The following is a 57,671-nucleotide window of genomic DNA, read 5'->3' as shown; positions in this document are numbered from 1 at the left end:
GCTGCGAGAGCGTTATTTGGCAATCTTCCGCATGTGCAGTCGCCGCGAAGAAAAGTATCCCCAGCGCGGTTAATCCAACTGTTTGTTGATAATTCATCGGCATACTCCGTTTACTTCTTCATAGAAGGCATCTTCATCGCGTTTCTCTGGAAGAGCGAAATCGAGTTTGCACAGACGATTGTTGTTGGCATCCATGGCGTAGAGCGCCGATAGCTGATCCGCATCGTTGATAAAGACATGACCATCATCAACGACCGTAACAATGTAGTTGCCCTTCTCATCCACGACCGTCAGCCCCTTTTTCAGCGGCTGACCATCGGCTTGCTTCATACGCAGCATCACACGACGGCTGTTTAGCACCCTGAAGTCAAGCTCGCTGACTGAAGCGTGACCTGCGGCAATATATCGGGTACCGTTTGCCAGCGTCATATTCTGCGGCAGCTTGTTGGCATCCACTTCAATACGCGAATTGCGCCACTCGTTTAGCGAAGGTACGACCGCCTGCCCCCAGGCATCGGTCCAGACCGTACCCTGTGGCGTGGCGATTTCTACCCCGCTTTTCTTCTCGCTCAGTCTGGCAATGGCAAAGGTATCGCGAATCGCATACGGCGAGAACGTCACGCCATTTTTGTGCATAGCGATGCCGCCCGCCAGGGTGGCGTTATAGTTACGCTGATTATCACCGCTGGTGCCGCCACCCACGCTCAGCTGGGTATAGTGCAGGTTGGTGTTAATGTTACCGTTGAAGCTATTATCACTGGAGGACTGGTCACGATCCGCGGCGATATAGTAGTGCGTGTTGTCGCCCAGCGAGCCGCTGTTGGCGACACCGTAAGTGGTATTGTCGCCCTGCTTGCGCATGTAGGTGCTCACAGATTGCCCTGGACTCAACGGAATGCTGACGTTGATGTACAGCATTTCATCGTCCTGATCGTCATCGACGTTGCCCACAGCGCTTTGCCAGTTGGCAGTCACGCTGGCATATTTGAACGTCTTACCCCACGACAGCAGCAGATAGCGGGAATCCTCATAGTCCCCGCTGCTCTGGTTGTAGTTGAAGCCTGCTGAGAAAACGCCGGCCAGATCGGATGAAAAATGTACGCTGCCGGAATAGGCGTTATCGTATCCCTGGTAATCGTCGTCCATTGCTTCTGCCATCTCACGATAGCCGCCGCTGTAGTGCGTCGCGCTGGTGGAAAGCGAGACATGGGAGGAAAGCGTAAGGTCGCTTCCCAGCTCGGTTTTAAGGCCACTGTTGCTGTCACCAAACGATTCCTGGCTTGCCGCAACCGTCGTGGAAACGGACCAGAGGTCGTTGATCAGAAAATCGGTGCGACCGCCAGCCGCCTGATAATCCTGAGCGGCAGTACCGGAGGCCAGAAGGTTCATCCACGGGAAAATGCGCCAGCCGTCGGACACGTTCATCACCAGCGGATCGCTGTAGTCGCTGTCGATGCTGCGCACCTGACCCGCTGACACGGTAAGCCCCTGCGGGCGTGAAAGGTTGCGCTGCTTCACGGCGGCTGCAGGAACAATAAAGTGATTCGTTGAGCCGTCAGACTCCACGACGGAAACGTCCAAATCGACGTTGTTACGCGCAATCGGGACGTCATCCAGCGTAAATGGCCCCGCGGGCACGAGCGTACTGAAAATCAGCTGATTATTCTGGCGAATCTCCACGCGAGCCTGGGAAGAACGGGCAATGCCGGACACGCTGACGCCGCTACCGTCTCTTGTCAGCCCGTTGGTCGGCATAAGCTGGATGCCGGTAATGGGTATGCCGCTCAGCACATTAGACATGGCGTTAATTTCACCGACCTGCATGGTTAACTTCTGCGGGACAAAAACATGCTCCGCATAGGTGTAAATGCTGTCGGCATTTTTCTTGCCATTGTCATCCGTCAGGATGTAATTACTGCGAAGCGACCAGTCAAAAGCGTTGAAACCCGCTTCCAGATTAGCCTGCGAGTAGCGGGAATTGTCGCTACCGCCATATTCGTTACGAGTGCTGAACAGCGAATAGTTGAGCATCCCGGCGGCACCGCCGTGCTGGAAGTTTCGGATATCCGACGACAGGCTGTTTACCGCTTCAGGCGGCAGGTATAACTCAACGGCTTCCTGGTTTGGCAACGCGTTGATTAGCGCTTTCGGGTAATCGTCACGGATGTCATGGCACGCCTCTCCTGCCTTCAGCGGAACCGGCATAAGACCGGCGAAATCAAGCAGATCGTTATCAAAACACAGCACGCCGTCCTTATCGAAACGGACGGCGGCCATGCCGCGATCTTCACCATTCACTTTGACGTTCACGGAATGGGTTCCGGGCAGAAAACGCGGTGCTTCAGCGAAGTAATGGTTCAAATCGCTCGTTAACCCCAGCGTTTTCATGACTCCCGTATCAAACGTCACTTCCCTTGCGAGTACGGAAGCGGAGTCAAACATCATCAGAGGCAAAGTGCCGCAGAGAACTGCGCGGACACAAAGTGCAATACGGCTTTTTTTATTCACCGTTTTATCCCTATTTTATTTATTTAATTCAGAGGTAAAACTCGGCACTTCAACGCCATAGCGGCTGGCCGGGAAAAATTTAACGTGGCTGTCACCACTGGTTGTTTTATTCAACGCAGCCGTCATCGTCTCACCTGGCAGAAGGTAAGTTTTGGAAAGCGTGGCGTTTGCGCCTGAAGGCTGTAATACGACTTTTTGTGCCAGACGGACAACGTACTTACTTGGGTTGGTGACTTTTACAGACGACCCGACGGTTGACCATTTGAGGTATTTCCATGCGTCCGTCACCACCCCCAGCGTAGCCGGGCGTATTAGCACTGGAATATCCTGGCGGATGTTAATACCAATTTTAATTTTTTTATCGTCATTTTTTGGCGGAATACCGTCAAACGTTACGCGTTTGAAATGCTCAACGTCCAGCGGTTGCTTGCTTTGCAAAATAAAACGAAGCTGCTGCGTTTGACCGGGTTCAAGGCGAACTACAGGCTGCGTGACGATCAGCTTAAGCCCCTGATCATCCGGCAGGTCAACCACGTTCGTATATAAAAGGGATGGGTGTGAATCCGTATTTTTTACGTTGATGGTACCACTGTGCGTGGCTTCATCAATAATCAGCAGGCTGGTTTCCGGCACCATACCTTCTGCATGAACCGCAAAATGGGTAGAAAATAAAGCGAGGGTGAAAAGTGTTTTAAATATATTCGACTTTACGCATTGCATAATATTATCTCCTTGATAGCCCAACAGAACATTCCATGTTTATCGCGCTGTTAAAAAGAGAGTAAATGCAGAACATTCACTCTCTGGATTATTTTAAAATTACTTTTACTCAATAAAGTCTTACAGATAACGCAGGCTGATGGTCAACTGACCGTCAAGCTGAGTATCGTCGGTAATCGCCAGAGTTGCGGTGTTCTGAACAGCCAGTGAGGTTGCCAGCGGGAAGGTCGCGGTCTGGAAAGCCAGCGGGTCCAGAGTGCCCGTAGACGCGACGGTGAAATCACGAATATGGCTGCCCTGACTAGAACCGTTGGTAGACTTGGTCCAGTTGCCCGTTGCGTTCTGCTGATAGATTGGATCTACCGCAGCACCATCAACCGTTACGCTGTCAACTTTAACCATCAGAGCGTAAGTACCGATGTTAACGCCACCCGCAGTTTTGCCCACACCGTAAGTTTGACCAGCGCCGCTAAGAGATCCGCCACCAACCAGAGCGTTTGCAACGGTCAGGTTCGCATTAGAATCAGAGCGGTCGTCAACCATATTCCAGGACACTTTTGTTGCCGCGGTGCAATTAATGGTCAGGTCGATATTTTTCTGGCCCAACTGGTTGGTTGCAGTCGCACTCAGATCGCCCAGGTTAATTGTACCGTAGTCAACAGTACCGCCGTTGCTCAGAACGGGTGTACATGCTGCATTGGTCAGCGTACCTTTAACCTTCAGTACCGCTGAAGGGTCTGCAGCAAATGCTGATGTCACACACAGAGAAAGCGCAGTTGCGAGTAAAACTTTTTTCACTTGTTAATCCTTAACATATGAGTAATTGCAATATTTAATCCAGTAATGATAAATACCTTTACCAGTTACTGATTGTCGTCATGCTTGTCAGCATGTGCACATAGTATTGTTTTTATAAATACATGCAATTTAGCAAAATTAACGATTCGATTAAGGATAACCACAAAATGATCTTTTCCTTAATTTATTAAGGAATTACCCATTCAAAAAAGAGATTAACATCAAAAAAAGAATATTGCTCAAAATTAACCTTTACTTTTCTCATCATATTAATATCACTTTAAACCCCATTAATTCACGGCATTTATAAATCTAGCCAATTATTAACCAGACAATAAAGAAATAAGAGATATAAACAATGCTTATTTAAAAATGTTGCAGCTGTTGATGGATATAAAGAAAAAAGCCAGTGATTCACTGGCTTTTATAAACGGACGACAAAGGGATTTATTTGACGACGCGTAGCGCCGGGCGACCACCGCGCGGAGGCGGATCGTCACCAGGGTCATTGTCGTCGTGATGATCGGGTTTGTCGCCATCGATAAGTGACATCACCGTGTCGCTTTCGCGCTCATCAGATGCATTGTCATCATTCAGGCTGGCAACCTCTTCATCATACGCCGCTTCCGGCTCGAACATGGTACCCGCCCCGTTTTCACGTGCGTAGATAGCCAGCACAGCGGCCAGCGGCACGGAAACCTGACGCGGTACGCCGCCGAAACGCGCATTGAAGCGCACCTCATCGTTCGCCAGTTCCAGGTTCCCCACCGCGCGCGGGGCGATGTTCAGTACGATCTGTCCGTCACGTGCGTATTCCATTGGAACCAGCACGCCCGGCAACGTCACATCCACAACCAGGTGCGGCGTGAGCTGGTTATCCAGCAGCCATTCATAGAAGGCGCGCAGCAGATACGGACGGCGTGGGGTAAGTTGTGACATTTCCACAGTCATTAGCCTCGGCCGAGACGCATTTCACGTTCCGGTTCAGTTAAAGATGCCAGGAAAGAGTCGCGTTCGAATACGCGAGTCATGTAGCCTTTCAGCTCTTTCGCGCCAGGACCGCTGAATTCTACGCCCAGGGTTGGCAGACGCCACAGCAGCGGTGCCAGGTAGCAGTCTACCAGGCTGAACTCATCGCTCAGGAAGAACGGCTTCTGACCAAACACCGGGGCAATTGCCAGCAGCTCTTCACGCAGTTGCTTACGCGCAGCGTCGGCTTCGGCAGCAGATCCGCTGGTAATCACGTTCATCAGCGAATACCAGTCTTTCTCGATACGCTGCATGTACAGGCGGCTTTCACCACGCGCAACAGGGTAAACAGGCATCAGCGGCGGATGTGGGAAACGCTCATCCAGATATTCCATAATGATACGGGATTCCCACAGGGTCAGCTCGCGATCCACCAGCGTCGGCACGCTTTGGCTCGGGTTGAGATCGATCAGATCCTGAGGCGGGTTATCCTTTTCCACATGCTCGATCTCAAAACTGACACCCTTCTCGGCCAGCACGATACGAACCTGATGGCTATAAATGTCAGTAGGACCAGAAAACAGCGTCATTACCGAACGTTTGTTGGCAGCGACAGCCATGAAAACCTCCAGGTATATTCAGAATTTTTACTGCTACCAGCCCAACAGGGGCCAGCCAGATGTTGTATCGCCCATCCCAGAGAAAACACATTGTTCAAAAATCGAACAAAAATCGAGTATTCACCGATATTTGGGCAGAAAATTGGATGATAGTTTACCAGATTTTGATGGCTTTGTGGTGAGGGGATTCTGGAAATGTGGAAAAAGAGAAGATATATGCATGGATATTGTGGATAACCTGCGCATTATCCATAAAAAAACCCGCCGAAGCGGGTTTTTCGCCAATCGTTCTGCGTAAGCAGAATGGATTAACGTTTGGAGAACTGTGGACGACGACGTGCTTTACGCAGACCCACTTTCTTACGTTCAACCTGACGCGCGTCACGAGTAACGAAGCCAGCTTTACGCAGTTCAGAACGCAGGGATTCGTCGTACTCCATCAGAGCGCGGGTGATACCGTGACGGATCGCACCTGCCTGACCGGAGATACCACCACCTTTAACGGTGATGTACAGATCCAGTTTTTCTACCATATCAACCAGTTCCAGCGGCTGGCGAACTACCATGCGGGCAGTTTCGCGACCGAAGTACTGTTCCAGAGAACGCTGGTTGATTACGATTTTACCACTGCCCGGTTTGATGAAAACGCGAGCTGCGGAACTTTTGCGGCGACCAGTGCCGTAGTATTGATTTTCAGCCATTGCCTATAATCCCGATTAGATGTCAAGAACTTGCGGTTGCTGTGCCGCGTGGTTGTGCTCGTTGCCTGCGTAAACTTTCAGTTTACGGAACATAGCACGACCCAGCGGGCCTTTTGGCAGCATGCCTTTAACCGCGATTTCAATCACACGCTCAGGACGGCGAGCAATCATCTCTTCAAAGGTCGCTTCTTTGATACCACCGATGTGGCCGGTGTGGTGGTAGTACATTTTGTCAGTACGCTTGTTGCCGGTAACAGCAACTTTGTCAGCGTTCAGAACGATGATGTAATCACCGGTATCAACGTGCGGAGTGTATTCCGCTTTGTGCTTACCGCGCAGGCGACGAGCCAGTTCAGTAGCCAGACGGCCCAGAGTTTTACCGGTCGCGTCAACAACATACCAGTCGCGCTGTACGGTTTCTGGTTTAGCTGTAAAAGTTTTCATTAAAAGCTTACCCAAATAATAAGTTACACGTTGGTGAACACCCAAACGTTTAGTCAGTTGAGGTTCACACGACAAAGTCCGGCAAACCTACCCCTTCGAATAGCTCATGCCGACACATAGAAAGTTTCGGGAAAAAAACCTTCTCGTAACGTGGGGTCGCAAGATTATAGAGAAGTTGAGGTCAAAGATCGACCCTTAAATGTGATTTGGAATGGGTTTTTCGAGGGGGCTGAAAATGCCGGGTGGCGGCTGCGCCTTACCCGGCCTACAAGGCTCCCTTCTCAGGGAGAGGGTGGCATTTATTATGGCATATGCTCCAGCTTCAGGTATTCCTCGCTCTGCATCTCCTGCAGTCGAGACAGGCAGCGCTGGAACTCAAACTTCAGCCGCTCGCCCTGGTAGATCTCATATAAAGGAACCTCGGCGCTGACCACCAGCTTGACGTGGCGCTCATAAAACTCGTCCACCAGCGCAATGAAGCGCCGCGCCTCGCTCTCCATCAGCCGCGTCATCACCGGTACATCCAGCACCATCACGGTGTGGAACAGACGCGAAAGCGCAATGTAGTCGTGCTGGCTACGAGCATCGACACAGAGCGTCGTAAAGGAGACCGCCAGCGTTTGGTTTTCAACGCCGAGCGTAGGCAACGGGCGATGGTTAATCTCGAGTTCCGGGGCGTGCTCGCGTTTTGCCCCCGCCAGCGCCAGCCAGAGTGTATCCATCTCGCGGGTGGTCTCTGCATTTAACGGCGAGAGCCACAGGTGCGCCTGGGTTAACGTGCGCAGACGATAATCGACACCGGCATCAACATTCATAATGTCGCAGTGCTGCTTAATGGCGTCGATGGCGGGCAGGAAGCGTGCCCGCTGCAGGCCGTTGCGGTACAGCTCGTCCGGCGGGATATTCGACGTGGCCACCAGCGTAATCCCGCGGGCAAATAACGCCTTCATCAGGCCGCCTAACAGCATGGCATCGGTGATGTCAGACACAAAAAATTCATCGAAGCAGAGCACGTCCGTTTCCGCCTTGAACCGGTCGGCCACAATCTCCAGCGGATCGCTTTTACCCTGCAGCGCAGTCAACTCTTCATGCACCCGCAGCATAAAGCGGTGGAAGTGCAGACGCTGTTTACGCTCCCCCGGCAGGCTCTGGTAGAACATGTCCATCAGCCAGGTTTTTCCGCGACCGACCCCGCCCCACATATATAAACCGCGCACCGGCGCGTGAGCCTGTAGCGCTTTTTTTCCGAGCAACCGCCCAAATGCCGCCTTTAGCCCGCCATTCTGTTCGGCTTCAGCGGGTTTGGCCGTGAGTTCCTGATAAATCATCTCCAGACGGCTTACCGCCTCACGTTGAACGTCATCCGGCTGATGGGTACCCTCGTTAAGGGCCAGTTGATATTGCGATGCAGGGGACAGGTTTTGCATAATCTTATTGTTATTCCTTCAATTAACGCTCACCAGCAGACGTGACTGATGAAAAAAAGGCCGTTCTACACTACGCGATGATACGTCAGGATTCCACTTCTACGGAAATAGCGGTTATAGTGGCATTATCAGGCACAGGCAGGAGCCGAGCCAACACCCTACGGAACAACAAGACAACGGGAGAAGTTCATGACCTGGGAATATGCGCTAATCGGTTTAGTCGTCGGCATCGTCATTGGTGCTGTGGCCATGCGTTTCGGTAATCGCAAATTGCGTCAGCAGCAGTCACTGCAGTACGAACTGGAAAAGAACAAAGCCGAGCTGGAAGAGTATCGTGAAGAGCTGGTCAGCCATTTTGCCCGTAGCGCCGAGCTGCTGGACAACATGGCGACCGACTATCGTCAGCTGTATCAGCATATGGCTAAAAGCTCCAGCAGCCTGCTGCCGGAAATGACGGCGGAAACCAACCCGTTCCGCAACCGTCTGGCAGACTCTGAGGCCGGAAACGATCAGGCGCCCGTTCAGATGCCTCGCGACTATTCAGACGGCGCGTCCGGCCTGCTGCGCGGCGGTGTAAAACGCGATTAATCGCACAACCTGAATTTATTTTACGGGCGCAGCGATTGCGCCCGTCCTTTCTTCATGACCCCAGCTATCATTTAGTTAAACACCTCATTGTTCAGCGGTTTAAAATTCAATAACATCAACGTGTTTTTGGGGCAGTTTTTCCTTTATTCCAGGTTACGAGAGTCAACATCGATGAAGAAAAAAAACCAGCTGTTGAGCGCTATCGCGTTAAGTGTCGGGTTATCTCTCTCGGCGTCCGTTCCTGTATTTGCCGCCATTCCCTCCCAGGTGCCTAGCCAGGCTGCCATTCCAAGCCTTGCACCCATGCTGGAAAAAGTGTTGCCTGCGGTCGTCAGCGTTCAGGTTGAAGGCACGGCGGTACAAAGCCAACGCGTCCCTGAAGAACTGAAGAAGTATTTTGGCGATGAGTCTCCCGACCAGCAGGCCCAGCCTTTTGAAGGCCTGGGGTCTGGCGTCATTATCGATGCGGCAAAAGGCTATATTCTGACTAACAATCATGTCATCAGCCAGGCCGATAAAATCAGCGTCCAGCTAAACGATGGCCGCGAATTTGATGCCAAACTGATTGGCGGCGATGACCAGAGCGACATCGCGCTGCTGCAGGTGCAAAACCCGAGCAACCTGACCCAGATTGCCATCGCTGATTCCGACAAACTGCGCGTCGGCGACTTTGCCGTCGCCGTAGGCAACCCCTTTGGCTTAGGGCAAACCGCCACCTCCGGGATCGTCTCCGCGCTGGGACGTAGCGGCCTCAATCTGGAAGGGCTGGAAAACTTTATCCAGACCGATGCCTCAATCAACCGCGGGAACTCCGGCGGGGCATTGCTCAACCTTAACGGTGAGCTGATTGGGATCAACACGGCGATTCTGGCCCCGGGCGGCGGCAGCATTGGGATCGGTTTTGCGATTCCCAGCAACATGGCCAAAACGCTGGCACAGCAGCTCATTCAGTTCGGTGAAATCAAACGCGGGCTGCTGGGTATTAAAGGTATGGAGATGAGCGCGGATATCGCAAAAGCGTTCAACATCAACGTTCAGCGCGGGGCGTTTGTCAGTGAAGTGCTGCCAAACTCCGGCTCGGCAAAAGCAGGTATCAAATCGGGCGATGTGATCGTCAGCCTCAACGACAAGCCGCTGAGCAGCTTTGCCGAGTTGCGCTCGCGGATAGCCACCACCGAACCCGGCGCCAAAGTGAAGCTGGGTCTGATCCGTGACGGTAAACCGCTGAACGTTGAAGTGACGCTGGATAAGAGCACCTCCTCCTCTGCCAGTGCGGAGCTGATCGCCCCGGCGCTGCAGGGTGCGACGCTGAGCGATGGACAGTTGAAGGACGGTACGAAAGGCATTCGCATCGACACCGTTGAAAAGAGCAGCCCTGCTGCTCAGGCCGGGTTGCATCAGGAAGATGTGATCATTGGCGTAAACCGCAATCGCGTGCAGTCCATTGCCGAACTACGCAAGGTGCTGGAGAGTAAACCAGCGGTTATTGCCCTGCAGGTCATGCGCGGCAATGAGTCTATCTATATTCTGTTGCGCTAAGCATTTGCGACCCGGACATCACCGCTGCGTGTGATGTCCGGATAACTCATGTTATGCTGCAAATCGTTCCTTTTTTAACGACACGCGCATCATGCTTTTAAAGCTCTTACGTTCTATTGTCATCGGTTTGATTGTCGCTGGCCTGCTGCTGCTGGCGCTGCCGTCTTTACGTCAGTTCAATAAACTGTCGGCTCCCCAGTTCGATAGCACGGATGAAACACCGGCAACCTATAATCAGGCCGTCCGCCGAGCCGCACCTGCCGTGGTTAACGTCTATAACCGTGGCCTGAATACCTCAGCCCACAACCAGCTGGAGATCCGCACCCTCGGCTCCGGCGTGATCATGGACGAGCGCGGCTACATTATTACCAACAAGCACGTGATAAACGATGCCGACCAGATCATCGTCGCCCTGCAGGATGGCCGCGTGTTTGAGGCGTTACTCGTTGGCTCTGACAGCCTGACCGACCTCGCCGTCCTGAAGATTAACGCCACGGGCGGTTTGCCGGTCATCCCGATCAACCGTAAACGTACCCCGCATATAGGCGACGTCGTCCTGGCGATTGGTAACCCTTACAACCTGGGCCAGACCATCACCCAGGGGATCATCAGCGCGACCGGCCGTATTGGTCTGAATCCCTCCGGGCGGCAGAACTTCCTGCAAACCGATGCCTCCATCAACCACGGTAACTCCGGCGGTGCGCTGGTCAACTCGCTGGGCGAACTGATGGGCATCAACACCCTGTCGTTCGATAAGAGTAACGACGGTGAGACGCCGGAAGGGATCGGCTTTGCCATTCCGTTCCAGCTGGCGACCAAAATTATGGATAAGCTGATCCGCGACGGACGCGTGATCCGCGGCTATATCGGTATCGGTGGCCGCGAAATTGCGCCGATGCATACCCAGGGTGGCGGTATCGATCAGATCCAGGGCATCGTGGTGAACGAGGTGGCGCCAGGGGGTCCGGCGGCCAACGCGGGGATTCAGGTCAATGACGTCATTGTGTCGGTCAACGGCACGCCAGCGGTTTCTGCGCTGGAGACGATGGACCAGGTGGCAGAAATTCGCCCGGGCTCTATTATCCCTGTTGAAGTCATGCGCAACGATAAGAAACTGACGCTGCAAGTCACCATTCAGGAATACCCGGCAACGAACTGACAGGCATAAAAAAACGGAGCGATAAGCTCCGTTTTTTTGCCAGGAGACGGTTCGTATTACTTGTTAACGAACTCTTCACCCAGGGTGATATCTTTCTTCAGCGTATCCAGCATGCCTTCCATCGCGTGTTGTTCAAACGCGCTCAGCTTGCCAATGGATTTACGCTCTTCGATACCATTTTTACCCAGCAGCAGCGGCTGAGAGAAGAAGCGAGCGTGTTCGCCATCGCCTTCAACGTAAGCGCATTCAACAACGCCTTTCTCGCCCTGCAGCGCGCGAACCAGTGACAGACCGAAACGTGCAGCCGCCTGGCCCATAGACAGGGTTGCAGAACCGCCACCCGCCTTCGCTTCCACCACTTCGGTGCCCGCGTTCTGGATGCGTTTGGTCAGGTCAGCCACTTCCTGCTCGGTGAAGCTTACGCCTGGGATCTGCGACAGCAGAGGCAGGATGGTAACGCCAGAGTGACCGCCAATGACCGGCACTTCCACTTCTGTTGGCTGTTTGCCCTTCAGCTCAGCAACGAAGGTGTTGGAGCGGATGATATCCAGCGTGGTCACGCCGAACAGTTTGTTTTTGTCGTAAACGCCCGCTTTCTTCAACACTTCTGCCGCAATTGCAACGGTGGTGTTCACTGGGTTAGTGATGATACCGATGCATGCTTTCGGGCAGATTTCTGCAATCTGCTGCACCAGGTTTTTCACGATGCCCGCGTTGACGTTGAACAGGTCTGAACGATCCATGCCTGGCTTACGCGCCACGCCTGCAGAAATCAGCACCACGTCGGCACCCTGCAGTGCTGGACGCGCATCTTCACCGGAGAAGCCTTTGATTTTTACAGCAGTTGGGATGTGGCTCAGGTCAACCGCCACACCTGGGGTTACCGGAGCAATATCGTACAGGGAGAGTTCTGAGCCTGAAGGCAGTTGGGTTTTCAGTAGTAGGGCAAGCGCCTGGCCGATACCACCAGCAGCGCCGAGGACTGCGACTTTCATCCTAAACTCCTTATTATGGTTAACTTAAGTATCTGTAAATCCGTTGCGGCGACCATAATTCAGCAAGTAAATAATTACAATTTTCGTAGCTAAAGAATTTGAGGTCACGCGACTTTATCTCTCTTCAGAAGACGCTCTGACGACAGACGGCGACGAATTAAGAGGTGGTTACAATACACCCTGCGCCGCCACCAAAACAACATCATTTTGATAACATTTAATTTACTTTTAAGCTTATTTGCGCGGCGTGACCCAGGCATGTTTTCTGATAACGAATTCTGATAAAATCACTCCCTTTCATAACATTATTTCAGCCTGGCGCTGAGTAGATAATTTGCATAAAAATTCATCCACATGCATAATAATGTTGTTTCTATCGTCATATTCCGGGTGACTTATGCGAAGCTCGTCTAAGCAAGAAGAATTAGTCAAGGCGTTTAAAGCGCTACTTAAAGAAGAGAAATTCAGTTCTCAGGGAGAAATTGTTCAGGCGCTGCAGGAACAAGGCTTCGATAACATCAATCAGTCGAAAGTCTCCCGCATGTTAACGAAATTTGGCGCGGTGCGTACTCGTAACGCCAAGATGGAGATGGTCTATTGCCTGCCGGCTGAACTTGGCGTGCCGACCACCTCCAGCCCGCTGAAGAATCTGGTTCTGGATATCGACTACAACGACGCCGTTGTGGTGATCCACACAAGCCCTGGAGCCGCACAGCTGATTGCCCGCATGCTGGACTCGTTGGGTAAAACAGAAGGCATCCTCGGGACTATCGCCGGCGATGACACCATCTTTACCACGCCGGCTAGCGGTTTCTCCGTTAAAGATCTCCACGAAGCGATTCTGGTTCTGTTCGAACAGGAACTCTAATCCCCTTTCCCCGTAGCGCCGCTGCGGGGATCGTTCTGCCCCCACGCCGTTTCCCCCTCTTTTCCACTGCCCCTGACTTTGACAAATAGTGCTTTTTACCGCCCATTAACATTCATCTGGTGAATGCCAAATCAAAAAATCGCACAAAAAATCAAAAGCTGATATCCATATGATTTTATTAGATATAACCAACATAAATGCGAAAAAAATGCCCAATATTATGCAATTTGGTTATAAAAAACTGAGTGGTTAACACGTAATAACAATAGAAACCATTAGTCTGGTATTAATTTTTACCGTTATTAGTGTATACTTGATTTTGTGATGAGGGTCACGAAACAAGACCCCACTAAAAAATTCGACGAGGTAAAAATCATGAAAATCAAATCAACTGTAGCGGCGCTGAGCGTCCTGTCTGTCCTGTCATTCGGTGCTTTCGCGGCTGACGCTATCAATGCTGATCAGGCGCAATCACGCGAGACCATCGGTACGGTTTCTGTCGGCGCGGTCGGCACATCGCCAATGGACATGCGTGAGATGCTGAACAAAAAAGCGGAAGAAAAGGGTGCGTCATCCTACCGCATCATCGAAGCGCGTTCTGGTGCCCACTGGCACGCCACCGCTGAGCTGTACAAATAAGTTTGAGCAATAACTGAAAACGTAAATCTCCACTCAACGGCACCAGGCATAAAAATAGTGGTTCAACCCTTCTCGCCGTTGAGCAAAAACCCTATACAGGAGTAAAGACTATGAAAACCAAATTGATCATCGCAACCCTCGGTCTGGCATCTGTTCTCTCTTTCGGCGCAAGCGCAGCCGTGCAGCAGGTGAATGCCGACCAGGCACAAAATCTGCAGCCTATGGGCAGCATCTCCGTGACGTCTGTTACCGGCTCTCCGATGGATATCCGTCACGAACTGGCTGCCAAAGCTGAAAAAGCAGGTGCCAGCAGCTATCGCGTCACCGAACTGAATCAGGGTGACCACTGGCATGCAACTGCAGAACTGTATAAATAAACCCTCGTCGTATCTCATCATACGACTTGCCCCTGGCCTCATGGTCAGGGGCTTTTTTCATTCAGTGCCGCGCGTTAAAACGCAGCTGCCCTTCCAGCTCTTCTTCCGCTTCATCGAACAGTAATATCAGTGCGCCAAAGCGTCTGCGCAGCTTATCGGGCAAATGGATGAACTCAATTTCCAGCGGTAGCGGCAGCAAACTCCCGGTCACCACGTCCCACAGCGTATCCAGATTCGTCACGCTTTCCCGTTCAAGATCAAACACCCGGATAAATTCGCGGTAGAAGTCTTCCTGACTGTCGATCTCGTCAAAATCAAAAGTATAGGTTTTCATTGCCAGCCACCCAGTCCAGGCGAGCGGCAGATGCCGCCCTGTCTATTATAATCCCCCGATGTGAAGGGTTTTCACTTCCAGGTACTCTTCCAGGCCCAGCACGGAGCCCTCACGACCCAGGCCTGACTCTTTTACGCCGCCAAAGGGCCCCAGCTCCGTGGAGACGGCACACTCGTTAATGCCGATCATCCCACTCTCGATGGCCTGCGAAACGCGGAAAACACGTGAGAGATTCTGGGTATAGAAGTAAGCCGCAAGCCCATAGGGCGTGTTATTGGCACGCTGGATAACTTCATCTTCCGAGGTGAAACGGAAACATGCCGCAACCGGGCCAAACGTCTCTTCTTCTGCCAGCTTCATGCCTTCATGGCAGTCGCCCAGCACGGTTGGCATCCAGAAATTCCCGCCAAGCGGATGGGGCTTACCCCCTGCCAGTACGGTTGCCCCTCGAGAGACGGCATCGTCGACATGCTCACGGACCTTGTCGACCGCAGCAGATTCAATCAGCGGCCCGACAACAACGCCCTCGTCAAGACCATTCCCCACCTTGAGCGCCTTCACGGCATCGGCAAGTTTATTCACAAACTTGTCGTAGACGGTTTCCTGAATATAAAAACGGTTCACGCTGACGCAGACCTGCCCGGCATTGCGAAACTTGTTGGCAATCGCCCCCTTCACCGCCGCGTCGATGTCTGCATCCTCAAAAACGATATACGGGGCATTTCCCCCCAGCTCCATCGAGACTTTCTTCATGGTTTCGGCAGCATTACGCACCAGCGTTTTGCCGACGGAGGTCGAGCCGGTAAAGGAGATTTTACGCACGTCGCGGCTTGCCATGATCGCATCGCTGATTTCATGCGTATTCCCGGCCACGGCGTTGAGCACGCCGTCGGGCACACCAGCCTGTTTTGCCAGGGTAAGCAGCGCAAAGGCACTGAGCGGCGTGTTATTGGCCGGTTTTATCACACCGGTACACCCTGCAGCCAGCGCCGGGCCTAACTTGCGGGTGAGCATGGCCATCGGGAAGTTCCACGGTGTTATCGCCGCGACCACGCCAATGGGTTCACGGGTCGCCAGAATGCGCGAGCCGGGTTTGATCGGCGGAATAATTTCACCGTTCGCGCGCTTGGCCTCTTCGGCAAACCACTGGATAAAGCTGGCAGCGTACTCCACCTCGCCTTCGGCCTCTTTCAGCGGCTTACCCTGCTCGGTGGTCATTAACTGCCCGAGCCAGCTTTTATTCTCAATGATCAGTTCGTACCAGCGATAAAGAATCGCCGAGCGCTCTTTTGCGGTTTTGGCACGCCAGGCCGGAAAGGCTTTGGTGGCCGCTGCGATAGCGTCTTCGGTTTGTGCTTTACCCGCTTTGGCGACTTTCGCGATGACTTCCCCGGTTGCGGGGTTAAGCACATCGAAGGTCGTGTCCAGCGTTTTCCAGATTCCGTTGACCAGATAACCGGTCTGAAAAAGGATGTGATCCTGAAGCGCCTGGGTCGTCATGTGTCCTCCCTTCCTGAAATGTAAGAACGTGCTGGAATAAGTATAGCCACAAAAAAACCGACGCTTTTGGCGTCGGTTTTTTTACTTCGGTCAGCTATCCGTGAGGGCATTCTGGTAGCGATGCAGCATAAACACCAGCCGTCCTACCGGCTCGGTCACCTGTGGCGGCGCGTCCCAGGTTTTAAGCTTCTCCTGGTAGATATCCAGCTCTTCAAGCAGTTGCGTAAAGTAGCGACGTCGTTTGTCATCACTGCTGGCGGAAAGCACGTGGTCAGCGGTACGACGCAGCTGTCGGTGCCAGGCCGACAGATCGTCGTTGATCGGCACCGGTGCGTTACGCAGACGCTGGTGTGCAATGATCATGGTCAGCGCCAGCCGGAACTTGCCGATATCGCCCGGGAACTTGTTCAGCAGTAAAAACAGCTGCTGGTAGAGCGCGGGCAGATGGTTCTCTTTACGGCGCGCGGTGTTGGTTGTCATCGACGACACGGCGGCCGACACAAACTGGTTCAACAGCACGCGGCCCGTTCTTGCCTGCGAATTATCGCGGACCAGCAGAATCACCATCATTGCCAGGAAACAGCCCACCAGCTGACCTAACGCGCTGTCGAGGAACTGGCTGAAATGGAAGGTCATCGGGTTATCGAGCACAATGATGTTAATCGTACTCGCCAGCGCCCCCAGCGATCCCAGACGTCGCTTTTGCACTTCAATGCCGATAAAGAACGCCATTACCGCCAGGCTAATACAGAGCAACAGCATGCTCTGCTGCGTCGACGGGATGATGACCAGAAAGTAGAGCGCGCCTATCGGCAGGGCGGCAATGGTGCCGTAAAGGAAATCGATAGCGACCATACGCGGATTAGGCAGACGCATCGCCAGTGCGGTCACGACGGCAATCATCACCATCGCGCCGCTGCCGGACGTCCAGCCCGTCCACAGCCAGAACAGCGTGCCGAGCATACAGGCGAGCGTCGTACGCCAGAAGTTAACCATCGCGTGATGGCGCTCGGCGGATTCCGCCTTGATCACCACTTCGCCCTGCAGCACCTCTTCTTCCGCCGCGCTGATTTTGGTATTCCCGATCACGCCGCGTTTCAGCAGCAGGTAGCGCGTCGCGGCGCCGACCCAGGTGTAGATGGTTACTGGCGTGTCGCGCTCCCCTGTCCAGGCGATCACCCTGCGCATACGCTTCAGCTGCTTGTGCACGTCCTGCACCGTTTCCACCGGCTCGGCGAACAGTTCGCGGAAGGTATCGGTGACCGCTTCCGGGCGCGTGTTCTGAATCAGATAGGTTTCACACGCCTGGGTAATCAGCGTTAACGAGACCGTATTAAGGGCTTTCAGACGACGGTTAGCGCGGGCCCAGCGTGACGACTCCATATTAAGATTGCTGCGCATCCCCTCCAGCGCCTGCGTGCGGCGAACCAGCCCGCTCCAGGCTTTATCCACCTCTTCGCTGTCGCCGTGCTTGATGCAGAGCTGCATCAGCTGGTACTGAGCAACAATCAGCGCGTCAAGCTCACGGTCGACTTCCTGCTTGATGGAGCGCGGGGAGAACAGCAGGTCCGCGACAATCGCACTCACGATACCAATGACAATTTCGCTGCATCGCTCCACCGCAAACTGCGGAGCCAGCAGCGGCTCGGACTGGATGGTGATGATAATAATCAGCGCGGTATAGCCCGCCAGCCCCCAGGCGTAGGAGTTCTCCACTTTCACCAGAGACGAGATCCAGGTGCAAAAGCCCGCCCAGATACAGCACACCATCAGCATCAGCAGCGGCGTGCGGATCATCAGAATAATAATGGTGAGCGCCGCAAAACAGCCGATAAACGTCCCGATAATACGCAACATTCCGCGATAGCGGATCGCGCCTGAATAGGGTTCCCCACCCGCAGCAAAGGCCGGTCCCGCCGCGACAATCGCAGCCGTCAGCACTGCCCAGCGAGGGGTTTCAAGCTGGAAGTGAAAGCCAACAAACAGCGCCAGCACAATGGCACACGCCAGCTTCACGGCGAAGCGAATGTGCTGGCTGGCGATGGAAAAGATGCCCATAGCGATTAACCAAACTCGCGCAGACGGTGGGCGATTTTACGGAAGAACGAGTCCTGGCTGGCATCCCGATCTTTTTCACCGGTAATCACCACCGTCGCCGTGGTACCCGCAGGCCACAGGTTGCCCTGCTGTTCGTCCAGATGGATACGGACCGGCACGCGCTGGGCCAGACGTACCCACTCGAGATTGGAATCCACCGTTGCCATTCCTTTTGCATCGTTCGAACTGCTGGAGTTGGTCACCCCTGCGGCGACGCTGTCGACGGTACCTTTAAAGACGCGGTTGCTGCCCAGCGGCGTGATTTCTGCCCGGTAGCCCGGACGTACGCCTTCCAGCTTGGTCTCTTCCATATAGGCGAGTACGTAGAAGGAGTTCTGTTTCACCAGCGCCACGGCGGTTGAGCCACGGGTAATAAATTCCCCGGCATAGACGTTAAGGTTGGTCACCCAGCCATCAGACGGTGCGCGGATCACGGTACGCTCCAGATCGAGCTTCGCCAGATCGCGCGTTGCTTGTGCTTTCGCCAGCTGGTGCAGCACGGTTTGCAGCACGTTGTTGGACTGATCAATCTCTTCACGGGACATTGCCTGAACACCAAGCTGGTTACGGCGGCCAGCTTCGCGGCGTTTCTCCGCAGCCAGCGCCTGGTAATAGGCCACGTCCGCTTCCGCCTCTTCCAGTGCTTTCTGGTAACGAGGCTGGTCGATGGTGAACAGAACCTGATCTTTTTTCACCAGTTGGTTATCGTGTACGTTGACCGCCGTGATGAGACCGGCCACGTCAGGGGCGATCGCCACCACATCGGCGCTGAAGCGTGCATCACGCGTCCACGGTGATTCGGTGTAATAGACCCAGGCGCGGAAAATAGCGATGAAGGCGAGGATAACCAGCGCCATGGTGATGGCAGTGCGGGAGATTTTTCTTGTTAGCGTTTTCACATCAACCTCAGACAAACATGCGCGATATCAGGTAGAACAGGCAGCAATACAGCGCGGTATTGAACAATGCAGGGTGCCAGACGAAATCGTAGATCCCGGTAGGGACCAGCACCTTGCGCACCAGCCAGAAGATCGCCAGTGATAAAAGAAGCTCGAAAAATATCGGTGGGAAGGACAAACCGAACACCACGATAACGGGAAACAGACTCATGTTGACCTTGATTAGAGAGAGTGCAGGCTTCAGAATTTTTTAGCGCACGCCATCGCAGGAGAGCAAGAAACGCCGGGCGAGAATGGCGCAGCCGTTATGTAATAAATAATATATTAACGTAACTGTTATGCTGTTATCTATAATATGTGATCTAAATCACTTTTAAGCCAGAGTGAACAATGGAACGTTTAAAACGCATGTCAGTCTTCGCCAAAGTGGTTGAACTGGGCTCCTTTACCGCCGCTGCACGCCAGCTTCAGATGAGCGTCTCATCCATCAGCCAGACGGTGTCTAAACTGGAAGATGAGCTTCAGGTCAAGCTGCTCAACCGCAGCACCCGCAGCATTGGGCTGACGGAAGCGGGCAAAATTTACTATCAGGGCTGTCGCCGTATGCTGCTGGAAGTGCAGGATGTTCACGAACAGCTCTACGCCTTCAACAACACTCCCATCGGCACGCTGCGCATCGGGTGTTCTTCAACTATGGCACAAAATGTTCTCGCTGCCATGACGGCGGATATGCTGAAAGAGTATCCCGGGCTTACCGTTAATCTGGTGACGGGTATCCCGGCGCCGGATCTGATAGCCGACGGTCTGGACGTGGTGATCCGCGTCGGCGCGCTGCAGGATTCCAGCCTGTTCTCGCGTCGGCTGGGCAGCATGCCGATGGTTGTCTGCGCTTCGAAGAGCTATCTGGCCCAGTACGGTGTGCCGGAGAAACCCGCCGACCTCACCAACCACTCGTGGCTGGAGTACAGCGTGCGGCCAGACAATGAATTTGAGCTGATTGCCCCGGAGGGGATCTCCACCCGACTGCTGCCGGAAGGACGGTTTGTCACTAACGATCCGATGACCATTTCGCGCTGGCTGGTAGCCGGCGCCGGGATCGCCTACGTGCCGCTGATGTGGGTGATCAACGAGATCAACAGCGGCGTGCTGGAGATCCTCTTCCCGCGCTACCAGTCCGATCCGCGTCCGGTGTACGCCCTGTATACCGAAAAAGACAAGCTTCCGCTGAAAGTCCAGGTGTGTATTAACTATCTGACCGAGTATTTTGTGGACGTGGCGGAGCTGTTTCAGGGGATGCGGGGAAGAAGAAAGGAATAATCAATTTATTTCTGAACGCATAGGAGCAATGAATATTCCCAGGATGAATCCCTTGTTGATTCAGGAATATTCCTTCGCCACTATCAGGAATAGAGAATTGACACTGCCGCTACCAGCCCATTACTTTATATGCAGTCTGCTCGTCAGACTGTTATTAATTTGTTGCTGATATAAATAATAAAATGTATTCCGCAGGATGACGTTAAACAAGGAAAAGAAATGAATCTATTTGAACAAACACCGCCTTCACGCAGGCGCTATGGACTCGCCGCGTTCATCGGTTTAATTGCAGGGATTGTCTCCGCGTTTGTCAAATGGGGAGCCGAAGTACCGCTTCCGCCACGCAGCCCCACCGACTTATTCACCGGCGCATGTGGACCCGAGCAATTAATAAGAGCCGCAAGCCAGATTGACTGTTCCCGCAATTTTTTAAACCCTCCCTATGTATTTTTACGCGACTGGCTGGGCGTTGTTGATCCTAACGCGGCAGTTTATACATTTGCCGGACATATATTTAACTGGGTTGGCGTGACGCATATTATTTTCTCAATCGTCTTCGCTGTTGGCTATTGTGTCGTGGCTGAAGTCTTCCCGAAAATTAAACTCTGGCAGGGTTTGCTGGCGGGTGCGTTAGCTCAGCTCTTTGTGCATATGATCTCCTTCCCGCTGATGGGGCTGACGCCGCCGCTGTTTGAGCTGCCGTGGTATGAACACGTTTCAGAGATCGTAGGCCATCTGGTCTGGTTCTGGTCGATCGAAATTATTCGTCGTGACTTGCGTAACCGCATCACACACGAGCCGGATCCGGAGATCCCGCTGGGTAACTTACGTTAGAAAAAAGGCGCTACATCAGTAGCGCCATTTTTTTATGCCGATTCAGGTCAGGCTGTGCCGCCTACCGTCAGGTTGTCCACTTTCAGCGTTGGCTGGCCCACGCCCACCGGCAGGCTCTGGCCCTCTTTACCGCAGACGCCCACGCCGTTATCCAGCTTCAGATCGTTACCGACCATCGAGATCTGCTGCATGGCTTCAATACCGGAGCCAATCAGCGTCGCACCTTTCACCGCTTTGGTCACTTTGCCCTTCTCAATCAGGTACGCTTCTGAGGTAGAGAAGACAAACTTACCGGAGGTGATGTCCACCTGGCCACCGCCAAAGTTTGGCGCAAAGATACCGTAATCAACGGATTCGATAATCTCCTGCGGCGTGGATTTGCCCGGCAGCATATACGTGTTGGTCATGCGCGGCATCGGCAGGTGCGCGTAAGATTCGCGACGTCCGTTGCCCGTCGGCGCGACGCCCATCAGGCGCGCGTTGAGTTTGTCCTGCATGTAGCCTTTCAGCACGCCGTTTTCAATCAGCACATTGTACTGACCTGGTGTACCTTCATCGTCGATAGCCACCGAGCCACGACGATCAAGCATGGTGCCGTCATCCACCACGGTGCACAGCTCAGAGGAAACGAGTTGCCCGATCTGACCGCTGAACACGGACGTCCCGCGACGGTTAAAATCGCCTTCCAGACCGTGGCCCACCGCCTCGTGCAGTAGCACGCCCGGCCAGCCGGCACCCAGCACAACCGGGAATGACCCCGCCGGTGCCGCGACGGCATTCAGATTCACCAGCGCCATACGCACGGCTTCTTTTGCCCACGCGTCAGCGCGCGCTTCACCGTCAACGTCGCCCAGGAACCAGTCATAGCCAAAACGACCGCCGCCACCGCTTGAGCCGCGCTCGCGTTTGCCGTCCTCATCGACCTGCACGCTGATGGAGAGACGCACCAGCGGGCGGACATCAGCCGCCAGAGTGCCGTCGGTTGCCGCCACCAGAATCAGTTCATACACACCGCTCAGGCTGGCAGAAACTTCCTGCACGCGTTTATCCGCCGCGCGGGCGACTTTGTCCACGCGACGCAGAATATCCAGCTTCTCTTCACGGCTCATGCTCTGCAGCGGATCGATGCTGGTATAGAGCGCAGAGTGCTGCACTTCTCCCAGCGTTTTCACACGTCCATCACCGGTATCACGCACAATGGTGCGCGCCGCCTGCGCGCTCTGCTCAAGTGCGGCGAGGCTAATCTGATCCGCATAGGCAAAACCGGTTTTCTCGCCGCTGACGGCGCGGACGCCGACGCCCTGGTCAATGTTGTAAGAGCCATCTTTGATGATGCTGTCTTCTAAAACCCAGGATTCGTGATAGCTCGACTGGAAATAAAGGTCGCCGTAGTCGAGACGGCGTTCGGTCAGTTGACCAAGAATGGAGAACAGGTCCTGATGGCTCAGGCCGTTCGCTGCGAGCAAATGTTCACTTACCAGGTTCAGACTCATCGTATTGCTACTCGTTCGTTGCCGCCTGTGGCGGTATAAAGATCGTATTTATTGAGAGTGAGGCAATTACCTGCCCACGTCAAATCATTGCTGTGCATCTTTGCGCGGCTGGCGCAGCACCTCGTTAATCTGCGGTTTATCGATCGGACCGGTAATGCGGTAGCGCAGAATGGAGACCTTGCTCCACAGCGGCCCCAGCACTTTGCTGGCGGCAAACACCGCCGCACCGACAATCGGGTTCACCACAAAGGCCGCCGCAACGCCCACGCTCGCGGAAATTTCCGGTGCCACCACGGCTTCCATATCCAGCTCGCGGCGCACAAGGTTAACGGAGCCTTTCATGGCAATGTCCGCTTCCAGGCCATCCACCAGCGTATCGTCCGTATGCAGAACGCCGTCCTTGATCCACGCCGTACTGCGGATGGAATCGTAGTAGAACCCTTCGCTGAAGGTATCGCTGAAGTCGAAGCGCAGCTTGCGCAGCAGCGCATCAAAGCTGAGGAGGCGCAGGATCTGCCCGGCGCGCCCCGTGCTCACGTCGGCGATCTCACCTTTGCCGAAGTGGGTTTTCAGAATGCCGTTCAGCGAGGCCTCATCCGGCTTCCACGGTGCGTCGCGCCAGTGAAGATCGTAATTAACGTCAAATGATGAACCGCGCAGCGGCGTGCTGATGCCAAAGAAATTGGCTGCTGCATCCAGTTTGTTGCCTTTAATGTCGCCCTTGAGGGACGTCCGCTGCTCGCCCGGATTATTCACCCATTCCCCGCCCGTCGTCATGCGGCCGAAGCCGGTATCAACCAGGCCGCCCGAGAGCGTAAGCGTGTTTCCCTGGATGGCAAAATCACCGTCGATGCGGCCATATTTCTGCCCCCACAGCCAGCACTCTGCACAGCGCAGCTGGAGATCGGGCCAGCCGCTAAAATCGACGCGGGAGATTTGACTCAGCGGTGACGTCGCAGCCGGTTTGTCTTTCCCGCTCGCGGCGCTTGCCGGGTTGTAGTAGAGGTAGCGGATCGCCGCCTGCCACGGCGCGTGATTGCGCATGGTCAGCGTACCGTTGATCTCTCTGCCCTGGGCTTCCACCTTCGTACCGTTAGCGCCAGGCTGTGAGACAATGCTCAGGTTGTTCCACTGCTGCCCGCCGAGCATTAGCGACGGCGTGCGTACGGTAATGGCTTGCGGGAACTGGGCGGTTTCATCGACGTTTTGCCCAACGCCTTTCTGGAACAGCGCCAGCCACTCTGCACCGTCCATCGGCGGAAGATTCAGCTCAATGCCCGCCTGCTCCGGCAGCGGTGGCGTGGAGCGGCTATCCGTCGTCCAGATGGCTTTGTCGAGGGTGAGCTTGCGGTTAAGCAACCAGCGGCTGTTGAAGTGGTTCGTCCCGCCCGCGCTGCCGGTCAGCGCGAAGCTGTTCAGGTTGCCATCCACGTTCAGCTTCACCGGCAGCGGCTGTCCGGCCTGTTTATCCAGCGGCGCAGGCAACTGGCTGTGAAGGTTTTTCAGATCGCCCGTGATGTCGACCTTGTACTGCGCGCCCGCGTGATAAGGCAGGTCTATTGCCACTTTACCTTTCCAGGCGACTGCGCCCTCCACGGACGCCTCAATCGGCTTCGGCAGGATGTCCATTCGCGCTGGCTGCCAGTTGCCGTCGAGATTGACGGCCACCTGATACGCCTTTTCACCCTCTGTGGTCGTGAAGTCGATATTCACGGGCTGATTAAACCAGCTGGCGGTAAGCGGCTCGCTCTTCAGGTTACCGTTCTCAAAGCTGAACTGCCCGCTGAGATTTTTCAGGGTGCTCTCAAGGGGTTTGATGAACAGACTGTTGTTCTTCAGACGGACGTCGCCTTTCGCGGTGGTCATCTCACCGTCCAGCGGGATATCAAGATGTAAGCGAGCATTCACATCACCATCAAGCTGGAGCTGCTGAAGCGTCGCGGCCAGCGACTCTTTGAGAGGGGTCTCCTCAAAGTACGGTCCCACCGCCTTGCCGGGACCGTTGATGTCGGCATCAATCAGCAGCTTCTCTTTTGAGTAGTCCGGAATGTTGGCCGTCAGGTTGCTGGCCGTCACGCCGCCCAGCGCCACGCTGTCGGACTTCATCCACAGGCCGTCATTGAGGAAATTAAGTTCGATATCCAGGTTTTTCAGCGCGGGCCAGCCCGGCTGGAACGCGAAGGTGGCGTCATGCAACGGCACCAGAACCTGGAACTGACCTTCATTATGTTTGTACGGGAACAGATGAGGATTACCGCCGTAAACCAGCGTGGCATTATCCGCCTGACCGCCCTGAATCGCACCACTCAGATAGTCTACCAGCGCTTTCCCCATCAGGTTTTCCGGGAAATAGCGCCAGGCCTGGGAGCCATCATCGGTACTGATCCCGGCCAGAATCCCCAGCCACGGCTCATCCCCTTCAGGCTGCAAATAGCGGAAGTCGCCGCGCGCGTGCACCGCTTTCGCTTTGACGTCGATATGCCGGCCATCGAGCTGGAAACCCTTGTCGTTACGGAGCCAGTTAAGCACTGCGTTGCCCTGTTCGATTTCCAGCGGCGCGCGGAAGACCGTCTCGTAAGGCATTTTGGCGTCGTGCATATCAACCGTCAGCCTGCCGTTCTCCACGCTGCCTTCCAGCTTGCCGCTAAAGTGCTCCGCACCCGGCAGCAGCTTCCACTGCTTCCAGGCAAGATCTTTCCATGTCGCCTGGAAACGGGTTTTTTCCGTCGCCTGAAGCGGAATATCCAGCGCCAGAGAATCAATCTTTCCGCTCGGCTGCGTAGCCAGCCAGATCTCGCCCAGGTCAGGAGAGAGCTTTGCCGCCATCGAGCGCAGCCCTTCAATAGCGGCCAAATCCAGGTTACTGGCACGGATACGCAGCTCGTCGCTGCGTTTACTGGCCGTGCCGCCAACGTCCTGCTCCGGCATCCAGGCCAGCGTCAGCGCACCGCGCGGCCACGGCTTGCCGTCCATCGTGATGCGCGTATCGGGAATGGCAAACTGCCAGCCCTCTTTCTCCTGCGTCACGTGCGCGGTGAGGTTATCGACGGAAAGCTGATGCTGCTGGTTTTCACCTTTCCAGCTCGCGCCTCCCTGCTTGAGCCAGATATCGCCGCTGGCAAATTCGCCTTTCGTCAGGGTCAACCAGCCTTCAAGACTGAAGCGGGCCGTTTCCAGCTGCATATTTTGCTGGAGCCAGTCGCCCAGCCACGGCTTGACGTCCACATCGTCGGCCTGCAGCCAGACTTTGCCGTTATTTAACAGGCCGTCATCGTCGCGCAGATCCATACGCACCTGCATCACGCCGTGCTGGCCGTTCAGGCTTGAGAGATTGACCTGCCCCTCGGCGCGGTGCCGATCCTTACCGTTGAGCCAGGTCAGCTGCGGGATCGCCAGCTCGGCGCGCTGGCCGGAAAGGGTAATAAAGCTCACTTCGCTGTCGCGCAGATCGAAATGATCGAACTGGCGGAGGAAAAGATCGCTGAAGCGGTTGGCTTCAAGACCCTGACCGCTATCGCCACCAGACAGCGGCGTATTGGTCAGGAACTGGAGCTGATAAAAGGTGAGATCGCGAAACTGCCAGCGCAGATGCAGCAGGCTTTGCCAGACGTCCAGCGCCAGGGTCACGCGTTTGATTTTCAGGTAGCCGCCATCTTTCAGGCTGGCGTTGATATCCCGGACATCGAGCGTCGGGCCAAAATTCTGCCAGTTAGCGCTGACCTGGCTGACGTTCACCGGCACGCCGGTAGTGGATTCGATTTTCGCCAGTAGCTGCGGACGCCAGCTGTCCAGATGCGGTAAAACGAGGCGTAGCCCGCTCACGAGCAACGCGACAATCACGACCAGCGTTGCCCCTGTAAGCAATAAAATCCCCGGCAATCGCCTCACGCATCTCTCCTTGTCAGCATTCGTCACGCAGCGTACTGCGCTTACATCATCACGACGTCAAACTGCTCCTGGTTATAGAGCGGTTCAATTTGTACTTTTACCTGTTTGCCGACAAAGATTTCCACTTCCGCCAGCGCGTGTGACTCTTCGCCTTTCAGCGCTTCAGCCACCGCAGGGGAAGCATAGACCAGAAAACGGTCGGAGTCGTAGGCATGATGCACACGCACAATTTCACGCATGATCTCGTAGCAGACGGTCTCAACCGTCTTTACCGTTCCGCGTCCATGGCAGGTTGGGCATTCATTACACAGCACATGCTCCACGCTCTCGCGGGTACGCTTACGCGTCATTTCCACCAGCCCCAACTGTGAGAAGCCGTTGATGCTGGTTTTCACACGATCTTTACTCAGGGCCTGCTCAAGCGAGTGCAGCACGCGGCGACGATGGTCTTCATTACTCATATCGATAAAGTCGATGATGATAATGCCGCCCAGATTGCGCAGACGAAGCTGGCGCGCAATCGCCTGCGTCGCTTCAATATTGGTGTTGAAAATGGTGTCATCGAGATTGCGATGGCCGACGAACGCACCGGTGTTGATATCGACGGTGGTCATCGCTTCGGTCTGATCGATGATCAAATAGCCGCCGGACTTCAGCTCAACCTTACGCTCAAGGGCACGCTGGATCTCGTTTTCGACATCATAGAGATCGAAGATCGGCTGACGCCCGGTGTAGTGCTCCAGCAGGCCCGGCATCTCCGGGATATATTCGGCGGTAAACTCCAGCAACGCTTCATACGTCAGGCGAGAGTCCACGCGGATGCGGTCGAGCTGCGCGTCGGCAAAGTCACGCAGAACGCGCTGCGCCAGCGCCAGCTCACCATAGAGCTGATAGCGGGTCTGGTTGCGTTTTTTACGCTCCATCACTTTTGTCCAGACGCGCTTCAGGTAAGCCGCATCCGACGCCAGGTCCTCCTCGCTGATCCCCTCTGCGGCGGTACGGATGATAAATCCGCCCTGTTCATCGCAGTAGGCGCTGACCACTTTTTTCAGACGCTCGCGCTCGCTTTCGCTCTCAATACGCTGTGAGACGCCCACGTGAGAAGCGCCGGGCATAAAGACCAGATAGCGGGAAGGTAGGGTGATATCGGTGGTCAGACGGGCGCCTTTGGTGCCGAGGGGATCTTTCACCACCTGCACCATCAGATCCTGTCCCTGACGCACCAGTTCAGAAATATCGCGCACGGCAAACTGCTTTTGCTCTTCGCCCGCGACGCACTCGGTGTGCGGCATGATATCGGAGGCATGTAAAAATGCCGCCTTATCGAGTCCAATATCTACAAAAGCCGCCTGCATACCCGGTAGTACACGACTGACACGACCTTTGTAGATATTGCCTACTATTCCGCGCCGCGCTTCACGCTCAATATGAATTTCCTGAAGAATGCCACCATCAATATAGGCCACACGGGTTTCCGATGGCGTTACGTTTACCAACAATTCAGCCGTCATAATTATCCCTTCCCTCACGCAGTGAGTTAAAATTGCTCAGCAACTCATACGTTTCCACCAGCGGTAAGCCGACTACGGCGTGATAGCTGCCATGAATCTTCCTGACAAAACAGCCACCCAGCCCCTGAATACCGTATGCACCTGCTTTATCCATCGGTTCACCGCTGGCAATATAAGCGGCGATGTCGTCGTCGGTAAGTACTCTGAAGGTCACTTCCGTCACCACCAGGCAGTCCAGCACGTGCTGGCGATCGGCCAACGCGACGGCCGTCATCACCTGATGCGTTTGTCCGGACAGCTTGCGCAGCATGCGCGCTGCATGATCGGCGTCGTGCGGTTTCTCCAGCACTTCACCGTTCAGGATAACGATGGTATCTGCCCCCAGCACAGGGAGATCGCGTGGCACACTGGCCACGCCCGCCTGCGCTTTCTCCCGCGCCAGACGTGACACGTACTGTTGAGCACTTTCACCCTCAGCACGTTTTTCTTCAATGCCGGTCACGATGCGTTCAAAAGAGACCCCTAGCTGCGTCAGGAGTTCCTGACGGCGCGGGGAGCCGGAAGCGAGATACAAAGACGTCATAGAAACCTTTTATTGCACAGCAAACTGCTGGCGAACCTTACGCATCAGCAGGAACAGCCATGGCCAGAGCACACCGTTTACTACACTACTCCAGAACACTTCCGGTCGGAAAGAGACGTTGATCACTAAAAACTCTGCCCAGAAAACAACGATATCCGCAGCGAGCGACAACAACATCACAACCAGGGCCTGTTGCCAGAGCGCAAGGTTACGGAAGAGCTGGAATTTGAGTGCGACGAGGTACGCAATAATGCTCATGGACAAGGCGCGTACGCCAAGCGTTGAGCCGCTAATGAGATCCAGTATGGCACCCATCACAAAACCTGTGCCGACATTTACGCGATGCGGCAGGGCAAGGATCCAGTAGAGCAAAATGAGCAATACCCAGTTTGGCCGGAAAACGAGAATGTCATCCGGCCAGGGCATCACTTGCAGCAACAGTGCAATGAGAAACGAGAGCCAGATGACCCAGCGTCCCTGGCTACGATAGCTTGCCACTACTGCCCTCCCGAAGAGAGTTTAGGCGGTGGCGGCGCATCCGGCAGCGGCTGCGTTAACCCGGTTGCCGGCGCCGGGACTGGCGCAGGCGGCCCCATGGAGTCCGCAGGCGGGAGAACCTGCGGCATCATCTGCATCAGACGTTCATTTGCCACACGATGCACCTCTTCAGGCGTCATCGGGTTAGCCCCGTTACGATCGGCGCCCCACAGCAGCAGCAAATAGCGCAGACGCTGCAAACCGGCGGTTGGACGCGCCTGAATCACGGTATAGGCACGCTGCGTATCCAGCTTCACCGAAGAGACCACCGCAACCGGATAGCCTTCAGGGAAGCGGCCACCCAGACCGGAGGTCACCAGCACGTCGCCCACGCGGATATCCGTGTTGGCTGGCAGGTGTTCCAGCTGCAGGTCATCCGTACAGCCGTTCCCGGCCGCAATCACGCGGATGTCGTTGCGCAGCACCTGGATCGGCAGCGCATGCGTGGCATCACAAATCAGCAGCACGCGGCTGGTCAGTTTGGCCACGGCAACCACCTGGCCCACGACGCCTTTATCACTGATAACAGGCTGACCTTCATACACCCCGTTCACGCTCCCTTTGTCGATCACAACCTGATCGCTGTAAGGGTCGTTCACGGTGGAGATCACCTGAGTGACCATTTTCTGCTCATCCTGACGCAGCGGCGAGCCGAGCAGTTCACGCAGACGCGCATTTTCCTGCTTGTATTGCCCCAGCATCAGCAGTTCGCTGTTTTTCAGCAACAGTTCCTGACGTAATGCCCGGTTTTCGAGTTCGAGTTGGTCACGTGAAGACAGCGTTTGAGAAACGGAGTCGAGCAGTTCACGGGGACCATTGGATATAAAGTAGAAAGGACTGACGGCGGTATCCATGTACGTTCGGATTTGGCTGAACGTACCGAGGCGGCTATCGGCAATAATGACCCCAAGCGCAACCAGAACCGCCAGAATGAGGCGAAACTGTAGCGATGGGCCACGGCTAAAAATTGGCTTCATAGGCTATGCGTATTCTCGCGTCAGAGAGAAAGGGTAGCAAATTGCTACCCTCTCAAACTCGACTACTCTTCGCTGAACAAATCGCCGCCGTGCATGTCGATCATTTCCAGCGCCTTGCCACCACCACGGGCGACGCAAGTCAGTGGATCTTCTGCAACTACGACAGGAATACCTGTCTCTTCCATTAACAGGCGGTCGAGGTTACGCAGCAGCGCACCACCACCGGTCAGAACCATACCGCGCTCGGAGATATCGGACGCCAGCTCTGGTGGGCACTGTTCCAGCGCGACCATTACCGCGCTCACGATACCCGTCAGTGGTTCCTGCAGTGCTTCCAGAATTTCGTTGGAGTTCAGGGTGAAACCGCGTGGCACACCTTCAGCCAGGTTACGGCCACGCACTTCGATCTCACGCACTTCATCGCCCGGATACGCAGAGCCGATTTCGTGTTTGATACGCTCTGCGGTGGCTTCACCGATCAGAGAGCCGTAGTTACGGCGTACATAATTAATGATGGCTTCGTCGAAGCGGTCACCACCGATACGTACGGAAGAGGAGTATACCACGCCATTCAGAGAGATAACGGCCACTTCAGTGGTACCACCACCGATATCCACCACCATGGAACCGGTCGCTTCAGACACAGGCAGACCTGCACCGATTGCCGCCGCCATTGGTTCTTCAATCAGGAACACTTCACGCGCACCAGCACCCTGGGCAGATTCACGAATTGCGCGACGCTCTACCTGGGTTGCGCCAACCGGCACACACACCAGAACACGCGGGCTTGGACGCATGAAGCTGTTGCTGTGAACCTGCTTGATGAAGTGCTGAAGCATTTTTTCAGTCACGAAGAAGTCGGCGATAACGCCGTCTTTCATTGGGCGAATAGCGGCGATGTTGCCAGGGGTACGACCCAGCATCTGCTTCGCGTCATGACCCACAGCGGCCACGCTTTTCGGCGAGCCTGCACGATCCTGACGAATGGCCACAACGGAAGGCTCATTCAATACGATGCCTTGTCCTTTTACATAAATAAGGGTATTCGCAGTACCCAGGTCAATGGACAGGTCATTGGAAAACATGCCACGAAATTTTTTCAACATACTAAGGGATAATCCTGAAAGCTGGGGCGGAAAACAAAATCCGCTTACTTTACCAACCACACGCAGCAGCGACAAGGCGCAAAAATCATCTGCAACGGTGAAAATTTGTGCAGTACGTTTCCTGATGTTACAAAATCATCCCCTGACTCCCTCAGGGCTGAGTAAACAGTAGCGTTCCCCACTGACGTTTGTAACCCGTTAAGGTCGTTCACTGGCTTTTTGCTCGACATACTCAAAGCTACAGGCGCGATATTCTACGTGAAAACAGCGTAAACGGCAGGTCAAACAGAGTATCTTTGCAAATATTTTTTCACGTTGGTGTCAAGCGGTTGAGAGGCAGCAAAAAAATCCCCCTGACCACCCATGACACCGCGCTCTGTTAACATCTGCCATTCCCCTCTGGAGCGCACGCCCGTAGCAAATACTTGTGTTCGCGTTCCCTTGCATGCTTCTACCAGACTCTGTACCAGCAGCTGGTTTTCCGTACGCTTCTCAATATTCCTTACCAGCCCTGGATGTAGCTTTAATAACTCCACATCCAGCGCCTTAATCCAGTCGGTACTGACCAGCGTTAAACCTGCCTGCGTCACCGCGACACGCGCACCGAGCGCATTGATCAAACGTACCACCGGACGTAACCGGCTGATGTGTTGACCTACATCGGCCTCAGCAAGTTCAAAAATAATGTGTTTGCGTTGCGATTTTTCGCATTGCATTAATGTATCACGTAGCCAGCGCTGAAAACGTGGGCGTATTAACGACTCCACGGTGACCTGCAGCGCCAGGCTCTCTTCCGGCCAGAAAGATAAAAACGGAATTAACCGGGTAATTTGCTGGCGGTCATACTCTTCGGAGAGACCAAATTGCAGGACCATCGGCAGATATTCCGCCGAGATAACCTCTTCCGAACCGTCAAAAATACGGCACATCAGTTCACGGTGGTGAACGTTGCCGTTTTTCATGACCGCGGGTTTTTGATAAATACGCGGTCCGCCGCGGCTCAGCATTTGCTCAATCAAAGTACGCCAGCGCACGTTACCGCGCCCTTTTTCCGGCAGGGAGTCATCATACACCGCCCATCCGTTCGCGCCCTGCAACACGGCGTTGCGGGTGGCCGCTTCCGCATGTTCCATCACCTGTTCTGTCGATTGCCCGCCACGCCAGGCGCAGATCCCCATGTGGACCATATCGTCCCTGTCGAGCATTTTGCTCTGCGGCAGCGCATCCACCGCCTTCAGCAGCTGGCTGGCGATGCTTTCCGACTCTTTCAGCGTTCGGTGCGGCAGCAACACGGCAAAGTCGCTGCGGTGATAGCGGGCCAGCAGCGCACCCGGGTAGCGCATAATAAAGGTGGAGAGCAGGTTGATCAGCGTAAAGAGATTTTCTTCCGCGGCCCGCTGTCCCCAGGTATCGCGCAGGAGATCAAAGTCAGGCAGGCGAATCATCATCACCACCCCGTGCGTCCCCACTTTTTCCGAATCGTCGAGCAGCGTGGCGAGTTGATTATCAAAGAAGAGGCGGTTGTTCAGGCCAGTTTTATTATCCTGGGCGGCATAGGAGCGGATCAGCGAATCCATACGGCTGCGCTGGTCGCTGGCAAACTGGATTTCCGAGAGCAGCGTATCCAGCGCACTGCTGGCGCGTGACGGCCATTCGTGGACGGAACCTCGCACCTGCGGGCCGCGCTCACCGTTAAGGATCCGCACGGAGCGCATCTCCAGCAGCTCCTGTCCGGAGAGCTGGCGGCGCAGCCAGCGGACCGCGAGAAAGATCAGCAGGACGATAAACGCCACTGCCACGGTGAGCGGCGCGGTGGTCATCATCGAACGGAAATAGCTGGCCATCGGATCGAGGTAGACCATGTGGATGGTCATCCCCGGATTTTTCAGGGAATGCACCGTCACTTCCCGGTACTGGCTCACCACGCCCGCAGGCCGATAACCTCCCGGCCGTTCATGGCTTAACACACGATGCTTTCCCTGCTGAATGTCGATTTGAACAATATCAACAGGTACCATCAACTCATCGAGTTCACGGGTGAGCGCCGGTAGCGGCGTCGTCAGTAGACGCGTATCAATCACTGACGCGACGGACTGCACCCGGTTGACCAGTTTGTCCTGAATGGCGTTGTAAAAGCTTAGAGAGCAGCCCAGAAGGGTGACAAAAATGGTAAGCCCCGTCAGCAAAGTGATAAAAGCTGAAAACTTCGTCGTTAATCGCATCCTTGAGATTACTCCGTGGGTTGATGGGGTAGCGAGTAAGCGCTAACTTGCATTTCGAATGCGGCATACTACCAAATCGGGTGTATCTGGCAATTTATTGCGTTAAATCGGCACTGCGTTTCCCTGAGCGAGTATAGTCTTCAGAAATTATTTTCCAATCATATGAGTCGAGAGGACCCCGTATGCAGGCTTTGATCTTAGAACAGCAGGACGGCAAAACGCTTGCCTCAGTGCAGGCGGTAGAAGAGAGTCGCCTGCCGGAAGGCGAAGTAACCGTCGACATCGACTGGTCCAGTTTAAATTATAAAGATGCGCTGGCGATTACCGGTAAGGGTAAAATCATCCGAAATTTCCCTATGGTGCCAGGTATTGATTTCGCGGGCCGGGTTCATACCAGCGAGGATCCGCGCTTCCACCCGGGCCAGCAGGTGCTACTCACCGGCTGGGGCGTAGGTGAAAATCACTGGGGCGGGCTGGCCACGCAGGCGCGCGTGAAGGGCGACTGGCTGGTGCCGATGCCGAAAGGCATGGATGGCCGCAAAGCGATGATCGTCGGCACGGCAGGCTTTACCGCGATGCTGTGCGTGATGGCGCTGGAAGAGGCGGGCATCCGCCCTGAATCGGGCGAAATTGTCGTCACCGGTGCCAGCGGGGGCGTGGGGAGCACGGCAGTGACGCTACTGCACAAACTGGGCTATCAGGTCGCGGCGGTTTCCGGTCGTGAAAGCACCCACGATTACCTGCGCCAGCTCGGTGCAAACCGCATTCTCAGCCGTGACGAATTCGCTGAAACCCGTCCGCTGGAAAAACAGGTCTGGGCAGGCGCGGTAGATACCGTCGGTGATAAGGTGCTGGCAAAAGTCCTGGCGCAGATGAACTACGGCGGCTGCGTGGCTGCCTGCGGACTGGCGGGCGGATTTGCCCTGCCCACCACCGTGATGCCATTTATTTTGCGTAACGTCCGCCTGCAGGGTGTGGATTCCGTGATGACCCCAGCGGCTCGCCGTACGCAGGCATGGGAACGTCTGGTACGCGATCTGCCGGAGTCCTTCTACACTCAGAGCGCCACGGAGATCACGCTCAGCCAGGCACCGGAGTATGCCAGTAAGATCATGGACAATCAGTTCCACGGTCGAGCGCTGGTGAAAATCGCCTAATCTTCAAATTTTCGTGACATATTCGCGCGAATCCCTCTCCTCCGTCATGCTTAGGAAAACGCATGACGGAGGATGCCATGAAAAACCGAAAACTGACGGAAGCCGACGTAACGTCTGAGTCTGTCTTTATGTTACAGCGCCGCCAGATCCTGAAAATGCTTGGCATCAGCGCCACCGCGCTCTCGCTCTCGCCGGCAGCATACGCCGACCTGCTCGACTGGTTTAAAGGCAACGATCGGCCGAAGGCCCCTTCCGGCGCCCCGCTCACCTATACGAAACCCGCCCAATGGCAGAACAAACTCGCGCTTACGCCAGAAGATAAAGTCACCGGCTACAACAACTTCTACGAATTTGGTCTCGACAAGGCCGATCCTGCCGCCAACGCCGGTAGCCTCAAAACCGATCCGTGGACGCTGAAGATTGATGGCGAAGTGGCGAAACCTCTGACGCTGGATCATCACGATCTGACCACCCGTTTCCCGCTCGAAGAGCGTATCTACCGTATGCGCTGTGTGGAGGCCTGGTCGATGGTGGTCCCCTGGATTGGCTTCCCGCTGCATAAATTACTGGCGATGGTTGAGCCCACCAGCAATGCAAAATATGTCGCCTTCCAGACGCGCTATGCGCCGGACGAGATGCCTGGACAAAAAGACCGGTTTATTGGCGGCGGGCTTGAGTATCCGTATGTGGAAGGGTTACGCCTCGATGAGGCGATGCACCCGCTTACCCTGCTGACCGTCGGCGTGTACGGCAAGGCGCTTCCGCCGCAGAACGGTGCCCCCATTCGTTTAACCGTACCGTGGAAATACGGTTTCAAAGGAATTAAGTCCATCGTCAGCATTAAGCTCACCCGCGAGCGCCCGCCAACCACCTGGAATCTGGCGGCCCCGGACGAATACGGTTTCTTCGCCAACGTGAACCCGCATGTGGATCACCCGCGCTGGTCGCAGGCGACCGAGCGGTTTATCGGTTCCGGCGGTGCGCTGGACGTGAAGCGTCAGCCCACGCTGCTGTTTAACGGTTATGCGGATGAAGTGGCCTCGCTGTACCGTGGCCTCAATTTACGGGAGAACTTCTGAGTGCGTTTAACGGCAAAACAGATTACCTGGCTGAAAGTGCTTCTGCATCTGGCCGGGCTGCTTCCTTTTATATGGCTGTTCTGGGCCGCCAGCCAGGGGCTCTTTAGCGCCGATCCGGCCAAGGATATCCAGCATTTTACCGGTCGGATGGCTCTGAAATTTTTGCTGGCCACCTTGCTCGTCTCGCCGCTGGCGCGCTACGCTAAACAGCCACTATTGATACGCACCCGTCGGCTGTTAGGGCTATGGTGTTTTGCCTGGGCGACGCTGCATCTCACCAGCTATGCCCTGCTGGAGCTGGGAATTAACAATCTGGCACTGCTTGGCCGCGAACTGGTGACGCGCCCTTATCTGACGCTGGGTATTGTGAGCTGGGTAATTTTACTGGCGTTAGCGCTGACCTCCACGCAATATGCACAGCGAAAACTGGGCAGGCGCTGGCAGCTGCTGCACAACTTCGTCTATCTTGTCGCGATCCTCGCTCCCATTCATTACCTGTGGTCGGTGAAGATCCTCTCCCCGCAGCCGGTCCTGTACGCACTGGCCGCCGTGGCGCTTTTAGCATGGCGTTACAAGAAGTTCCGCCAGTGGTTGCGATAGTGCGCGAAACTGTGCGTTTTCCCGCATATTCCCCGTCAACCGCAAATCTTTTTCGGATAGCGGTTGATAATCTTCCCTGATAAGACCAGTATTTAGCTGCTAAATGCTACGAAATCGTTATAATGTGCGACCTTGGTTCGCCTGACAGCGGTTTTAAGCCTCTGAAAAGGTGACATTTGCGTTTCGAAGGTATATTTTGTTTTTTACCCGAGAATCGCAGGAGATAGCGGCATAATGACTGATAAGTTCCATATCTTAGTTTTGAACGGACCGAACCTGAACATGCTCGGAACCCGTGAGCCAGAGAAGTACGGCACGCTGACATTGAGTGAAATTGTTAACCGTCTGGGAACGGAAGCAGCGTCACTGAATGTGGATTTGGATCATTTTCAGTCGAATGCGGAGTACGCAATCATCGACCGTATTCATCAGGCTAAAGACAATGTGGACTATATCCTGATCAATCCGGCCGCGTTTACGCACACCAGTGTTGCTATCCGCGACGCACTGCTCGCGGTGAGTATCCCGTTTATCGAGATCCACCTGAGTAACGTGCACGCCCGAGAGCCGTTCCGCCACCATTCGTATCTGTCAGATATCGCTGCTGGCGTTATCTGTGGACTGGGCGCAGACGGCTATTCATACGCTTTACAGACAGCGGTAAAACGCTTGTCACAATCACACTAAACAAGAGTACGGAACCCACTCATGGATATTCGTAAGATTAAAAAACTGATCGAGCTGGTTGAAGAATCAGGCATCTCCGAACTGGAAATTTCTGAAGGCGAAGAGTCTGTACGCATCAGCCGTGCAGCCCCAGCCGCTAGCTTCCCGGTAATGCAGCAGGCTTATGCTGCGCCAGTGCAGCAGCCTGCGCTCTCCGCAGCCGTTGCGCCAGCAGCAACTGAAGCCGCACCTGCCGCTGCAGCAGAAATCAGTGGTCACATCGTACGTTCCCCAATGGTTGGTACTTTCTACCGCACCCCGAGCCCGGACGCGAAGGCGTTCATCGAAGTGGGTCAGAAAGTCAACGTAGGCGATACCCTGTGCATCGTTGAAGCGATGAAAATGATGAACCAGATCGAAGCAGACAAATCAGGTACTGTGAAAGCGATTCTGGTCGAAAGTGGTCAGCCGGTTGAATTTGACGAGCCGCTGGTCGTCATCGAGTAACGAGGCGAACATGCTGGATAAAATTGTTATCGCCAACCGCGGCGAGATTGCTCTGCGTATTCTTCGTGCCTGTAAAGAACTGGGCATCAAGACCGTCGCGGTGCACTCAAGCGCGGATCGCGATTTAAAACACGTATTGCTGGCGGATGAGACGGTCTGTATTGGCCCGGCTCCGTCCGTAAAAAGCTATCTGAACATCCCGGCTATCATCAGCGCCGCTGAAATCACCGGCGCGGTGGCAATTCATCCGGGTTACGGCTTCCTCTCTGAGAACGCCAACTTTGCTGAGCAGGTTGAACGCTCTGGCTTCATCTTCATCGGTCCGAAAGCCGACACCATCCGCCTGATGGGCGACAAAGTGTCTGCAATCACCGCGATGAAAAAAGCCGGTGTGCCAACCGTACCAGGCTCTGACGGCCCTCTGACCGACGACATGGATGCTAACCGTGCTCATGCTAAACGCATTGGCTACCCGGTTATCATCAAGGCGTCTGGCGGCGGCGGCGGTCGCGGTATGCGCGTTGTGCGTAGCGATGCCGACCTGGCGCAGTCCATCTCCATGACCAAAGCTGAAGCGAAAGCCGCTTTCAGCAATGACATGGTATACATGGAAAAATACCTGGAAAACCCACGCCACATCGAAATTCAGGTGCTGGCTGACGGTCAGGGTAACGCGATCTATCTGGCAGAACGTGACTGCTCCATGCAGCGTCGTCACCAGAAAGTGGTCGAAGAAGCGCCAGCACCGGGTATTACCCCGGAACTGCGTCGCTACATCGGCGAGCGTTGTGCCAAAGCGTGTGTCGATATCGGCTATCGCGGGGCGGGTACCTTTGAGTTCCTGTTCGAAAACGGCGAGTTCTATTTCATCGAAATGAACACCCGTATTCAGGTTGAACACCCGGTTACCGAAATGATCACCGGCGTTGACCTGATCAAAGAACAGCTGCGTATCGCTGCAGGCCAGCCGCTCTCCATCAAGCAGGAAGAAGTTGTGGTGAAAGGCCATGCGATCGAGTGTCGTATCAACGCCGAAGACCCGAACACCTTCCTGCCAAGCCCGGGTAAAATCACGCGTTTCCACGCGCCGGGTGGTTTTGGTGTGCGTTGGGAGTCTCATATCTACGCCGGTTACACCGTACCGCCGTACTATGACTCAATGATCGGCAAGCTCATCTGCTACGGCGAAAACCGTGACGTGGCAATTGCCCGCATGAAGAACGCCCTGCAGGAGCTGATCATCGACGGTATCAAAACCAACGTTGATCTGCAGATGCGTATCATGAGCGACGAGCACTTCCAGAATGGTGGAACCAACATCCACTATCTCGAGAAGAAACTCGGTCTTAACGAGAAGTAAGACTGCGCGCGCACGAAAAGGCCGGATTATCCGGCCTTTTTTATTTCTGGGGCCTGGAAAGCCTCATCATGTACAATCCCCGCTTTCTTCATCCACAAGGGACAAAAAATGGACAAACGTTTTGTTCAGGCCCATAAAGAAGCGCGCTGGGCGCTGTGGCTGACCCTTCTCTATCTCGCCGCATGGTTAGTAACCGCTTACTTACCAAATTCAGCCTCCGGTATCACCGGCCTGCCGCACTGGTTTGAAATGGCGTGTCTGCTGGTACCGTTGATTTTCATTTTGCTCAGCTGGCTGATGGTGCGCTTTATCTTCCGCGATTTCCCGCTGGAGGATCGTGATGCAAACTGAAATCATCACCGTACTGGTTGTCTATTTGATCGTGGTTTTTGGCCTCTCTTTCTATGCCATGCGCAAACGCAGTACCGGATCGTTCCTGAGCGAATATTTCCTCGGCAGCCGTTCGATGGGCGGGTTTGTGCTGGCGATGACGTTGACCGCCACGTACGTGAGCGCCAGTTCGTTCATTGGCGGGCCGGGCGCGGCGTATAAATACGGGCTGGGCTGGGTACTGCTGGCCATGATCCAGGTGCCCACGATCTGGCTGTCACTGGGTATTCTGGGCAAAAAATTTGCCATACTCGCTCGCCGCTATAACGCCATTACGCTAAACGATATGCTGCAGGCGCGTTATCAGAGCCGCGCGGTGGTCTGGATTGCCAGTATCAGCCTGATTGTCGCCTTCGTCGGCGCCATTGCCGTTCAGTTTATTGGCGGCGCGCGCCTGCTGGAAACGGCAGCGGGTATTAAGTACGAGACCGGGCTGCTCATCTTCGGGATCACGATTGCGCTGTACACCGCGTTTGGCGGCTTCCGCGCCAGTGTGCTGAACGACACCATGCAGGGCATGGTGATGCTGATAGGCACCCTTGTGCTGCTGGTCGGCGTCATCTATGCGGCCGGTGGATTACACAATGCGGTGCAAACGCTGGAGCAGATCGATCCTAAACTGGTCAGCCCTCATGGTGCTGATGATATCCTGACGCCCGCGTTTATGACTTCCTTCTGGGTGCTGGTCTGCTTCGGGGTTATCGGTCTGCCGCACACCGCCGTGCGCTGTATCTCCTATAAAGACAGCAAAGCCGTTCATCGGGGAATTGTGATTGGTACCGTCGTTGTCGCGCTGCTGATGCTGGGTATGCATCTGGCGGGCGCGCTGGGGCGGGCCGTATTACCTCACCTGACCGTGCCGGATCAGGTGATCCCTACGCTGATGGTGCAGGTCCTGCCCCCGTGGGCCGCAGGTTTGTTCCTTGCAGCACCGATGGCGGCCATCATGTCTAACGTTAACGCGCACCTGCTTCAGGCTTCCGCCACTATCATCAAAGATCTGTGGCTAAGCGCGCGTCCGGCTAAAATGCATAATGAGCAAAAGCTGAAACGCATCTCGACCTGGACCACGCTGGTGCTCGGCATTCTGATGATGTTAGCCGCATGGCGCCCGCCGGAGATGATCATCTGGCTGAACCTGCTGGCGTTTGGTGGGCTTGAAGCGGTATTCCTGTGGCCGCTGGTGTTAGGGCTCTACTGGGAGCGTGCAAACGCGGCGGGCGCGCTGAGCGGCATGATTGTCGGCGGTGTGCTGTACGCCGTCCTCGCAACGTTTAAAATTCAGTACCTGGGCTTCCATCCGATTGTGCCTTCGTTACTGCTAAGTTTACTGGCGTTTGTGGTGGGGAACCGTTTTGGTCAGCCCGTCCCACAGCCCGCTATGATTTCTACTGATAAATAAAGAGTTTTGCCATGCCGTGGATCCAACTAAAACTGAACACAACCGGTGCTAACGCCGAGGAACTGAGCGATGCGCTGATGGAGGCCGGCTCGGTTTCTATCACCTTCCAGGACACGCATGATACGCCGGTCTTTGAGCCTCTGCCGGGCGAAACCCGCCTGTGGGGTGATACCGACGTTATCGGCCTATTTGATGCTGAAACCGACATGAAAGAGGTCGTCGCGATTCTGGAAAACCACCCTCTGCTTGGCGCTGGGTTTGCGCACAAAATCGAACAGCTGGAAGACAAAGACTGGGAACGCGAGTGGATGGATAATTTCCACCCGATGCAGTTCGGCAAGCGTCTGTGGATCTGCCCGAGCTGGCGCGAGGTTCCTGATGAAAACGCGGTTAACGTCATGCTCGATCCGGGTCTGGCGTTTGGTACCGGCACCCATCCCACGACGTCCCTGTGCCTGCAGTGGCTGGATGGTCTCGATCTGGACGGTAAGACGGTGATCGACTTTGGCTGTGGATCCGGGATCCTCGCGATTGCCGCCCTGAAACTGGGTGCGGCTAAAGCCATCGGGATCGATATCGATCCGCAGGCCATTCAGGCCAGCCGCGACAACGCCGAGCGTAACGGCGTTTCCGATCGTCTGGAGCTGTATCTGCCGGATGCGCAGCCAGAAGCCATGAAAGCCGACGTGGTGGTCGCAAACATTCTGGCAGGCCCACTGCGTGAGCTGGCCCCGTTAATCAGCGTGCTGCCCGTTGAGGGCGGTCTGCTGGGGCTTTCGGGTATCCTGGCAAGCCAGGCGGACAGCGTGTGCGAAGCCTACGCCGATCTTTTCACTCTCGACCCGGTGGTGGAGAAAGAAGAGTGGTGTCGTATTACCGGTCGTAAAAAATAAGCATTTGGCGTGGTCATCTGACCACGCCTTTCTCCCACTGATAATCCTCTCTCCCTCTGCCATTCTTCGGTAAAATAACCACACAAATCATGTTGATTTGTATTATAAAAATTCACCGGAAGAATATGATGAAACACATTACAGGCAAGGCAGCGCTGCTGGCGCTGAGCATGGTTTCGGCTTCAGCATTTGCGTCACACTGGAGCTACGAAGGGGAAGGTTCACCGGAACACTGGGGCGAACTGGACGAGGCTTACAAGACCTGTCAAAGCGGAATGAACCAGTCTCCAATTAATATTGATTCAACCGCTAACGCCCATCTCTCCCCGCTTAAAACGCACTACATTGATGGCCCAGTGGGGCTGACAAACAATGGCCATACCATCCAGGCCAGCGAAAAGGCAGATACCCGCAACACGATCACCCTGGACAAGCAAACCTGGACGCTACAGCAGTTCCACTTCCATGCGCCGAGCGAAAACACCGTGCACGGCAAAAAGTACGCGATGGAGATGCATCTGGTTCATAAAAATAGCGCGGGTGAGCTGGCCGTGGTGGCCGTCATGTTTGATAAAGGTGCTGCGAATCCGGAGCTGGAAAAGCTGTGGAGCGTGATGCCGCAGCAGGCTGAACAGAACGTAGCCCTTGAGAAGGATCTCAATCTGAACAAACTGCTGCCAAAGGTGAAAACCTACTGGCGCTTTAGTGGCTCGTTGACCACGCCACCGTGTTCTGAAGGGGTTACCTGGATCGTGCTCAAACAGCCATTAACCGTCTCAGCAGAACAGCTTGAGAAATTTACTCATACCATGCATCACGATAATAACCGTCCGGTACAGTCTCTGCATGGGCGTGTTGTGGTCGAATAACGCCCATCCAGAGGCTTGAGATCATGTTCTAAAATGCGACACAGATCGCAAAGAAGAGGGAAAATCTGCTGCTAAAAACAGCAGATTATCCCGCTGAGGTAAGCCGTTTATTCAGAAATGATGAGAAGTTACGGGAAATTGTAAGCGCCCATAAAATAGCCATTCCCACATAACATAATGATTTAAATAGTGAATAATTCTTAACGGAAAGATTGAGCGGCGATTCCTTGATCTACAACAGTGGATTGTTCAAAGTTTGGCCTTTCATCTCGTGCAAAAAATGCGTAATATACGCCGCCTTGCAGTCACAGTATGGTCATTTCTTAACTCATGCGCATCGGACACCACCAGCTTAGAAATCGCCTGATCGCAGCCCCTATGGCAGGTATTACCGACCGGCCGTTCAGGACGCTGTGCTATGAGATGGGAGCCGGTTTAACCGTATCCGAGATGATGTCGTCTAACCCGCAGGTTTGGGAAAGCGATAAATCCCGCCTTCGGATGGTGCACATTGATGAACCGGGTATTCGCACCGTGCAAATTGCCGGAAGCGTGCCTGAAGAGATGGCAGATGCCGCGCGTATCAACGTGGAAAGTGGTGCCCAGATTATTGATATCAATATGGGGTGCCCGGCCAAAAAAGTGAATCGCAAGCTTGCAGGTTCAGCCCTTCTGCAATACCCCGACCAGGTGAAAGCTATCCTGACGGCGGTTGTCAGCGCAGTGGACGTTCCTGTTACGTTAAAGATTCGCACGGGTTGGTCGCCGGAACACCGTAACTGTGTAGAGATTGCCCAACTGGCCGAAGACTGTGGCATTCAGGCCCTGACCATTCATGGACGCACGCGCGCCTGTTTGTTCAACGGTGAAGCTGAATACGACAGCATTCGGGCAGTTAAGCAGAAAGTTTCCATTCCGATTATCGCGAATGGCGACATAACTGACCCGCTTAAAGCCAGAGCTGTGCTCGACTATACGGGAGCTGATGCTCTGATGATAGGACGTGCCGCTCAGGGAAGACCCTGGATCTTTCGGGAAATCCAGCATTATCTGGACACTGGAGAGCTGCTTGCTCCACTGCCTCTGGCAGAGATTAAGCGCTTGCTTTGTTCGCATGTTCGGGAACTGCATGACCACTACGGTCAGGCGAAAGGGTACCGAATTGCGCGTAAACACGTTTCCTGGTATCTCCAGGAGCACGCTCCAGATGACCAGTTTCGGCGCACATTCAACGCCATAGAGGATGCCAGCGAACAGCTGGAGGCGTTGGAGGCATACTTCGAAAATCTTGCGTAATGAAATAAAGAGCTGACAGAACTATGTTCGAACAACGCGTAAATTCTGACGTACTGACCGTTTCTACCGTTAACTCTCAGGACCAGGTAACTCAAAAGCCCCTGCGTGACTCGGTTAAACAGGCACTGAAGAACTATTTTGCTCAACTGAACGGTCAGGATGTTAATGACCTGTATGAGCTGGTACTGGCTGAAGTTGAACAGCCACTGTTGGACATGGTGATGCAATACACCCGCGGTAACCAAACCCGCGCTGCGCTGATGATGGGTATCAACCGTGGTACTCTGCGTAAGAAACTGAAAAAATATGGCATGAACTGATACTAATCAGTTAAATGCTTGTTTAAAAAGGCGCTCTTCGGCATGGGGAAGCGCCTTTTTTATTGCCTGCTTCAGTCCGTCAACGCTTTGTAAACCTTCGCTTATCCCGCTTTAAAACCGCCGCTTTTGGTGTATATTTCCCCCACTCTACTGGCGCTCTTCTCGCGGAATGACACAATGATTCGTAAATACTGGTGGCTGGTTGTCTTTGCAATCTCCGTTCTCATTTTCGATGCACTCCTGATGCAGTGGATTGAACTGATGAGCACCGAAACCGATAAGTGTCGCAATATGAACTCCGTGAATCCCCTGAAACTCGTGAACTGCTCAGAGCTCGACTAATCGCCTGATTGCGCAAATCTCCCCGTTATTACCCACTAAAAACGGGGATTTAAATCCCTTTGAGCCATTACCCGACGGTGATAATGTCTCGCCCTTCTCAACCGCTCTAGCGTAACCTCACACTCGAGTAGAACCGTCCATGCTGGTCAGCCAATACAACCATATCCTTGTTGTCCTCTCCTTTGTTGTTGCCATTCTTGCCGCATATACCGCACTGAATATGGCGGCACGTGTCGCCGGGAGTCAGGGCGTCGCTGCCCGCGTCTGGCTGGCTGGCGGCGGTATTGCAATGGGCATAGGCGTGTGGGCCATGCATTTTATCGGCATGCTGGCAATGGACCTCTCCATGAGCATGAGCTACAACGCCACCCTGACGGTGTTATCGATGGTCATCGCCGTGGGGTCGTCACTGTTTGCGCTCTGGCTCGTTAGCTGCGATCGGTTACGCTTGCGCCGTCTGCTGCCCGGTGCGCTGGTGATGGGCAGCGGTATTGTTGCCATGCATTACACCGGCATGGCTGCGCTGGAGGTGATGCCCGGGATTATCTGGGACAAGGTCTGGGTGGCCATTTCGGTCGCCATTGCGCTTGCCGCTTCACTCGCTGCATTATGGCTGACCTTCCGCCTGCGTCACGATGCCGCTCAGGTCGTGCTGATGCGCACGGGTGCCGCCATCACCATGGGCATTGCCATTGCCGGGATGCACTACGCCGGGATGAAAGCCGCACAGTTTCCGATGTCCACAATGGTTCACCATGAGGGTATCAACGGGAGCTGGCTGGCGGTGCTGGTGAGCGTCGTCGCGCTCTCTATTCTTGGGATTACCCTGCTGGTATCGATGCTGGATGCCCGCCTTCAGGCACGTACCGCCCTTCTGGCCTCGTCGCTTGCAGAAGCTAACCGGGAACTCGCACAACTGGCCCTGCACGATACCCTGACGCGTCTGCCCAACCGTATCCTGCTGGAAGATCGACTCGATCAGGCCATCAGCAAAGCCGATCGTGAAGGGACCCATTTCGCCCTGATGTTCATGGATCTCGACGGTTTTAAAGCCATCAATGACGCTTACGGCCATGATGTCGGTGACAAGCTGCTGATTGCCGTTACGGAGCGTCTGCTGCATCTCCTGAAGGGCCAGTTCACCCTGGCACGTATCGGCGGTGATGAGTTTGTTCTGCTGGCCGAGGGAGAAGGCCCGGACGATGCGGCATCGCTGGCGAATTCGCTGGTGCGCGCGATCGATAGCCCGTTCAACCTCGACCACTATGAACTGGTGGTGACCCTCAGCATCGGGATCGCGCTGTATCCTCACGACGGCAAAACCGAACGTGAGCTCATGTTTAACGCCGACGCGGCGATGTACCATACCAAGCACATGGGCCGGAACGGTTACCACTTTTTCCAGCCCTCGATGAATACACTGGCGCAGACCCATCTTCAGTTGATGAACGATCTGTGGATGGCGATCGATCGCAATGAGCTACGCCTGCTGTACCAGCCAAAATTTCACGCTCCCGCCGGTCCAATCCTTGGATTTGAGGCGTTATTGCGCTGGCAGCATCCTAAGCAGGGATTACTGACCCCGGACCTTTTCCTGCCGCTGGCGGAGAAAACGGGGCTGATTATCCCTATCGGCAACTGGGTAATTAATGAAGCCTGTCGCCAGCTGCGTGAATGGCATCTTCAGGGACATCAAAGCTGGTCAATGGCGGTAAACCTGTCGACGCTGCAGTTTGAACAGCCTTCGCTGGTCAACACGGTTCTCAACTGCCTGGCACTTCATCATGTGCCACCAGAAATGTTGATCCTGGAAGTGACGGAAACCACGGCAATGAGCAACCCGGATGAAAGTGTACGGGTGCTGACAGAGCTGACAGAAGCGGGCGTAAAGGCCTCCATTGATGATTTTGGTACCGGATATTCGAGCCTGCTGTACCTCAAGCGCTTACCGGCCTGTGAATTGAAAATCGACAGGGCGTTCGTGAAAGAGCTAAGCGGGGAAAGCGAGGATGCCACCATTGTCTCAGCGATTGTGGCCCTCGCCAAAACACTCAACCTGAAAGTCGTGGCTGAAGGTGTAGAAACCGAAGCACAGCAAGCCTTTTTAACCGAGCTGGGTTGCAACACCCTTCAGGGTTATCTGTTAGGTAAACCCGTCAGCGCGCAAACCATTGAGGCACTTTGCGCGCGAGGGGAAATGTTACCGGGCGCTGAGCTGTAAGCATCATCATGAGGCGATACGCGAATGACAGGCAGTGTCGCCAGAATGCTATCGACCAGGGCGGGAGCCTGCTGAAAAAGATTGAAACTGTCGTTATTCATTAACCAGTTTTTAATGATTCCGCTAAAAAAACCGTGGAATATGATCAGGGTCAGATCAACATTTACCTTTGGCGAAATGATGTTACGTGAAATACAGGCCTCCAGCGTGGCACGCAGCGTGTCATAATTGAACCCAATCCGTTTTCTGATCTCACTCTCAGAAATCATATCGCTGCTAAATTCACATTTGTGATACAGAATTTGTAAAATGGCACATTGTCGGGGCTCACGCGCAATATACTGCAGCGCAGTAATAAATTGCTCACGAAGTATTAACAATGGATCATCACCTTCGGAAAGGGAAAGCCGGTCGCGAATAATGTCGCGAAGCGGTAATTGCTGCTCCCAGATGGCATTAAATATTTCGGCTTTACTGGTGAAGTGCCAGTAAATGGCACCGCGTGTAACCTTTGCGGCATCCGCGATGTCCGTCAGCGTCGTGTTGGCTACGCCACGCGTCGCAAACTGCCCGATAGCCGCCTCAATCAGCTGCTGCCGGGTTTGTTGAGCTTCTTCTTTCTTTTTACGCGCCATAGACAACTACTCGCTACTCACAAGATTTATACGTAACACAGGGGTCAGGAGAAAGAAAGTATTCACCAAATTCCGTTTTAATTTTGCACAAAAAAAGTCAATCTTCTTAATTTATAGCTTAGCTAAATACATATTTAAGTTTAAATTCACAACATGAATAATTAAATCATGTTAAGCGCTATTTAACTGATTAGCTTGCCGGAAGATGACGGAGAAATAAACCGAGCCTGATTCTGATTTTTCCGCTCAGACCTTGTCATTCGCACTTATAAATTAAAAAACATTAAATACCCTCATTATTATACGCAGCTACATTTTATTTTTTATCCCGCTGCCCCTGCTACCGATTCACGCCAAATATCGGTTTCCGGGTATTTAAAGGACCAGTAATGACGAATCATTTCAGACGCTTACCTTTAGCCGGTTTCATTGTCTGCGCTGTACTGCTCTCAGGATGCGATGGCCAGGAAAACCAACCGCAACATCCGCAGGCCCCCCAGGTCAGCGTGCATATTGTGAAAAGCGCACCGCTGGCTGTCACCACTGAACTCCCGGGCAGAACTGATGCGTTCCGCGTGGCAGAGGTTCGTCCGCAGGTTAGCGGTATTATCCTGCGCCGCAACTTCACGGAAGGCAGTGATGTAAAAGCCGGGGATTCGCTTTATCAGATTGATCCTGCAACCTATCAGGCGGCTTACGATAACGCGAAAGGCGAGCTGGCGAAGGCCCAGGCGGCGGCCAATATTGCACACCTGACGGTGAAACGTTATCTCCCGCTGGTCGGCACACAGTATGTCAGCAAGCAAGAGTATGACCAGGCCGTCGCCACGGCCCAGCAGGCAGATGCCAGCGTCGTCGCCGCCAAAGCGGGCGTTGAAAGTGCACGCATCAATCTTGCCTATACCAAAGTGACGTCTCCCGTCGATGGCCGCATCGGCAAATCCAGCGTGACGGAAGGCGCGCTCGTGACGAACGGACAAACCGCGGCGCTGGCAACGGTCCAGCAGCTTGATCCGATTTACGTTGATGTGACCCAGTCCAGTAATGATTTTATGCGTCTGAAGCAGACGAGCCTGCAAAAAGGCGATACCGCCAGCAGCGTTGAGCTACTGATGGAGAACGGGCAGCCCTATCCACTGAAAGGCACATTGCAGTTCTCCGACGTCACGGTGGATGAAAGTACCGGCTCGATTACCCTGCGCGCCATTTTCCCGAATCCTCAACATCTGCTGTTACCCGGTATGTTCGTTCGCGCCCGCATTGATGAAGGTACGCAGCCGGATGCGATTCTGGTTCCCCAGCAAGGTGTGACCCGCACACCGCGAGGCGATGCCACCGTTATGGTGGTGAACGATAAAAATCAGGTTGAGTCTCGCACCGTCGTTGCGCCACAGGCGATTGGCGACCGCTGGCTGGTAACGGAAGGGCTGAAAAACGGTGACCGCGTGATTGTCAGCGGACTACAGAAGGTCAGACCGGGCGTAACCGTCGTCGCTACGCCTGATACCACCACCGCTCCGGCCAGTTAAGGGACGACGACATGGCTAATTTCTTTATTCAGAGACCGGTTTTCGCCTGGGTACTTGCCATCATTTTGATGATTGCAGGCGGACTGGCCATTCTCAAACTTCCCGTCGCACAGTATCCGACCATTGCACCTCCCGCCGTGGCGATATCCGCGACCTACCCGGGAGCAGATGCCCAGACGGTACAGGATACCGTGACCCAGGTTATCGAACAGAACATGAACGGTATCGATAACCTGATGTATATGTCCTCCACCAGCGATTCAGCGGGTAACGTCACGATCACCCTGACCTTCGAGTCCGGAACCGATCCGGACATCGCCCAGGTGCAGGTGCAGAACAAGCTGCAGCTCGCCATGCCGCTGCTGCCGCAAGAGGTGCAGCAGCAGGGGATTGGCGTTGAGAAGTCCAGCAGCAGCTTCCTGCTGGTTGCCGGTTTTGTATCAGACAACAAAAACCTGACGCAGGATGACATCTCCGACTATGTCGCCTCGAACGTCAAAGATGCCATCAGCCGAACGTCTGGCGTCGGTGACGTGCAGCTGTTTGGCGCCCAGTATGCGATGCGTATCTGGCTCGACAGCAATGCGATGAACAAATACCAGCTGACGCCGCTGGATATCATCAACCAGTTGAAAACGCAAAACGACCAGATAGCGGCAGGCCAGTTGGGCGGGACGCCGTCCATCCCGGGACAACAGCTGAATGCCTCGATCATCGCGCAAACCCGCCTGAAATCACCGGAAGAGTTCGGTCGCGTGACGCTGAAGGTGAACCAGGACGGCTCGATGGTGCATCTGAAGGATGTGGCTCGCATTGAGCTGGGTGGCGAAAACTACAACATGGTGACAAAAATCAACGGGCAGGCGGCAACCGGCCTGGGGATTAAGCTGGCAACCGGGGCCAATGCGCTGGATACGGCAGCAGCCATCAAGAGCAAGCTGGCACAACTGCAGCCGTTCTTCCCGCAAGGGCTCAAAGTCGTCTACCCCTATGACACCACGCCGTTTGTGAAAATCTCCATCCACGAAGTGGTGAAGACCCTGTTTGAGGCGATCGTTCTCGTCTTCCTGGTCATGTACCTGTTCCTGCAAAATCTGCGGGCAACGCTCATCCCGACGATTGCGGTTCCGGTCGTTCTGCTGGGTACCTTCGCGGTTCTGGCGGCGTTCGGTTTCTCCATCAATACCCTGACAATGTTCGGCATGGTGCTGGCGATAGGCCTGCTGGTTGATGATGCTATTGTGGTCGTCGAGAACGTTGAACGCGTCATGGTCGAGGACAAGCTGCCGCCTAAAGAGGCCACGCAGAAGTCGATGGGGCAGATTCAGGGTGCGCTGGTGGGGATCGCCATGGTGCTCTCGGCGGTCTTTATCCCGATGGCCTTTTTTGGCGGCTCGACGGGGGCGATCTATCGCCAGTTCTCGCTGACTATCGTTTCCGCGATGGCGTTGTCCGTACTGGTTGCGCTAATCCTGACGCCTGCACTCTGTGCAACGTTGCTTAAGCCCGTATCCGCCGATCATCATGAGAAAAAAGGGGGTTTCTTCGGCTGGTTTAATGCGCTTTTTGATAAGAGCGTGGAGCACTACAGTAACAGCGTGAGCGGTATCTTGCGCAAAACCGGGCGCTATCTGGTGGTGTACGTCATTATTGTCGGTGGGATGGCGGTGCTCTTCCTGCGCTTACCCACCTCTTTCCTCCCCGAAGAGGATCAGGGGGTGTTTATGACGATGGTTCAGCTGCCTGCGGGGGCAACCCAGACGCGTACTCAGCAGGTTCTCGACCAGGTTCAGGACTACTACCTGAACAAAGAGAAAGCAAATGTTGAATCCGTCTTTACCGTAAACGGCTTTAGCTTTAGTGGCCAGGGCCAGAACTCCGGTATTGCCTTCATCAGCCTCAAGCCTTGGGAGGAGCGTCCTGGGGCACAAAATGGGGTCGAGGCGATTGTGGGTCGTGCGACGAAAGCCTTCAGTCAGATTAAAGACGGCCTTGTTTTCCCGTTTAACCTGCCTGCCATTATTGAGCTGGGTACCGCCACGGGCTTCGACTTTGAACTGATCGATCAGGCTAACCTCGGGCATACCCAGCTGACGCAGGCGCGTAACCAGCTGCTCGGCATGGTGAAAGAGCACCCCGACCTGCTGGTACGCGTGCGTCCTAACGGTCTGGAGGATACGCCACAGTTCAAGCTGGACGTCGACCAGGAGAAAGCCCAGGCGCTGGGCATCAGTCTTTCTGACGTCAACCAGACGATTTCGACAGCCTTAGGCGGCACCTATGTGAATGACTTTATCGATCATGGGCGCGTGAAAAAGGTCTACGTCCAGGCTGATGCAAAATTCCGTATGTTGCCAGGAGATATTAACAATCTTTACGTGCGCAGTGCGAACGGGGAAATGGTGCCGTTCTCAGCCTTTAGCAACGCTCACTGGGTTTACGGTTCACCTCGTCTGGAGCGCTATAACGGAATGCCCTCTATGGAGATCCTCGGTGAATCAGCACCGGGTAAAAGTACCGGCGAAGCTATGGCTATGATGGAAAGCCTCGCGGCAAAACTGCCTTCCGGCATCGGTTATGACTGGACAGGAATGTCTTACCAGGAGCGACTTTCGGGTAACCAGGCGCCTGCACTGTACGCCATCTCACTGATCGTGGTGTTCCTGTGTCTTGCGGCGCTTTATGAAAGCTGGTCCATTCCGTTCTCCGTCATGCTGGTTGTGCCGCTGGGGGTCATCGGGGCGCTTCTCGCTGCATCGCTACGAGGGTTAAACAATGACGTCTATTTCCAGGTCGGCCTGCTGACCACGATTGGTCTGTCAGCGAAAAACGCCATTTTGATCGTCGAATTTGCTAAGGACCTGATGGAGAAAGAGGGTAAAGGCATCATTGAGGCCACGCTGGAGGCGTCAAGGATGCGCCTTCGACCAATCCTGATGACGTCTCTGGCCTTTATACTGGGCGTCATGCCGCTGGTGATCAGCTCCGGGGCCGGGAGCGGTGCGCAAAACGCCGTCGGTACGGGCGTGATGGGGGGAATGCTTTCCGCAACGCTGCTGGCGATTTTCTTCGTACCCGTCTTCTTTGTGGTGGTCCGTCGACGCTTTACCCGCCATAAAGATTAACATTTCCCTAAAAAGGCACCTCGCGTGCCTTTTTTATTTTTAACATAAACAATGAATTAGGCATTAAGCAAAACTAATGTTAAAAATACGATGATTTGCATTAAGTAAAAATACTCTCTTGCAGCTTCATAATGTCTCCATTAATTCGTCCTGAAACCGACTTTTCTCCACGATTTTTACAAACTACATAATTTGAGATTATTCCTCGTGTAACGCGGACTTACCCCGGTGGTAAAATAACCTCCAGTTCGTTAATTGCCCTCCTGGCTTTATAGCGGATGAGAAATAATATTGAGGTAACATCATGAAAAGATTCATTTCCGTTGCACTACTCGCTGCGCTGCTTGCTGGTTGCGCGCACGACTCTCCATGTGTACCGGTTTACGACGACCAGGGCCGACTGGTTCATACCAATACCTGCATGAAAGGCACCACCCAGGATAACTGGGAAAATGCGGGTGCTATCGCCGGCGGTGCTGCCGCAGTGGCAGGTTTGACGCTGGGTATTGTTGCCCTGACGAAGTAACAGTTGTTAAGAAAGCGCGGCTCTGGCCGCGCTTTTGCTTTTAATCAGTGCACTATTTTCAAATAAGTAAAAAAATAGCCCCGTATTTATTCGCGCTGTTCATTTCATCCTGAAACCAGTCACATCTTTTTCGTATACTCATTTAAATTACCGGTTCTATTGTGATGATTTTCACACATTAATATTATTGACTACCCTGCCAATATTCACGCTAGAAACTATCTTGTCTTTTTCCTGACGCGACTCAAAACTTTTGCTCCAATTTGTGGCACAGGTTGTAATTTCGCACCGTTTCAGGGCGCTCGTTTTATTTAAGCCTGTCTACACTCAGCATTAAGCGTTCACTCATCTCTTATTTTGTCGAACGCAAAACTGGCATTACGTTTGCTTTATAAACGTTGGCCAAAGCCACAGACAGGTAAAGCGTTTAAAAACGCCTCTATAACGATAAATTTCGCCACACAGGATGCATTATGAAAAAGACGATGATAGCCAGCCTGGCCGCTGCAGGCATGATGTTTGCCGTAGCCGGTCAAGCCCATGCGGGAACGACACTGGATGCCGTTAAAAAGAAAGGTTTTGTTCAATGCGGTATCAGTGACGGTTTGCCTGGCTTCTCTTATGCCGATGCGAACGGCAAATTTACCGGTATCGATGTGGACGTCTGCCGTGGCGTTGCTGCCGCCGTTTTTGGTGATGACAGCAAAGTAAAATATACCCCGCTGACGGCGAAAGAACGCTTTACGGCGCTGCAGTCCGGTGAAGTTGACATGCTCTCCCGTAATACCACCTGGACTTCCTCCCGCGACGCAGGGATGGGGATGTCATTCACGGGCGTGACCTATTATGACGGTATCGGCTTCCTGACCCACAATAAAGCGGGCCTGAAAAGCGCCAAAGAGCTGGATGGCGCTACCGTTTGTATTCAGGCTGGCACCGATACCGAGCTGAACGTCGCCGATTATTTCAAAGCAAATAACATGAAATACACGCCAGTGACATTCGACCGCTCGGATGAGTCGGCCAAAGCGCTGGAATCCGGCCGTTGCGACACGCTGGCCTCTGACCAGTCACAGCTGTATGCCTTACGCATTAAGCTGAGCAATCCTGCAGAATGGATTGTTTTGCCTGAAGTGATCTCCAAAGAACCTCTCGGACCGGTGGTACGTCGTGGCGATGAAGACTGGTTCTCCATTGTTCGCTGGACGCTGTTTGCCATGCTGAACGCAGAAGAGATGGGCATCAACTCGAAAAACGTGGATGAGAAAGCGGCTAAACCATCCAACCCGGATATGGCACACCTGCTGGGTACAGAAGGTGATTTCGGCAAGGATCTGAAGCTGGATAACAAGTGGGCCTACAACATCATCAAACAGGTGGGCAACTACTCTGAGATCTTTGAACGCAACGTGGGATCGGAAAGCCCGCTGAAGATCAAACGCGGCCAGAACAATCTCTGGAACAACGGCGGTATTCAGTACGCACCACCAGTACGTTAAGTCATAGCTGTAACGGGCACTGCTCCGGCAGTGCCCACTCCAGAGTCATGGTTACTGAGGTTTCTTTATGTCCCATCGCCGCTCAGCCGTAAAAGGATCGCTATCCTTTTCTCATCCCGCGGTCCGCGCCTGGCTATTCCAGATTATTGCTATTGTTGCGGTTGTTCTCATCGCCGTGTATCTCATCCATAACACCATCACCAACCTGAATAATCGCGGCATTACCTCCGGTTTCGCGTTTTTAGATCGCAGCGCGGGGTTTGGCATTGTTCAGCATCTTATTGATTACCAGGAAGGTGACACGTATGGACGCGTGTTCGTGGTCGGTTTACTGAATACGCTGCTGGTATCGGCGCTTTGTATCGTCTTCGCGTCGATACTGGGCTTCTTTATTGGCCTGGCACGTCTTTCTGAAAACTGGCTCCTGCGGAAGCTGTCGACTATTTATATTGAAACGTTCCGCAATATCCCCCCGCTCCTGCAGATCTTCTTCTGGTATTTTGCCGTATTGCGTAACCTACCCGGCCCCCGTCAGGCCGTCGACGCGTTTGAGCTTTTTTTCCTGAGCAACCGTGGGCTGTCCATTCCTTCTCCTCTGCCAGGTGAAGGTCTGTACGCTTTTATCGGCGCGATTGCGATCGCGCTTGCTCTCACTACTGGGATATTCCGCTTTAACCGCACGCATCAGATCAAAACCGGCCAGCTTCGCAGAACCTGGCCCACGGCAGTCGTCCTGTTCGTTAGCCTGCCACTGGTGGCTCACTGGCTGTTTGGGGCCGCGCTGCACTGGGACATTCCCCATCTGCGGGGCTTCAACTTTCAGGGAGGAATGGTATTAATTCCCGAACTGGCAGCTCTGACATTGGCGCTGTCGATTTATACGTCCGCGTTTATTGCCGAGATTATCCGTGCCGGGATCCAGGCCGTACCTTACGGACAGCACGAGGCGGCACGCTCACTGGGATTACCCCATACGGTGACGCTTCGCCAGGTCATCATCCCGCAGGCTTTACGGGTCATCATTCCGCCGCTGACCAGCCAGTATCTTAATATTGTCAAAAACTCGTCGCTGGCCGCTGCCATTGGTTATCCCGATATGGTGTCACTCTTCGCCGGAACCGTGCTTAACCAGACCGGACAAGCCATTGAAACCATCGCCATCACCATGTCTGTCTATCTCATCATCAGCCTGGTAATTTCACTGCTGATGAACCTCTATAACCATCGTATAGCACTGGTCGAGCGCTAAGGATTTATGATGACAAAAGCGATACTGTCGCACTCCTCGCGCCCTGCCAACTCGACAGGTGGACGTTTCATTCTCTGGGCGCGCAAGAATCTGTTCTCCAGCTGGAGTAACAGCCTGCTGACAATTGTCTGCCTGTGGCTCATGTGGGAATTGATTCCTCCCCTGCTGAACTGGGCGTTTTTACAGGCCAACTGGGTCGGTTCAACCCGGGCAGACTGTACAAAAGCCGGCGCCTGCTGGGTGTTTATCCATGAACGCTTCGGTCAGTTCATGTATGGGTTGTATCCGCATGAACAGCGCTGGCGGATTAATCTGGCGCTGGTTATCGGCCTGCTCTCTGTCGCAGTCATGTTCTGGAAAAAGCTGCCTCACCGTGGACGCTATATTGCCGTCTGGGCGGTGGTTTATCCGATTATTGTCTGGGTGCTGCTGTATGGCGGTTTTCTGGGGCTGGAACGCGTTGAAACACGCCAGTGGGGCGGGCTGACGCTGACGTTGATTATCGCATCAGTGGGGATAGCCGGTGCTCTGCCGTGGGGGATTCTACTTGCTCTGGGGCGACGTTCAAAAATGCCGATCGTCCGCGTGCTCTCCGTTATCTTCATTGAGTTCTGGCGCGGCGTACCGCTTATCACCGTCCTGTTTATGTCGTCGGTCATGCTGCCGCTGTTTATGGCTGAAGGTACAACGATCGACAAACTGATCCGTGCCCTGGTCGGGGTAATTCTCTTCCAGTCCGCCTATGTTGCAGAAGTTGTGCGCGGAGGTCTGCAGGCGTTGCCTAAAGGCCAGTACGAAGCGGCAGAATCACTGGCGCTCGGCTACTGGAAAACGCAGGGGCTGGTCATTCTTCCCCAGGCACTCAAGCTGGTCATCCCGGGTCTGGTCAACACGATCATTGCCCTCTTCAAGGATACCAGCCTGGTGATCATCATCGGATTGTTCGATCTCTTTAGCAGCGTGCAGCAGGCAACCGTTGACCCTGTCTGGCTGGGCATGTCCACCGAAGGATATGTCTTTGCTGCCCTGATCTACTGGATCTTTTGTTTTAGCATGTCGCGCTACAGCCAGCATCTGGAAAAGCGCTTTAACACCGGGCGTACACCGCACTGAGGAAAATATGAGCCAAATAACTATGACACCCGCCGACGCGATGATTACGCTGGAAAACGTGAACAAATGGTACGGACAGTTTCATGTCCTGAAGGACATTAATCTCAAGGTCAAGCAGGGCGAACGCATTGTCCTGTGCGGCCCTTCCGGATCCGGGAAATCCACAACTATTCGCTGCATTAACCATCTTGAAGAGCATCAGCAAGGACGCATCGTGGTTGATGGTATCGAGCTAAATGAAGATATCCGCAATATCGAACGCGTGCGTCAGGAAGTGGGAATGGTCTTTCAGCACTTTAATCTGTTTCCGCACCTGACCGTTCTGCAGAACTGTACGCTTGCACCGATTTGGGTACGGAAGATGCCGAAAAAGGAAGCCGAGGCGCTGGCAATGCACTACCTGGAGCGCGTACGTATCGCAGAGCATGCGAATAAGTTCCCTGGCCAGATATCGGGTGGCCAGCAGCAGCGTGTGGCTATCGCCCGTTCTTTGTGTATGAAACCGAAAATTATGCTGTTTGATGAACCGACATCAGCTCTCGATCCGGAAATGGTGAAGGAGGTTCTGGATACCATGATTGGGTTGGCACAATCCGGCATGACCATGCTGTGTGTAACGCATGAGATGGGTTTTGCGCGAACTGTAGCCGACCGGGTGATCTTTATGGACCGTGGGGAGATTGTTGAGCAGGCGCCGCCGGATGAGTTCTTTGCGCATCCGAAGTCAGAACGTACGCGAGCATTCCTGTCGCAGGTGATTCATTAATCTGCTGTTTTTGCCCGGTGGCGCTGCGCTTACCGGGCCTATCGTTTTCACGAGAATCATAACGCAAAAAGGCCATCCTTTCGGATGGCCTTTTCACTTGTTTGATGTCTGGCAGTTCCCTACTCTCACATGGGGAGACCCCACACTACCATCGGCGCTACGGCGTTTCACTTCTGAGTTCGGCATGGGGTCAGGTGGGACCACCGCGCTAAAGCCGCCAGACAAATTCTTTTACTTCTTGCCGAACTTTAACCTAAGTATAAAGTGGTGCTGATACCCAGAGTCGAACTGGGGACCTCACCCTTACCAAGGGTGCGCTCTACCAACTGAGCCATATCAGCACGCTAAATTTGATGCCTGGCAGTTCCCTACTCTCACATGGGGAGACCCCACACTACCATCGGCGCTACGGCGTTTCACTTCTGAGTTCGGCATGGGGTCAGGTGGGACCACCGCGCTAAAGCCGCCAGGCAAATT

Annotated in this window: 53 protein-coding genes, 1 tRNA gene and 2 rRNA genes (1 of these 56 running past the window's edge); 29 read left to right on the top strand and 27 right to left on the bottom strand. The window is 54.2% G+C overall.

Annotated elements, in window-relative coordinates; all coding sequences use genetic code 11:
• From F3J31_RS11575 to zapE, 9 genes are all read right to left on the bottom strand, one after another.
• Positions 1-97, bottom strand: partial view of a hypothetical protein gene (locus F3J31_RS11575; RefSeq protein ID WP_048028813.1) — the 5' end (the start) only. 464 nt of this gene lie to the left of the window's left edge; 97 of the gene's 561 nt are visible here — the first part of the coding sequence; its start codon is at positions 95-97; its stop codon lies off the left edge, out of view.
• Entirely contained in the window at positions 94-2,508 is a 2,415-nt protein-coding gene (locus F3J31_RS11570) for a fimbrial biogenesis outer membrane usher protein (protein ID WP_167213225.1), read from the bottom strand. The genes F3J31_RS11575 and F3J31_RS11570 overlap by 4 nt, the downstream gene beginning before the upstream one ends.
• A 15-nt stretch (positions 2,509-2,523) precedes the next feature.
• Positions 2,524-3,228 carry a fimbria/pilus chaperone family protein gene (locus tag F3J31_RS11565; RefSeq protein ID WP_045910125.1) on the bottom strand — a complete coding sequence of 235 codons (705 nt, stop codon included), beginning with the start codon at positions 3,226-3,228 and terminating at the stop codon, positions 2,524-2,526.
• A gap of 120 nt (positions 3,229-3,348) precedes the next feature.
• Positions 3,349-4,026 carry a DUF1120 domain-containing protein gene (locus F3J31_RS11560; protein WP_167213222.1) on the bottom strand — a complete coding sequence of 226 codons (678 nt, stop codon included), beginning with the start codon at positions 4,024-4,026 and terminating at the stop codon, positions 3,349-3,351.
• Between the two features lie 447 nt (positions 4,027-4,473).
• Positions 4,474-4,971, bottom strand: a complete 498-nt coding sequence (sspB, locus tag F3J31_RS11555; RefSeq protein WP_167213219.1) for a ClpXP protease specificity-enhancing factor — start codon at positions 4,969-4,971, stop codon at positions 4,474-4,476.
• 5 nt (positions 4,972-4,976) lie between these two features.
• Positions 4,977-5,615, bottom strand: a complete 639-nt coding sequence (gene sspA, locus F3J31_RS11550) for a stringent starvation protein SspA (protein WP_025756674.1) — start codon at positions 5,613-5,615, stop codon at positions 4,977-4,979.
• Between the two features lie 308 nt (positions 5,616-5,923).
• Complete coding sequence (gene rpsI, locus F3J31_RS11545) at positions 5,924-6,316, bottom strand: 30S ribosomal protein S9 (protein ID WP_003860436.1); 393 nt, start codon at positions 6,314-6,316, stop codon at positions 5,924-5,926.
• Between the two features lie 15 nt (positions 6,317-6,331).
• Positions 6,332-6,760: a 50S ribosomal protein L13 gene (rplM, locus tag F3J31_RS11540; protein ID WP_003860434.1), complete on the bottom strand. Its 429-nt coding sequence runs from the start codon at positions 6,758-6,760 to the stop codon at positions 6,332-6,334.
• A 302-nt stretch (positions 6,761-7,062) separates the two neighbouring features.
• On the bottom strand, positions 7,063-8,187 hold the full coding sequence (gene zapE / locus F3J31_RS11535) for a cell division protein ZapE (RefSeq protein WP_167213215.1): 1,125 nt from the start codon (positions 8,185-8,187) through the stop codon (positions 7,063-7,065).
• 189 nt (positions 8,188-8,376) lie between these two features.
• Here zapE and zapG point away from each other — a divergent pair, with 189 nt between their 5' ends.
• The 3 genes from zapG to degS all read left to right on the top strand — a co-directional run bounded on the left by zapG (position 8,377) and on the right by degS (position 11,473).
• Positions 8,377-8,775 carry a Z-ring associated protein ZapG gene (gene zapG, locus F3J31_RS11530; RefSeq protein ID WP_008502832.1) on the top strand — a complete coding sequence of 133 codons (399 nt, stop codon included), beginning with the start codon at positions 8,377-8,379 and terminating at the stop codon, positions 8,773-8,775.
• Between the two features lie 171 nt (positions 8,776-8,946).
• Positions 8,947-10,314 carry a serine endoprotease DegQ gene (gene degQ / locus F3J31_RS11525; protein WP_167213213.1) on the top strand — a complete coding sequence of 456 codons (1,368 nt, stop codon included), beginning with the start codon at positions 8,947-8,949 and terminating at the stop codon, positions 10,312-10,314.
• A gap of 91 nt (positions 10,315-10,405) precedes the next feature.
• On the top strand, positions 10,406-11,473 hold the full coding sequence (gene degS / locus F3J31_RS11520; RefSeq protein ID WP_008502834.1) for an outer membrane-stress sensor serine endopeptidase DegS: 1,068 nt from the start codon (positions 10,406-10,408) through the stop codon (positions 11,471-11,473).
• Positions 11,474-11,529: 56 nt separating this feature from the next.
• On the opposite strand, the gene mdh is transcribed toward degS, so the two are convergent.
• Complete coding sequence (gene mdh, locus F3J31_RS11515; protein ID WP_045910129.1) at positions 11,530-12,468, bottom strand: malate dehydrogenase; 939 nt, start codon at positions 12,466-12,468, stop codon at positions 11,530-11,532.
• 397 nt (positions 12,469-12,865) lie between these two features.
• Between mdh and argR the strand changes: the two genes are divergently transcribed.
• From argR to yhcN (F3J31_RS11500), 3 genes are all read left to right on the top strand, one after another.
• A complete protein-coding gene (gene argR, locus F3J31_RS11510) occupies positions 12,866-13,336 on the top strand; it encodes a transcriptional regulator ArgR (protein ID WP_008502836.1) in 471 nt (156 codons plus the stop codon).
• 375 nt (positions 13,337-13,711) lie between these two features.
• Positions 13,712-13,975, top strand: coding sequence for a peroxide/acid stress response protein YhcN (yhcN, locus tag F3J31_RS11505; protein WP_045910130.1), 264 nt, complete (start codon positions 13,712-13,714; stop codon positions 13,973-13,975).
• A 110-nt stretch (positions 13,976-14,085) separates the two neighbouring features.
• A complete protein-coding gene (gene yhcN, locus F3J31_RS11500) occupies positions 14,086-14,352 on the top strand; it encodes a peroxide/acid stress response protein YhcN (protein WP_008502838.1) in 267 nt (88 codons plus the stop codon).
• 61 nt (positions 14,353-14,413) lie between these two features.
• Here yhcN (F3J31_RS11500) and F3J31_RS11495 read toward each other — a convergent pair whose 3' ends face one another.
• The 5 genes from F3J31_RS11495 to aaeX all read right to left on the bottom strand — a co-directional run bounded on the left by F3J31_RS11495 (position 14,414) and on the right by aaeX (position 19,393).
• Positions 14,414-14,686 (bottom strand): barstar family protein, encoded by a 273-nt coding sequence (locus tag F3J31_RS11495; protein ID WP_008502839.1) that lies wholly within the window; start codon positions 14,684-14,686, stop codon positions 14,414-14,416.
• Between the two features lie 45 nt (positions 14,687-14,731).
• Positions 14,732-16,186 carry an NAD-dependent succinate-semialdehyde dehydrogenase gene (locus F3J31_RS11490; RefSeq protein WP_032664520.1) on the bottom strand — a complete coding sequence of 485 codons (1,455 nt, stop codon included), beginning with the start codon at positions 16,184-16,186 and terminating at the stop codon, positions 14,732-14,734.
• 90 nt (positions 16,187-16,276) lie between these two features.
• Positions 16,277-18,244 (bottom strand): p-hydroxybenzoic acid efflux pump subunit AaeB, encoded by a 1,968-nt coding sequence (gene aaeB / locus F3J31_RS11485; protein WP_048225154.1) that lies wholly within the window; start codon positions 18,242-18,244, stop codon positions 16,277-16,279.
• Between the two features lie 5 nt (positions 18,245-18,249).
• A complete protein-coding gene (gene aaeA / locus F3J31_RS11480; RefSeq protein WP_023309394.1) occupies positions 18,250-19,182 on the bottom strand; it encodes a p-hydroxybenzoic acid efflux pump subunit AaeA in 933 nt (310 codons plus the stop codon).
• Between the two features lie 7 nt (positions 19,183-19,189).
• Positions 19,190-19,393: a p-hydroxybenzoic acid efflux pump operon protein AaeX gene (gene aaeX, locus F3J31_RS11475; RefSeq protein WP_003860416.1), complete on the bottom strand. Its 204-nt coding sequence runs from the start codon at positions 19,391-19,393 to the stop codon at positions 19,190-19,192.
• A 179-nt stretch (positions 19,394-19,572) separates the two neighbouring features.
• Here aaeX and aaeR point away from each other — a divergent pair, with 179 nt between their 5' ends.
• Complete coding sequence (gene aaeR / locus F3J31_RS11470) at positions 19,573-20,499, top strand: HTH-type transcriptional activator AaeR (protein ID WP_023309395.1); 927 nt, start codon at positions 19,573-19,575, stop codon at positions 20,497-20,499.
• Between the two features lie 219 nt (positions 20,500-20,718).
• Positions 20,719-21,333, top strand: coding sequence for a YagU family protein (locus tag F3J31_RS11465; RefSeq protein WP_032642433.1), 615 nt, complete (start codon positions 20,719-20,721; stop codon positions 21,331-21,333).
• Positions 21,334-21,380: 47 nt separating this feature from the next.
• Here the strand turns inward: F3J31_RS11465 and tldD are convergent, their stop codons facing one another.
• The 8 genes from tldD to csrD form a co-directional block, all read right to left on the bottom strand.
• Positions 21,381-22,826, bottom strand: coding sequence for a metalloprotease TldD (tldD, locus tag F3J31_RS11460; RefSeq protein WP_045910133.1), 1,446 nt, complete (start codon positions 22,824-22,826; stop codon positions 21,381-21,383).
• Positions 22,827-22,910: 84 nt separating this feature from the next.
• Positions 22,911-26,714, bottom strand: coding sequence for an AsmA2 domain-containing protein YhdP (gene yhdP / locus F3J31_RS11455; protein WP_167213210.1), 3,804 nt, complete (start codon positions 26,712-26,714; stop codon positions 22,911-22,913).
• Between the two features lie 41 nt (positions 26,715-26,755).
• Entirely contained in the window at positions 26,756-28,225 is a 1,470-nt protein-coding gene (gene rng, locus F3J31_RS11450) for a ribonuclease G (RefSeq protein WP_008502847.1), read from the bottom strand.
• Positions 28,215-28,808, bottom strand: coding sequence for a nucleoside triphosphate pyrophosphatase (locus tag F3J31_RS11445; protein WP_045910135.1), 594 nt, complete (start codon positions 28,806-28,808; stop codon positions 28,215-28,217). The genes rng and F3J31_RS11445 overlap by 11 nt, the downstream gene beginning before the upstream one ends.
• A gap of 9 nt (positions 28,809-28,817) precedes the next feature.
• A complete protein-coding gene (gene mreD, locus F3J31_RS11440; RefSeq protein ID WP_023309399.1) occupies positions 28,818-29,306 on the bottom strand; it encodes a rod shape-determining protein MreD in 489 nt (162 codons plus the stop codon).
• A complete protein-coding gene (mreC, locus tag F3J31_RS11435; RefSeq protein WP_032650442.1) occupies positions 29,306-30,322 on the bottom strand; it encodes a rod shape-determining protein MreC in 1,017 nt (338 codons plus the stop codon). Before mreC ends, mreD begins: the two co-directional genes overlap by 1 nt.
• Positions 30,323-30,384: 62 nt before the next feature.
• Positions 30,385-31,428, bottom strand: a complete 1,044-nt coding sequence (gene mreB / locus F3J31_RS11430; RefSeq protein ID WP_000913396.1) for a rod shape-determining protein MreB — start codon at positions 31,426-31,428, stop codon at positions 30,385-30,387.
• Between the two features lie 281 nt (positions 31,429-31,709).
• Positions 31,710-33,650 carry an RNase E specificity factor CsrD gene (csrD, locus tag F3J31_RS11425; RefSeq protein ID WP_045910136.1) on the bottom strand — a complete coding sequence of 647 codons (1,941 nt, stop codon included), beginning with the start codon at positions 33,648-33,650 and terminating at the stop codon, positions 31,710-31,712.
• Between the two features lie 182 nt (positions 33,651-33,832).
• Here csrD and F3J31_RS11420 point away from each other — a divergent pair, with 182 nt between their 5' ends.
• The 14 genes from F3J31_RS11420 (at position 33,833) to F3J31_RS11355 (ending at position 46,752) form a co-directional block, all read left to right on the top strand.
• Positions 33,833-34,807, top strand: coding sequence for an MDR family oxidoreductase (locus F3J31_RS11420; protein ID WP_045910137.1), 975 nt, complete (start codon positions 33,833-33,835; stop codon positions 34,805-34,807).
• Positions 34,808-34,884: 77 nt separating this feature from the next.
• On the top strand, positions 34,885-35,886 hold the full coding sequence (gene msrP / locus F3J31_RS11415) for a protein-methionine-sulfoxide reductase catalytic subunit MsrP (protein ID WP_167213206.1): 1,002 nt from the start codon (positions 34,885-34,887) through the stop codon (positions 35,884-35,886).
• Complete coding sequence (gene msrQ / locus F3J31_RS11410; RefSeq protein WP_024906321.1) at positions 35,887-36,486, top strand: protein-methionine-sulfoxide reductase heme-binding subunit MsrQ; 600 nt, start codon at positions 35,887-35,889, stop codon at positions 36,484-36,486.
• A 234-nt stretch (positions 36,487-36,720) separates the two neighbouring features.
• Positions 36,721-37,173 (top strand): type II 3-dehydroquinate dehydratase, encoded by a 453-nt coding sequence (aroQ, locus tag F3J31_RS11405; RefSeq protein ID WP_024906320.1) that lies wholly within the window; start codon positions 36,721-36,723, stop codon positions 37,171-37,173.
• Between the two features lie 21 nt (positions 37,174-37,194).
• Positions 37,195-37,659 (top strand): acetyl-CoA carboxylase biotin carboxyl carrier protein, encoded by a 465-nt coding sequence (gene accB / locus F3J31_RS11400; RefSeq protein ID WP_013098992.1) that lies wholly within the window; start codon positions 37,195-37,197, stop codon positions 37,657-37,659.
• A gap of 10 nt (positions 37,660-37,669) precedes the next feature.
• A complete protein-coding gene (accC, locus tag F3J31_RS11395; RefSeq protein WP_024906319.1) occupies positions 37,670-39,019 on the top strand; it encodes an acetyl-CoA carboxylase biotin carboxylase subunit in 1,350 nt (449 codons plus the stop codon).
• 108 nt (positions 39,020-39,127) lie between these two features.
• On the top strand, positions 39,128-39,370 hold the full coding sequence (locus tag F3J31_RS11390; RefSeq protein WP_048028794.1) for a YhdT family protein: 243 nt from the start codon (positions 39,128-39,130) through the stop codon (positions 39,368-39,370).
• Positions 39,360-40,811, top strand: coding sequence for a sodium/pantothenate symporter (panF, locus tag F3J31_RS11385; RefSeq protein WP_032650448.1), 1,452 nt, complete (start codon positions 39,360-39,362; stop codon positions 40,809-40,811). The genes F3J31_RS11390 and panF overlap by 11 nt, the downstream gene beginning before the upstream one ends.
• A gap of 11 nt (positions 40,812-40,822) precedes the next feature.
• Positions 40,823-41,704 carry a 50S ribosomal protein L11 methyltransferase gene (gene prmA / locus F3J31_RS11380; protein ID WP_167213204.1) on the top strand — a complete coding sequence of 294 codons (882 nt, stop codon included), beginning with the start codon at positions 40,823-40,825 and terminating at the stop codon, positions 41,702-41,704.
• Between the two features lie 128 nt (positions 41,705-41,832).
• Positions 41,833-42,573: a carbonic anhydrase family protein gene (locus F3J31_RS11375; RefSeq protein ID WP_167213865.1), complete on the top strand. Its 741-nt coding sequence runs from the start codon at positions 41,833-41,835 to the stop codon at positions 42,571-42,573.
• 330 nt (positions 42,574-42,903) lie between these two features.
• Entirely contained in the window at positions 42,904-43,869 is a 966-nt protein-coding gene (gene dusB, locus F3J31_RS11370) for a tRNA dihydrouridine synthase DusB (RefSeq protein ID WP_167213201.1), read from the top strand.
• Between the two features lie 23 nt (positions 43,870-43,892).
• Positions 43,893-44,189, top strand: a complete 297-nt coding sequence (gene fis, locus F3J31_RS11365) for a DNA-binding transcriptional regulator Fis (protein ID WP_000462905.1) — start codon at positions 43,893-43,895, stop codon at positions 44,187-44,189.
• A gap of 177 nt (positions 44,190-44,366) precedes the next feature.
• Complete coding sequence (locus F3J31_RS11360) at positions 44,367-44,531, top strand: DUF2556 family protein (RefSeq protein WP_008502862.1); 165 nt, start codon at positions 44,367-44,369, stop codon at positions 44,529-44,531.
• 139 nt (positions 44,532-44,670) lie between these two features.
• Complete coding sequence (locus F3J31_RS11355) at positions 44,671-46,752, top strand: bifunctional diguanylate cyclase/phosphodiesterase (protein ID WP_045910142.1); 2,082 nt, start codon at positions 44,671-44,673, stop codon at positions 46,750-46,752.
• Here the strand turns inward: F3J31_RS11355 and envR are convergent.
• Entirely contained in the window at positions 46,668-47,387 is a 720-nt protein-coding gene (envR, locus tag F3J31_RS11350) for an acrEF/envCD operon transcriptional regulator (protein WP_167213198.1), read from the bottom strand. The genes F3J31_RS11355 and envR overlap by 85 nt on opposite strands.
• 389 nt (positions 47,388-47,776) lie before the next feature.
• Here envR and F3J31_RS11345 point away from each other — a divergent pair, with 389 nt between their 5' ends.
• The 7 genes from F3J31_RS11345 (at position 47,777) to F3J31_RS11315 (ending at position 57,194) form a co-directional block, all read left to right on the top strand.
• On the top strand, positions 47,777-48,916 hold the full coding sequence (locus F3J31_RS11345; protein WP_069719890.1) for an efflux RND transporter periplasmic adaptor subunit: 1,140 nt from the start codon (positions 47,777-47,779) through the stop codon (positions 48,914-48,916).
• Positions 48,917-48,927: 11 nt separating this feature from the next.
• On the top strand, positions 48,928-52,041 hold the full coding sequence (locus F3J31_RS11340; protein ID WP_048028789.1) for an efflux RND transporter permease subunit: 3,114 nt from the start codon (positions 48,928-48,930) through the stop codon (positions 52,039-52,041).
• A 304-nt stretch (positions 52,042-52,345) separates the two neighbouring features.
• Complete coding sequence (locus F3J31_RS11335; RefSeq protein ID WP_167213195.1) at positions 52,346-52,567, top strand: lipoprotein; 222 nt, start codon at positions 52,346-52,348, stop codon at positions 52,565-52,567.
• A gap of 473 nt (positions 52,568-53,040) precedes the next feature.
• Entirely contained in the window at positions 53,041-54,066 is a 1,026-nt protein-coding gene (locus F3J31_RS11330; RefSeq protein WP_047071242.1) for an amino acid ABC transporter substrate-binding protein, read from the top strand.
• 67 nt (positions 54,067-54,133) lie between these two features.
• Positions 54,134-55,315 (top strand): amino acid ABC transporter permease, encoded by a 1,182-nt coding sequence (locus F3J31_RS11325; protein WP_167213192.1) that lies wholly within the window; start codon positions 54,134-54,136, stop codon positions 55,313-55,315.
• 9 nt (positions 55,316-55,324) lie between these two features.
• Complete coding sequence (locus tag F3J31_RS11320) at positions 55,325-56,428, top strand: amino acid ABC transporter permease (RefSeq protein ID WP_023309439.1); 1,104 nt, start codon at positions 55,325-55,327, stop codon at positions 56,426-56,428.
• 7 nt (positions 56,429-56,435) lie between these two features.
• Positions 56,436-57,194, top strand: coding sequence for an amino acid ABC transporter ATP-binding protein (locus F3J31_RS11315; RefSeq protein ID WP_014171880.1), 759 nt, complete (start codon positions 56,436-56,438; stop codon positions 57,192-57,194).
• A gap of 106 nt (positions 57,195-57,300) precedes the next feature.
• On the opposite strand, the gene rrf (F3J31_RS11310) is transcribed toward F3J31_RS11315, so the two are convergent.
• The 3 genes from rrf (F3J31_RS11310) to rrf (F3J31_RS11300) all read right to left on the bottom strand — a co-directional run bounded on the left by rrf (F3J31_RS11310) (position 57,301) and on the right by rrf (F3J31_RS11300) (position 57,665).
• Positions 57,301-57,416: ribosomal RNA gene (gene rrf, locus F3J31_RS11310) — 5S ribosomal RNA — on the bottom strand.
• Between the two features lie 43 nt (positions 57,417-57,459).
• Positions 57,460-57,535 (bottom strand) — tRNA-Thr (locus F3J31_RS11305).
• Positions 57,536-57,549: 14 nt separating this feature from the next.
• Positions 57,550-57,665: ribosomal RNA gene (gene rrf / locus F3J31_RS11300) — 5S ribosomal RNA — on the bottom strand.
• Positions 57,666-57,671 lie beyond the last annotated feature (6 nt).

The organism is Enterobacter sp. Acro-832 (genome assembly GCF_011752745.1).
Taxonomy (GTDB): domain Bacteria; phylum Pseudomonadota; class Gammaproteobacteria; order Enterobacterales; family Enterobacteriaceae; genus Enterobacter; species Enterobacter quasiroggenkampii.
This window is presented reverse-complemented; position numbering and strand designations above follow the sequence as displayed.

Coding starts and splice junctions, on each gene's coding strand:
- F3J31_RS11335 (WP_167213195.1), top strand. CDS start 52,346: ATGAAAAGATTCATTTCCGTTGCACTACTCGCTGCGCTGCTTGCTGGT.
- envR (WP_167213198.1), bottom strand. CDS start 47,387: ATGGCGCGTAAAAAGAAAGAAGAAGCTCAACAAACCCGGCAGCAGCTG.
- mreC (WP_032650442.1), bottom strand. CDS start 30,322: ATGAAGCCAATTTTTAGCCGTGGCCCATCGCTACAGTTTCGCCTCATT.
- F3J31_RS11565 (WP_045910125.1), bottom strand. CDS start 3,228: ATGCAATGCGTAAAGTCGAATATATTTAAAACACTTTTCACCCTCGCT.
- F3J31_RS11330 (WP_047071242.1), top strand. CDS start 53,041: ATGAAAAAGACGATGATAGCCAGCCTGGCCGCTGCAGGCATGATGTTT.
- rplM (WP_003860434.1), bottom strand. CDS start 6,760: ATGAAAACTTTTACAGCTAAACCAGAAACCGTACAGCGCGACTGGTAT.
- aaeB (WP_048225154.1), bottom strand. CDS start 18,244: ATGGGCATCTTTTCCATCGCCAGCCAGCACATTCGCTTCGCCGTGAAG.
- mdh (WP_045910129.1), bottom strand. CDS start 12,468: ATGAAAGTCGCAGTCCTCGGCGCTGCTGGTGGTATCGGCCAGGCGCTT.
- accC (WP_024906319.1), top strand. CDS start 37,670: ATGCTGGATAAAATTGTTATCGCCAACCGCGGCGAGATTGCTCTGCGT.
- F3J31_RS11320 (WP_023309439.1), top strand. CDS start 55,325: ATGACAAAAGCGATACTGTCGCACTCCTCGCGCCCTGCCAACTCGACA.
- F3J31_RS11465 (WP_032642433.1), top strand. CDS start 20,719: ATGAATCTATTTGAACAAACACCGCCTTCACGCAGGCGCTATGGACTC.
- F3J31_RS11495 (WP_008502839.1), bottom strand. CDS start 14,686: ATGAAAACCTATACTTTTGATTTTGACGAGATCGACAGTCAGGAAGAC.
- dusB (WP_167213201.1), top strand. CDS start 42,904: ATGCGCATCGGACACCACCAGCTTAGAAATCGCCTGATCGCAGCCCCT.
- F3J31_RS11390 (WP_048028794.1), top strand. CDS start 39,128: ATGGACAAACGTTTTGTTCAGGCCCATAAAGAAGCGCGCTGGGCGCTG.
- zapE (WP_167213215.1), bottom strand. CDS start 8,187: ATGCAAAACCTGTCCCCTGCATCGCAATATCAACTGGCCCTTAACGAG.
- yhcN (WP_008502838.1), top strand. CDS start 14,086: ATGAAAACCAAATTGATCATCGCAACCCTCGGTCTGGCATCTGTTCTC.
- F3J31_RS11375 (WP_167213865.1), top strand. CDS start 41,833: ATGAAACACATTACAGGCAAGGCAGCGCTGCTGGCGCTGAGCATGGTT.
- F3J31_RS11445 (WP_045910135.1), bottom strand. CDS start 28,808: ATGACGTCTTTGTATCTCGCTTCCGGCTCCCCGCGCCGTCAGGAACTC.
- rpsI (WP_003860436.1), bottom strand. CDS start 6,316: ATGGCTGAAAATCAATACTACGGCACTGGTCGCCGCAAAAGTTCCGCA.
- msrP (WP_167213206.1), top strand. CDS start 34,885: ATGAAAAACCGAAAACTGACGGAAGCCGACGTAACGTCTGAGTCTGTC.
- aaeX (WP_003860416.1), bottom strand. CDS start 19,393: ATGAGTCTGTTTCCCGTTATCGTGGTGTTCGGTTTGTCCTTCCCACCG.
- fis (WP_000462905.1), top strand. CDS start 43,893: ATGTTCGAACAACGCGTAAATTCTGACGTACTGACCGTTTCTACCGTT.
- rng (WP_008502847.1), bottom strand. CDS start 28,225: ATGACGGCTGAATTGTTGGTAAACGTAACGCCATCGGAAACCCGTGTG.
- zapG (WP_008502832.1), top strand. CDS start 8,377: ATGACCTGGGAATATGCGCTAATCGGTTTAGTCGTCGGCATCGTCATT.
- mreB (WP_000913396.1), bottom strand. CDS start 31,428: ATGTTGAAAAAATTTCGTGGCATGTTTTCCAATGACCTGTCCATTGAC.
- F3J31_RS11420 (WP_045910137.1), top strand. CDS start 33,833: ATGCAGGCTTTGATCTTAGAACAGCAGGACGGCAAAACGCTTGCCTCA.
- tldD (WP_045910133.1), bottom strand. CDS start 22,826: ATGAGTCTGAACCTGGTAAGTGAACATTTGCTCGCAGCGAACGGCCTG.
- F3J31_RS11325 (WP_167213192.1), top strand. CDS start 54,134: ATGTCCCATCGCCGCTCAGCCGTAAAAGGATCGCTATCCTTTTCTCAT.
- F3J31_RS11355 (WP_045910142.1), top strand. CDS start 44,671: ATGCTGGTCAGCCAATACAACCATATCCTTGTTGTCCTCTCCTTTGTT.
- accB (WP_013098992.1), top strand. CDS start 37,195: ATGGATATTCGTAAGATTAAAAAACTGATCGAGCTGGTTGAAGAATCA.
- degQ (WP_167213213.1), top strand. CDS start 8,947: ATGAAGAAAAAAAACCAGCTGTTGAGCGCTATCGCGTTAAGTGTCGGG.
- F3J31_RS11315 (WP_014171880.1), top strand. CDS start 56,436: ATGAGCCAAATAACTATGACACCCGCCGACGCGATGATTACGCTGGAA.
- aaeR (WP_023309395.1), top strand. CDS start 19,573: ATGGAACGTTTAAAACGCATGTCAGTCTTCGCCAAAGTGGTTGAACTG.
- sspA (WP_025756674.1), bottom strand. CDS start 5,615: ATGGCTGTCGCTGCCAACAAACGTTCGGTAATGACGCTGTTTTCTGGT.
- csrD (WP_045910136.1), bottom strand. CDS start 33,650: ATGCGATTAACGACGAAGTTTTCAGCTTTTATCACTTTGCTGACGGGG.
- panF (WP_032650448.1), top strand. CDS start 39,360: ATGCAAACTGAAATCATCACCGTACTGGTTGTCTATTTGATCGTGGTT.
- F3J31_RS11360 (WP_008502862.1), top strand. CDS start 44,367: ATGATTCGTAAATACTGGTGGCTGGTTGTCTTTGCAATCTCCGTTCTC.
- yhcN (WP_045910130.1), top strand. CDS start 13,712: ATGAAAATCAAATCAACTGTAGCGGCGCTGAGCGTCCTGTCTGTCCTG.
- prmA (WP_167213204.1), top strand. CDS start 40,823: ATGCCGTGGATCCAACTAAAACTGAACACAACCGGTGCTAACGCCGAG.
- degS (WP_008502834.1), top strand. CDS start 10,406: ATGCTTTTAAAGCTCTTACGTTCTATTGTCATCGGTTTGATTGTCGCT.
- argR (WP_008502836.1), top strand. CDS start 12,866: ATGCGAAGCTCGTCTAAGCAAGAAGAATTAGTCAAGGCGTTTAAAGCG.
- F3J31_RS11340 (WP_048028789.1), top strand. CDS start 48,928: ATGGCTAATTTCTTTATTCAGAGACCGGTTTTCGCCTGGGTACTTGCC.
- F3J31_RS11490 (WP_032664520.1), bottom strand. CDS start 16,186: ATGACGACCCAGGCGCTTCAGGATCACATCCTTTTTCAGACCGGTTAT.
- aroQ (WP_024906320.1), top strand. CDS start 36,721: ATGACTGATAAGTTCCATATCTTAGTTTTGAACGGACCGAACCTGAAC.
- F3J31_RS11345 (WP_069719890.1), top strand. CDS start 47,777: ATGACGAATCATTTCAGACGCTTACCTTTAGCCGGTTTCATTGTCTGC.